A 57,671-nucleotide genomic window follows, 5' to 3' on the forward strand; every position below is an offset into this window, starting at 1 on the left:
AAATAGCAGAGCAACATGGAATAAAGGTAGCATTTCATATAGAAGAAGCCATCCCAGAGCATCCGAATACAGCTAAAATTCATCTAGGGGATGAAATGGGAGAAATGGAGCTAGTCGGAATTTCGATTGGCGGTGGAAAAATAGAAATTACAGAACTGAATGGTTTTCAACTAAAGCTATCTGGTCATCATCCTGCGATATTGGTTGTCCATAATGATCGCTTCGGAGCAATTGCAAAGGTTGCAAATGTATTGGCTAAATATGAAATAAATATTGGACATATGGAAGTTAGCCGTAAAGAAAAAGGGAAATTGGCCTTGATGACAATCGAAGTCGATCAAAATATAGAAGAATCGATATTAAAAGAGCTGGAACAATTGGATTCGATTGAAAAAGTTACAACCATTGTGGAATAAGAGGGAGGGGTAAATATGTTTCGTAATGTAGCAGAATTGGTAGAGATAGCAACAACTAGAAATTTACCGATTTCCGAAATTATGATAGAACAAGAAATACAAGTAACAGGAAAAACAAGACAAGTAATTATCGCCCAGATGGAAACGAATCTGCAGGTAATGGAGCAAGCGGTCGAAAGAGGGTTAAATGGAGTTGTATCCCATTCGGGATTAACTGGTGGAGATGCTGTGTTGCTTCAAAACTATATTAAAAAAGGTCAATTTCTTTCTGGAGAAATTATTCTAGATGCAGTAAGCAAAGCTGTTGCAACAAATGAAGTAAATGCTGCAATGGGAATGATTTGTGCAACTCCAACAGCAGGATCGGCAGGAGTTGTGCCTGGTACATTATTTGCTGTACAAAATAAGCTGAATCCTACAAGAGAGCAAATGATTGCATTCCTTTTCACTTCTGGAGCATTTGGATTTGTGGTAGCGAATAACGCATCCATTTCTGGTGCTGCAGGTGGATGTCAGGCAGAAGTTGGATCTGCTGCCGGAATGGCTGCAGCTGCAATTGTGGAAATGGCAGGGGGAACACCAGAACAATCAGCACATGCTATGGCAATCACATTAAAGAATATGCTTGGTCTTGTTTGTGATCCAGTTGCTGGTTTAGTTGAAGTGCCTTGTGTAAAGCGAAACGCAATGGGAGCCGCGAATGCGATGATTGCTGCAGATATGGCGCTTGCAGGTATTAAAAGCCGCATTCCTTGTGATGAAGTAATTGATAGTATGTATCGAATTGGTCAGGCAATGCCGACAGCTCTTAAAGAAACAGCACGGGGAGGGTTGGCAGCGACACCAACTGGTCGCAGACTAGAAGCTGAAATCTTTGGTAGCGCAGCTGCCGCTAACAAGTGAATGAGTCTTTACAGCTATCCGTTGAACAGATAAAGGGCGTTGGATCTGAAACAAAAAAACAATTAGAAGAAATGAATATTCATACCATTAATGATTTGCTAGAATATTTTCCTTATCGCTATGAGGATTATCGTCTGAAAAACCTCGAAGAAATAAAGCATGAAGAAAAAGTGACGGTAGAAGGGAAGGTTCATAGCGAACCGTCCCTTATTTTTTATGGAAGAAAGAAGTCTAGATTAACGATAAAGCTATTGGTAGAACAATATTTAATTACGGTCGTATTTTTTAATCAGCCCTATTTAAAAAGTAAATTAGCTGTGCAAGAATTGATTACTGTAACAGGAAAATGGGATCAGCATCGCCAAACAATAACGGCAAATCATTTGCAAATTGGCAGTAACCAAAAGGGGCATTTATTTGAACCAGTTTATGCGGTTAAGGGGAATATGACCGTCAAGAATTTACGGAAATATATTTCCTCTGCATTAAGTCAATATGCACACTTAATCGAAGAAAACTTTCCTGCTTCGATGCTAGCGAAATATCGGCTTCTTCCAAGGCAGGAAGCACTGCAAATTATCCATTTTCCTGAAAAAAGAGAAGACCTTACCCAGGCGAGAAGAAGGTTTGTATATGAAGAATTTCTCTTATTCCAATTGAAAATGAGTGCGTTAAGAAAATATGAAAGAGAGCATTCGGGCGGAAAAAGTCAACGTTATTCCCTTGAGAAACTAACAGCGTTTATAGAGGCTCTTCCTTTTCCATTAACAAATGCTCAAAAAAGAGTGGTAAACGAAATTTTAACGGATATGAAAGCAGAGGTACGAATGAACCGGCTCTTGCAAGGAGATGTAGGATCTGGAAAAACAATCGTTGCTGCCATTGTTTTATATGCTTCTATCCTTTCTGGTCATCAGGGTGCGTTAATGGCGCCGACGGAAATTCTTGCAGAGCAGCATGCTGATTCTCTCCACAATATCTTTTCAGCGTTCGGGGTAACTTGCGGATTGTTAACAAGCTCTGTTAAAGGGAAAAAACGAAAAGATCTGCTTGCTCAGTTGAAAGAGGGGAAAATCGATATTCTAATAGGTACACATGCATTAATTCAAGATGATGTTGAATTCCAATCATTAGGGTTAGTTATCACAGATGAGCAGCACCGTTTTGGAGTAGAGCAAAGAAGAATACTCCGAGAAAAGGGGGAAAATCCAGATGTCCTGTTTATGACAGCAACCCCCATTCCAAGAACACTTGCTATTACTGTATTTGGAGAAATGGATGTCAGTATTATTGATGAAATGCCTGCAGGGCGCAAAAATATTGAAACGTATTGGGTAAAGCATGATATGTTAACAAGAATTCTGCAGTTTATGGAGAAAGAGCTCCAACAAGGGAGACAGGCCTATGTTATTTGTCCATTAATCGAGGAATCGGAAAAATTAGATGTCCAAAATGCAATGGATGTTCATGCAATGCTATCCACAGTTTTTCAAGGAAGATACGATGTTGGATTGATGCATGGAAAGCTCCATGCAGATGAAAAGGATCAAATGATGAAGCAGTTCAGTCAAAATGATATTCAAGTACTTGTAAGTACAACGGTTGTCGAGGTTGGTGTTAACGTTCCAAATGCGACGTTTATGCTCGTGTACGATGCTGAACGCTTTGGATTATCACAATTGCATCAGCTGAGAGGAAGAGTTGGTCGAGGAGATGCTCAGTCCTATTGTGTGCTCATTGCAGATCCAAAAACAGATGTTGGAAAAGAACGAATGAAAATCATGACTGAAACAGGAGACGGATTCGTGTTAAGTGAGAAGGATTTAGAACTAAGAGGACCAGGAGACTTCTTTGGAAAAAAACAAAGCGGACTGCCAGAATTTAAGATGGGAGACATGGTACACGATTACCGCATTCTAGAAACAGCCAGAAACGACGCAACCATCTTAATTGAATCAGCCGCATTCTGGCAAAGCGACGACTACAAAGAACTAAGAGATACCTTAAAAGAAACAGGCGTCCTAAACGGCGAAAAACTAGACTAACAGAATAGTATTTCCCAGTAAATAAACAAGCATTTTTGTTGGAATAGTTTTAACAAAGTCTGTTGTATATTAAACGGTGTGAAATTTAACACATTGAGTTGATTGGAGCAGAAGGTACTTGACTCCTGCGGGAAATGGGAGAATGTCCGAGACCTTCAGGAGCGTGAGCTGAGAAGCGGTTCAGCGCTCGCCCAGCGGAAAGCAAGTATCTGGAGCGGAAATCAACGAGCATAATTCAGAATGGTATAGGAAGGAATAGAATTTTTAAAATCTTCACTAACTGTTCGCACAAAATCTTCAGCTTGCATTCCAACTGCATAAATTATATACTACTATTAGTACCTAGTCTTAATAGTGCGGTGGTGTTAATAAATGAAGAGGAACAAGCGAGAACGGCAACAGCTGTTAGTGGAGACAATTAAAGAAACACCTTTTATTACAGACGAAGAATTGGCGGAAAAATTCTCTGTTAGTGTACAGACAATAAGATTAGATCGGTTAGAATTATCCATTCCAGAGCTTAGAGAGCGAATTAAAAATGTGGCAAAAAAATCACTCGAAGATGAAGTGAAAGCATTGCCCATTGAAGAAGTAATTGGCGAAATAATCGATATGGAATTAGATAATTCAGCTATTTCTATCTTTGAAGTACAACAAGAGCATGTCTTTACAAGGAATGGAATAGCAAGGGGACATCATCTCTTTGCACAAGCTAATTCTCTTGCTGTAGCTGTAATAAACGATGAACTTGCACTTACAGCTAAAGCCAATATTCATTTTACGAGATCAGTAAATTTAGGTGAACGAATTATTGCAAAAGCAAAAGTAAGTCATATAGATAGTATAACGGGAAGAACAACGGTAGAAGTTAATAGTTATGTGAACACGGAGCTAGTCTTTAAAGGTGAATTTGATATGTACCGTGCCAAAAAATAAAGGAGCAATCGTTATGATGAAAATTGCAATCGATGCAATGGGCGGAGACAATGCCCCAAAAGAAATAGTAATTGGTGCTCAAAAAGCAATTGAAGCTTTTTCAGATTTAGAAATACTTCTTGTTGGAGATGAAAAACAGATTCAATCTTTTCTTACAAATAAAGAACGAATCAATATTTTACATACAGAAGTGCAAATTCTAGCAACAGACGAACCAGTAAGAGCAGTACGTAGAAAAAAAACAGCGAGTATGGTCCTTGGCGCAACAGAAGTGAAGGAAAATAGAGCAGATGCATTCATCTCTGCAGGTAATACAGGTGCTCTCATGGCAACTGGATTGTTTGTAGTAGGAAGAATGGAAGGAATAGACCGACCAGCACTTGCTCCAACTTTACCAACAATTGGAGGAGAAGGCTTTCTATTATTAGATGTTGGTGCAAATGTAGACGCTAAACCAGAAAACTTGGTTCAATATGCAATGATGGGAAGCATCTATTCTGAAAAGGTTAGAGAAATTGCAAAACCAAGAGTTGGCTTATTGAATATTGGAACAGAAGAGAAAAAGGGTACTGAATTAACAAAGAAAACCTTTGAACTTCTCCAAGATGAGAATATCCATTTTATTGGAAATATAGAAGCGCGTGATTTGCTTGATGGAGTATGTGATGTTGCTGTTACAGACGGATTTACGGGTAATATGATTTTAAAAACAGTTGAAGGTACAGCTATGTCGATGTTTAAAATGATTAAGACAGAGTTAATGAGCAGCTTTACATCTAAAATGGCTGCAGCTGTACTAAAGCCAAATTTAAAACAGATTAAAAATAAGCTGGATTATTCGGAGTATGGGGGAGCTGCTTTATTTGGCTTAAATGCCCCAGTAATCAAAGCCCATGGATCATCTGACAGTCAAGCAATCTTTAGTGCAATTAGACAAACAAGAGAGTTTGTGCAATCTGGTGTCGTAAATCAGATCAAGGATGCAATGGTGCATAAAGCTTAAATGATATAGACGAAACGGTAAACACAGGTCTCAAATAGGAAGAAGAAGGAGAGTAGAAATAAATGGGTAAAATTGCTTTTGTTTTTCCAGGGCAAGGCTCACAAGTAGTGGGAATGGGAAAAGATTTATTTGAACAATTTGAACCGGCAGCGAATTTATTTAAAGAAGCTGATCAAAAATTAAACGTTAATTTATCGCAATTAATTTTTGAAGGACCAAAGGAAGAGCTTACGCTAACACATAATACACAGCCAGCATTGCTTACAACGAGTATGGCAATATATGAACATTTCAAACAATTTCATATAGAAGCTGACTATGTAGCAGGACATAGCTTAGGTGAATATTCTGCGTTAGTGACAGCAGGCGTACTGTCTTTTGAAGATGCGGTATATGCAGTTCGTAAGCGTGGAGAATATATGCAAGAAGCAGTTCCAGCAGGTGAGGGTGCAATGGCAGCTGTGCTTGGCTTAGACAGAGAGCGATTGACTGCTGTGACTAGAGAAGTTTCTAATGCTGGTGATTCTGTACAGCTAGCAAACCTTAACTGTCCTGGTCAAATTGTAATCTCAGGTTCCACAAAAGGTGTTGAATTAGCAGGAGAAAAAGCAAAAGAAGCAGGAGCAAAGCGTGCGATTCCACTAGAAGTAAGTGGTCCTTTCCATTCAACGTTAATGAAGCCAGCAGCGGAAAAATTTGCTGCAATAATGGATGAATTGGCATTAACAGATGCGAAAATACCTGTTATCGCCAATGTAACGGCAGAGTCAATTCGTGATCAGGGAGAAATTAAAACGAAGCTTGTAGAACAATTGTATTCATCTGTATTATGGGAGGATTCTGTTCGCAAGATGCTAGATTTAGGAGTAGATACTTTTATTGAGATTGGTCCTGGTAAAGTTCTCTCAGGTTTAATTAAAAAGATTGATCGAAAAGCGAAAGTGTATGCTGTTAATGATATTGAAACAAGTATGAAGGTTGCAGAAGAACTAAAGGGGGATATGTAAGTGAAATTAGCTGGTAAAGTTGCTGTTGTCACTGGAGCATCTCGAGGAATTGGGAAATCGATTGCAATTGAGTTAGCGAAGCAAGGGGCAGACATTGTTGTTAACTATGCAGGAAGTGTCGATCGTGCCAATGAAGTCGTTAAGGAAATTGAAGCTCTAGGTAGAAAAGCAATTAGTATTCAATGTGATGTATCCGATGGCGATTCTGTGAATGCAATGATGAAAGAGGCTTTAGAAGCATTTGGCAGCATTGATATTTTAGTCAATAATGCGGGGATTACAAGGGACAATTTATTAATGCGTATGAAAGATTCTGAATGGGATGATGTTATTAATACAAATCTTAAAGGTGTTTTCCTTTGCACGAAAGCTGTAACAAGACCAATGATGAAGCAAAGAAAAGGAAGAATTATTAACATTACTTCCATTGTTGGTGTGACCGGAAATCCTGGACAAGCCAATTATGTTGCAGCTAAAGCAGGTGTTATTGGATTTACAAAAACGACTGCAAAAGAGCTTGCGCAACGAAATATTACCGTAAATGCAGTCGCGCCTGGATTTATAACGACAGATATGACGGATAAGCTAACAGAAGAAGTAAAAAATAGCATGCTTACCCAAATTCCTCTCGGTCAATTTGGTCGACCTGAGGATATTGCGAATGCAGTTGTGTTTTTAGCTTCTGAAGAAAGCAGTTATATCACTGGCCAAACATTGCATATTGATGGTGGCATGTATATGTAATTTTTTCTTCACCATGGAAAAACTAGTTACGAATAGTAGGAGAACTCTAGCAGATAAAAGGAACATCGAAAGTTAAAAAGTTCTCATTTATTATTTCGTTAAAATACTCTATAATGCATTTGAGGGGAGGTGAAATAAATGGCAGATGTATTAGAGCGTGTAACAAAAATCGTTGTAGATCGTCTTGGTGTAGAAGAATCAGAGGTAACTCTAGAAGCTTCTTTCAAAGATGATTTAGGCGCTGATTCCCTTGACGTAGTTGAACTTGTTATGGAATTAGAAGATGAGTTCGATATGGAAATTTCTGACGACGATGCTGAAAAGATTTCTACAGTTGGTGATGCTGTGAATTACATAAGTAATCGCTAGTCAATGTTTAAAAGCTCCGCTAACCACGGGGCTTTTAATTTTGTATAGTACGATTATTCAGCAGAAAACTACAACTGTAGGGTGTTTTTACCCCTAAGAATAGATGACAATTTCCGGTTGTTTGATGTATACTAATAACTAAATGCCTATAATATAAAGGTATGTTCAAGTTAGAAGGAACGGACAAGTTGTTAGCTGTTCAAAAGTATTTTAATAAGCGTATAAGGCGCATATAAAAATGGATAAAATAGTTTTTCTTATGTGAAGCGGGGTTATTTCCCTAGTGGTAGCCCGATTTCTGTCATAGAAAAGGCTTGGAGAGAAAAAACTTTCCAAGTTTCTTTGCGTTTTTTATCTTTTTTACTTAAACTTGAAATGAATTGTAAACTTAGTGCTAAGGTGGAGGCAAAATGCGAGGCAATCGAAAAGACAAAAGAACCGTTCGACCAAATGAAAAAAAAATGAAGGAACTACAAGATAAAATAGGGATTCATTTTACAGACGAAAAACTATTGAAGCAGGCTTTTACCCATTCATCATATGTGAATGAGCATCGAAGAAAACCACATGAAGACAATGAAAGATTAGAATTTCTTGGTGATGCCGTTTTAGAACTGACGGTTTCTAAATTTCTCTTTAAGAAATTCCCAATGATGAGTGAAGGGGAACTAACCAAATTGCGTGCAGCAATCGTTTGTGAACCATCACTAGTTTCATTTGCTAATGAACTTTCCTTTGGCAACTATGTGCTATTAGGTAAGGGAGAAGAAATGACTGGGGGAAGAACGAGACCAGCGCTGCTTGCTGATGTATTTGAAGCGTTTATTGGTGCTCTTTATTTAGATCAAGGATTAGATTCAGTGGTAGCATTTTTAGAAGAAGTTATTTTTCCGAAAATTAATAACGGTGCTTTTTCTCATGTGATGGATTATAAAAGTCAACTGCAAGAATATGTTCAAAGAGATGCTGTTGGAACAATCGAGTATAAAATACTCCTTGAAAAAGGACCAGCTCATAATAGGGAGTTTATTTCCCAAGTGTTTTTAAATAATCGTGAGCTTGGAACTGGTATGGGCCGCTCGAAGAAAGAGGCAGAGCAGCAGGCAGCTCAAAAATCATTATTAATGTTAAAGGCGGAAAGTGAAAAATAAAGTGTTTCATATTACGCATAGACGAACATGCAACTAGAGAAACAAGAAAGAATCGGGGTGAGGGTATGTTCTTAAAACGGTTGGATATTATCGGATTTAAGTCATTTGCAGATCGAATTTCTGTCGATTTTGTGCCTGGTGTAACGGCAGTGGTTGGCCCCAATGGAAGTGGGAAAAGTAATATTACCGATGCAATTCGCTGGGTTCTTGGCGAGCAGTCAGCTAAATCCTTGCGTGGAAGTAAGATGGAGGATGTTATTTTTTCAGGGAGTGACTCACGAAAAGCAGTTAACTTTGCGGAAGTAACATTAACGTTAGAGAATGAGGATCATTTTCTTCCATTGGATTATCATGAAGTAAGTGTAACAAGACGAGTTTATCGTTCAGGAGAAAGTGATTTTTTAATCAATAAACAATCATGCCGCTTAAAGGATATTGTTGATCTATTTATGGATTCTGGACTGGGACGAGAGGCTTTTTCCATCATTAGTCAGGGGAAAGTCGAAGAAATCTTAAATAGTAAGGCAGAGGATCGCAGGTCTATATTTGAAGAAGCAGCAGGTGTATTAAAATACAAAACACGTAAGAAAAAGGCAGAAGGAAAGCTTGTTGAAACACAAGATAACCTTAATCGTGTAAATGATATATTACACGAATTAGAAAGTCAGGTTGAGCCATTAAAAATTCAAAGCTCCATGGCAAAGGAATATTTGCATCATCGAGAAAATCTCGAATCGATTGAGGTTGCCTTAATGGTTCATGATATTGAAGAGGCTCACGAGCGGTTTGAAGCGATCTCAAAGCAGTTAGAGGCCTATAAACAAGAAGAGTTAAAGCTATCCTCCTTGCTCCAAAGTAAAGAAGCAAAGATGGAAGAAGTGAAAAACGAGGTAGCAGCTCTAGATGAATCGATTGATGATCTGCAGCAGGTTCTTCTTTTAGTCAGTGAAGAACTAGAAAAGCTTGAAGGTAGAAAAGAAGTATTAAAAGAAAGAAAAAAGAATGCTACACAAAACCGCGATCAGCTTGAAAAAAGTAAAGTGGAGTTACAGGAAAGAGTAGCAGCACTAGTTTCGCAAAAAGAAACACAACAAAAGCTTGTTCATAAATTGCAAGCAGAATCAAAGGAAATTGAAGACACATTAAAGGTTAACGAGAAAAATCTGACCCTTTTTAACGAGAATTTAGAAGAAAAAATTGAGATGTTAAAAAGTGACTATATTGACATAGTAAGCAATCAAGCGGCATCTAAAAATGAACTAAATTCTGTTATTCAGCAATTAGAGAATCAGGAAAAGCGAACGTCTCAGCTGGATGAGGAAAATGTTAATTATACGAATGAGCGTGTACGTATTCAGGAAAAAAAGACAGGGATTACAGATAAGCTTAAGGAGCTTTCTGACGAACTAGAGAAATGGTCGACAGCTTGGAAAGAAAAACAAAGCCATTTTGCAGGAATAGAGGCAAAGCTTCAACAGGTTGAAAAGTCTCTTTATCAATCCTACCAGTTTGCGCAGCAGGCAAAATCGAGAAAAGAAATGCTTGAGGAATTGGAAGAAGATTATTCTGGATTTTTCCAAGGAGTTAAGGAAGTTCTTAAAGCAAGAGGCAAGTCTTTACACGGCATTAGAGGTGCTGTTGCAGAACTGATGCAAGTTCCAAAGGAATATAGTGTTAGCTTGGAAATTGCTTTAGGTGGTTCGATGCAGCATATTGTTGTGGAAACAGAGCAAAATGGCCGCGAAGCAATTGCGCATTTGAAGAAAAACGGTTATGGACGAGCTACTTTTTTACCAATGAATGTTATTAAAGGAAAATCCCTTGCCGATTCTCAACTGCGGTTAATTCAAGGGCATCCTGCATTTATTGGCATTGCAGCTGACTTGATTAACTATGACAGTCAATATCGAGAAATTATGCGCAGTTTACTTGGGAATGTCGTTATTACCAAGGACTTAAAGGGTGCCAATGAAATGGCGAAAATCCTTCAGTATCGTTCCCGCTTTGTTACGTTAGACGGAGAAATAGTTAACCCTGGTGGTTCCATGACAGGTGGAGCAATCAAGCAAAAGCAGGCGTCTATCATCACAAGAAAAGGTGAATTGGAAGAGCTGAAGAAAAAGATTTTTGAAATGGACAAAACGTCTCTAAAGCTTGAGGAACAGCTGAAAAAGGGCAAAGCGGCATTGCAAACAGAAGAATCAACCATGGAAGAAGCTCGTTTAAAAGTCGAGGATCTTCGTTTCCAAATTCAAACATGGAAAGATGATTTAAAAGAGATTGAATTTGAAGAAAGAGCCATGAATGATAAATTGTCGCTATATGATCGGAATAAAGCAGATTCTAATCAAGAGCAAGAGCTTCTTCTAAAAAGAAGAACGGATTTACAAAAGGAGCTTGAAGAACAGAATAAAAAACTTACTGAATTGTATAAAGAGATTGCCTTATTAACAGAGCAGAAGAATAAACAAACAGTTTCCAAGGAATCGGTAGTGAATACAATTAGCGACCTACGGATTCAGTCTGCGGCAAAGAAGGAACAGCTTAGACATGAAAAAGAGAAGCTTGCGACCATTCTGCAAGAACATCAAGCAACAGAAGAAAAATGGAAGCTTGTCAGTGAAGATCTTCGCTTGCTTTCTTCTGAAATGAGCAATTCGCATTCTGGAGAAGCGACGCTAGAAGAAGCAGCCGAGCAAAAGCTGCATGAAAAGCAAGAAACTATCCAGCTAATCTCTTTGCGAAGAGAGGAAAGATTGCAAAAGCAAATGCAATTAGAAGAGCTGGAGCTTGAAACGAAGGAGCAGCGCAGACTTCACAGAGGTATCGTTCAGGCTTTAAAGGATGAAGAAGTAAAATTGAACCGTGTAGACGTAGAACTAGATACACGATTAACTAATTTACGTGAGGAATACTTATTAACGTATGAAGGAGCAAAGCTGGATTATCCTTTAACGTTAGAAGTAGAGGAAGCACGTAAAAAGGTGAAGCTTATTAAATTAGCGATGGAAGAGCTCGGCACTGTCAATCTTGGTGCTATTGAGGAATATGAGCGCATTTCTGAAAGATACGAGTTCCTTCTGGAGCAAAAAACGGATTTAGAAGAAGCGAAAGATACTCTTTATCAAGTAATTGATGAAATGGATGAAGAAATGAAAAATCGCTTTGAACAAACCTTTGAAGGAATAAAAGCGCATTTTGAAACTGTCTTTCAAAGCTTATTTGGTGGAGGAAGCGCTGACTTAGTTTTAACAAATCCAGAAGATCTCTTAAACACTGGGGTAGAGATTGTTGCACAGCCACCAGGGAAAAAGCTACAGAACTTGAGTCTGTTATCTGGTGGTGAAAGAGCGCTGACAGCCATTGCCTTATTATTCTCGATTCTGAAAGTAAGACCTGTTCCTTTCTGTATCTTGGATGAGGTCGAAGCAGCATTGGATGAGGCAAACGTCTTTCGATTTAGCTCTTATTTAAAACGATACAGCCATGAAACCCAATTTATTGTCATTACCCATCGAAAAGGAACAATGGAAGAAGCAGATGTTCTTTATGGGGTAACGATGCAAGAATCTGGCGTATCAAAGCTAGTTTCCGTACGTTTAAGTGAAACGAATGAGTTAGTAGCTAATGCATAATCCTTTTTTCTAGCTAAAAAGTGTAGTTAGCTAGAAAAAAGCTTAAGTTCTAAGGTCAATTGCATCTTCAGATGACACTATATAATTGGCCTTAGAAGATTTTAATGCTCCCAGCTAATCGAAATTAAACTTACATACCAGTATTTTTTAAGTGAAAGAAGGGATAAATAATGAGTTTTTTTAAAAAGTTAAAAGAAAAAATGTCTCAGCAGACGAATTCAGTAACGGAGAAGTTTAAAGAAGGACTATCAAAAACAAGAAATAATTTTTCGGAAAAGGTCAATGATCTCGTTTCTCGTTATCGTAAAGTAGACGAAGATTTCTTTGAAGAGCTGGAAGAAATACTAATTGGCGCAGATGTTGGTTTTGAAACAGTTATGGAGCTAATTGATGAGCTGAAAAAAGAAGTAAAACGAAAAAACATCCAAGATCCAAAAGAAGTGCAAGATGTTATTTCGGAGAAGTTAGTTGCTATTTATCAGAACGGAGAAGATGAATCTTCTATAATCAATATGCAAGCAGACGGCTTAACGGTCATTCTTTTTGTAGGTGTCAATGGAGTCGGGAAAACAACGACAATCGGTAAGCTTGCCCATAAGTATCAAGAAGAAGGCAAAAAGGTTTTACTTGCTGCAGGAGATACCTTCCGTGCAGGGGCAATTGAACAATTAGAAGTGTGGGGAGAGCGTGTCGGAGTAGATGTCATTAAACATTCAGAAGGCTCTGACCCAGCAGCTGTTATGTTCGATGCAGTCCAGGCTGCGAAGTCTCGTCAAGCAGATATTCTTCTTTGTGATACAGCAGGAAGACTGCAGAACAAAGTAAATTTAATGAAAGAGCTAGAAAAAGTAAAACGAGTTATCGAGAGAGAGGTTCCAGGAGCTCCCCATGAAGTCCTGCTTGTGCTAGATGCCACAACTGGACAAAATGCGTTAGTGCAGGCAAAAACGTTTAAAGAAACGACAAATGTAAGTGGGATTGTTTTAACTAAATTAGATGGGACAGCTAAAGGTGGCATCGTGCTAGCAATTCGAAATGAGTTGCATATTCCTGTAAAATTTGTTGGTTTAGGGGAAAAAATGGACGATCTCCAAAGCTTTGATCCAGAGAAATATGTTTATGGCTTGTTTTCTACATTGGTAGAGGAAAGCGAAGAATAAAAGAATTAAGGTAGATGCCGTAAAGGAAACTTTGCGGCATCTTTTTGTTAATTAATGTTAAATATTTGCAAACACGTTATAAAAATAAGAATAAGTAGAATAATAAAAAGTAGCATATTACTTTATTTTTCGGAGGGAAAACGTTTGATCATTCAATGCGTTGTTTTGCTTGTTCTTATTGGAGGAATTGCCTTAATGATAAAAGGGCATCTTGTAGAGCATCATGCCTATGTTCAACTGGGAGACTCCTTACCAGCTAAAAAAATGGAGGCAGAAGAATGGGAAAACCTGCTAACCTTAGAAGAAGAAAATCTATTTTTAAGTAGTTTATCAGGCATGCGCATGAAAATAATTGGGGCGCTCTTAATAGCGATTCCGGCTAGTATTCTCATTTTATTTCATATTCATTAGGTTTTGGTTTGGCTGATATCTTTGTTGTTTTTGGCCAATATATTCATTTTTTGGCTCATATCCGTATTTTCCTTCTTACTATAGACTAAAACTCCTGTGAACTTCCACAAGCAGGAGTTTTTTTGCATAAATGCGAAAAAATGTTCTGCTTATATAAAACATTTCCCCCATACCTCTCGTCTAATTAACGAATAGAATAAGAAAAAATTTACAAAAATAGATGTATAAAAAGTATAAAATATTGTAAAATTACATTATGAAATTTTTTCTAATTTGGTGTAGGGAGGAAACTACTACAGATCGTCTATTAAATAGAATGAAAAAATAAAAAATGGGGGAAACATAGTTTGCGAAAAGTCAAAAAAGTTTTTATAATATGCTTTATTTTATTTTTGGCCACTACTTTTATTGTGAAAGAAGCAAATGCAGCAGCTACAGCCGGCATAAAAATTACAACAGAAGCTGGCTTGGATGGAAAAGTAATGGATGGCAAAGGATTTATGCTAAAGGTCACGATTGAGAATAATGAGAAGGATTTCAAAGGTGACTTACTTATTCCTTATTCTCCTAGTTATGATATCGGTGGACAAACATTAGTACCTGTCGAAATACCAGCAAACAGCAAGAAAACTTATACAGTAACAATACCAGGGATTTCTTCTGATTCTAACTATACTAGTAATAAAATGAAACTATATAGGGGAAGTTGGCAAAAAGACGATGAAGTAAGTTTCACTGGTGTTAAAGAAGTAAGACTTACCTTAATTTCAGATCAGACTTTAGGTATTCTTACCGATCGTTATGACAAATTTAAAAATTTGAGAAAGCTTCCAAGCAATTCAATTTTTACGACGGAACTACTTAAAGAAGATATACCAGATCAAGCATTAGGTCTTGAAACGCTAAGCTTTTTACTTGTTGACCAGTTTTCGCTGACTGAATTAACAGACTTGCAGCAGCAGGCGATTAAAAAGTGGATTGAAAATGGGGGAATTTTAATTACTGGTGCCACAACAAATGGACAGCAAGCATATGGCAATCTTGACTCGCAAATGCCACTAGCTCTTGGAAAGCAAGAAACGATAGCATTGGAAGGTATTGATGCTGAAACGAAGGAACAAGGGAGCTTAACGGGCTTTAACTCTTCTTTAACAGACGGCTCTGAGGCCATAACGATATATAATGAGCATCCACTTGTGGCGAAAAAAAATCTTGGAGAAGGGAAAATTATTCAAACCTCTTTTTCACTTAGTGATTCTACATTACTTAATTGGCAAGGCTTTAATAGTTGGATGGAGAATCTATTGCAAACAGAGAATACCCAGCTAACGGCAAATTATCAATATAGCGGGAATCCTTTAAGTAGTCTTTACTATCAATTTGTCGAATCAAATGAGTATTTTAAAAGTTCTACGATTACAACTGGTCTGTTAATAATAATACTGGCAGGTTATTTATTAGTTATTGTGCCAATTTTGTATTTTGTATTAAGAAAATACGATAAAAGAGAACATGCTTGGTGGATTATTCCGAGTCTTTCGCTTCTTTTATCATTAGGAATGTTTATTACAGGGGCAAAAGATAAAATAAAAAATCCTCAGTTAAATGAAATGGGTATCTATCAATATAGCAACAATTATTTATCTGGCTACCAAGCAACAACCCTTTTATCAAATAAATCTGGTGATTTTGCTTTAACATATGATCAAGATACATATACTCCTTTTCCTTATTTAGGATATGGAGAGCTGCAAGTCAAAGCGATTAAAAATGAAAAAGTGAAAAATAGTGAAATCATTTTTCCAGAAGTAGAATATTGGTCTAGCCGTACCATGTATGGAAAATCCTCTATGCCAATAGAAGGTGGATTTAGTCATGATTTTGCTGTAACAGAAAAAGAAATTTCAGGAACGATAACGAATCAGTATCCATTTGATTTTTTAAAAGTTTTTATCTGGTCAGGTAATGAAAAAATCGAGCTAGGTTCTATCAAATCTGGGGAAACAAGGAATGTTCAAGTCACACATAGCCATAAATATTTTTCTAGACCAAAAGGAAATGGCTATGGTTATTATCTATACGATTATAATGGCCATGATTTAAAGGAGTTTAGAGAATTAGTTGCTGAAAGCATGGTATTAAGTACGGATTACTTTAAAAACATATCTACTGGGGATCCGATGTTAGTTGCAATTACGAATGAAGATATCGTGAATGTTGGGGTTGCTAGCGAAAAGGTAACGAAAAGTAGCACTAATTTAATCATGGAGCCGATTAATCTAACCAATCATTTTCCGGGAGCGTTTACGATAAATGAAGGCAATATGGAACAAAAATTAACCGTTCTCGAAGGAGCCATTTATAGTGAGAACTTCCAAAATAATGATATTTCATTAGAGGATGGCGAGTATCTATATTCACTTCAAATTCCTAAATCGTACGAAATAAAATCGCTATCTTTTGATTCATTAACTGTTCAGCCCAATGGTAATCCAGGTGTCACATACAGTATTTATAATAAAGAAACAGATGCCTACGAAAAAATAACTAGCCTTTTTAAAGTAGATAAAGAAAAAGTTTCTGCTTATCTAGATGAAAATAGAAAAATTAATATGAAGGTAGATAAAGCAACGAATGGTGATCCTTATATTCAGCTGCCATCTGTTAAGATTAAAGGAGAGATAAAATAATGATAGAAATTAAAGGTCTTTCCAAGAAGTATGGAAAGTTTACAGCTCTAGAGCCGCTAGATCTTCAGATTGAAGCAGGCTGTGTGTTTGGGTTTGTTGGTCAGAACGGGGCAGGTAAATCTACGACATTTTCCATTCTTGCTACTTTATTAGCACCGACATCTGGCACTGCAACTATTAATGGAGCGGATATCATGAAGCAGCCGAAAGAGGTAAGAAAACAGTTAGGGTATATGCCTGATTTCTTTGGTGTTTATGATCAACTAAAAGCAGAAGAATATTTAGATTTCTATGGTGCTAGCTATGGGATTCCGGCAGCACAAAGAGAAAAATTAATCCCACAGCTATTAGAGCTAGTAAATCTTTCTCATAAGCGAAAGGACTATGTGGATCTTTTGTCGAGAGGAATGAAACAAAGGCTTTGTCTTGCAAGAAGCTTAATCCATGATCCGGCGGTTCTAATTCTAGATGAACCTGCTTCTGGCTTGGACCCTCGAGCCAGAATTGAAATGCGCGAGATTTTAAAAGAATTAAAGAATATGGGGAAAACCATTCTTATTTCTTCTCATATCCTGCCAGAGCTAGCAGAAATGTGTGATGTCATTGGAATTTTGGATCAAGGAAAGCTAGTTGCACAAGGGACGGTATCAGCAATCCAACAGCAATTACAAAGTGAAAAAATGATTAGTGTAAAAACACTGGATGTGCCAAATACGATTGCGTTTTTAGAAGAAAACCCACGTATTACAAAATTGGAAGTTTTGGAGAATGCTAAAACGATTCAATTCCTGTTTAAAGGTGGAGATGAGGAACAGCTAAACCTATTAAAAACAGCTATTAATAAGGAAATTCCGATAATTAGCTTCGCGGAAATGGAAAGCAATTTAGAGGATGTATTTATGGAAATTACAAAGGAGGTTGAATTCTCTTGAAAACCTATTTCATGAATCCGGTATTAAATAAAGAGTTAAAGTTACGCTTTCGTTCAGGGAAAACGTTTCTTGGAATCCTGTTTTATCTCCTTGCCCTTTCCTTGCTGATGGTTGCATTTATGTTTGTACTAAGAACAGCAAGTCCAGTCGGGTTTTTTAAACCGCAGGAAAGTCGTATGATGTTCATGTTTTTAGCGTTCTTTCAATTAGGGTTAGTTTTATTTATTACTCCAGGTCTTACTGGTGGAGTGATTAGTAGTGAGCGGGAAAGGCAAACATTAAGCATTCTGTTAACTACAACACAAAGCAGTTTTACGATTATTATTGGAAAATTACTTTCTTCCGTTGCATATTTGGTTTTATTAATACTTGCAAGTCTTCCAGTATATAGCTTTGTGTTTCTATATGGTGGTATCTCTCCGATACAGCTAGTGCAGGTGTTTTTCTTTAGCTTATTTACAATTCTAGTTATTGGTAGCTTTGGAGTTATGTTTTCCACGCTGATTCGCAAAACGATTGTCAGCATGGTTACAACCTATAGTGTTACGCTATTTATTATTGGTGGAACGGTAGTTATATCGCTCATTCTTTTTCAAATGGCAGATATCTATTCTAGTCCAGTACCAAAAAAAGCACCTTCCGTCTATTTTAGTGCCATGTTTAATCCTGGCATAGTGTTAGCGGATATTTTTGAACCAACCGTTTCCGAACAAATAAAGGAATGGACAGGAATTAAATTCCCAATATGGGCGGCTCATGTAATTAGTTATTGTGTAGTCATTGCGCTTTCGCTGACAATTAGTGTCCGTAAATTACGGGCCAATATGAAAAAAGGGAAGTAGATAATGGTATGGAAAACCTCCAACAATATAAGGAATTAGTGAAACCGGTAAGACAGTCTCTAGCAAGAGAATTGATTGCAAAAGAGTTATCTTTATTACTTGCGATTATAGGAGGAATTATCCTCCTTCTCTCTGTTTTTGCTTATTTTTTTATGCTTCCGTTTTTATCTTCCATTCTTTTACTAGCAGCGTCTATTTGTGTCTTCTTTATCCTCTTTCGATTATGGAGAAAATGGCCAACAGAAAAACAGGCAGTAAAACTATATAATCAGTTCGTTTCAGATGATTATGCAACGACTGCCTATTCCTATTTACAGAGTGAGGGTGCGATAGAACAGCTAGTTGTAAAACAGGCGATATCGGAAATGGAACAGAAGCAATTTGCTGTATTAAAGCGAAAGAAAAGGTATATCTATCCGAAATTTATTTTTTCAGGTGTTGCTTGTCTCGTTATTTGTGTACTGTTGCAGCTTTACCCCTCCGTCCATATGGAAGCTGCGAAGAAAAAAGAGAATGAGATAAAAACAATTGCTAAAGCGGAAAAAGAATTAGAAAAAGCGATAAAAAAAGAAACAGATAAACAAGTAAAAAAAGAACTTAAACAGGTGAAAAAGGAATTAGAGAAGAAGGATACAGTAGAAAAAACCTTTGCGGAGTTGGAAAAACAAGCGAAAGAGCTACAACTGAAAAAAAGAAAGCTCCAAGAGAAAAGCAGTGAACGACAAAAAGCGGAAGCAACGCTGAATGAGGCTGGCTTTAAGTCTCTTTCTAAAGCCATTTCAGAGAAAGATCAAGAAACAGTAAAAAAGGAATTACAAAAAGCAAACGAACAATATGAACAGTTAACAGATAAACAAAAAGATGCCCTCAATCAATTAACTGGCGGAAAGAAGCAGCTAACAGAAGAACAGCTACAGCAGCTATTAGAGCAGATGGATGAATTGCTGAATAATGAAGAGCTTCTAAAACAATTAGAAACTGTCCAAACAGAGCTTGCACAGTTAGAGAATTTGCTAAAGGATGAAAGTCTTGCAAATGGAATAGCGGTTCCTAATTCTAGTTCAATAGCCAATGGCTCGAGTAATAATGGAGCGAATTCATCAGGAAATGCAAATGCTAGTGGTCAACAAGGACATAATGACAATGACGGCTCAACTAGTGGCAGTGCTGGTTCTGGCTCAGATGATGGTTCGGGAAATGGGTCTGGATCTGGAACAGGGTCGGGCTCAGGATCAGGTTCGGGTAATGGTAATGGTAATGGGTCTGGAAGCGGAAATGGCTCAGGAGCTGGATTTGGGAGCGGAAGCAGAGAGGTATTAACTGTCCCAGAAAAAGTTGATGGAAAAGATAATATCGAAGTGGATTCAGGTAAATTAGGGGATGGAAAGCAAGGTCAGGTGACAGAAGGGGAAGGTCCAGTTCTGAAAGGGAATGTTCGGCCATATGAACAAGTATTTTCAGAATATGAAGCCTCTTACCGGGAAAGTACATCAAGATATAAATTACCACATGACTTAGAAAATATTGTGAAGAATTATTTTACCGATATAAAACCAAATGAAAAGTAGGGGAAAAGATGGAAAAAGAACTAGTGGAACAAGATTTTATCCAAGCAGAGACTTTACTTAAAAAGGTGAAAGCAGAGATTGGCAAGTTTATTGTCGGCCAGGAAAAAATCACTGATGAGGTACTTTGGAGTATGCTGGCAGGTGGACATGTACTTTTAGAAGGGCTGCCAGGCCTTGGAAAGACTATGATGATTCGAACAATTTCGGAAGTAATGAACCTTTCCTTTGCACGTATTCAGTTTACGCCAGATTTAATGCCTGCAGATATTACTGGTACGATGGTGCTGCAGCCTGATGAAAAAGGTAAACAGCAATTTCATTTTCATGAGGGACCTTTATTCAAGCATATTGTCCTTGCTGATGAAATCAACCGAGCAACACCGAAAACCCAAAGTGCCTTGTTAGAAGCAATGGGAGAAAAAACGGTAACCATCATGGGAGAAACGAGAAGATTAGAAGCACCATTTTTTGTATTAGCAACACAAAATCCTCTTGATATGGAGGGGACATATCCATTGCCTGAGGCCCAGTTGGATCGTTTTTTATGTAAATTACATGTAACTTATCCTTCAAAAGAGGAATTAAAAGCGATTATAAAGAGGACTACAGGGACAGACTCCACTACATTAACTCAAGTTGCCTCTGTAGAAGATATTATTCATTTACAAAGTCTTGTCAAACAAATTCTCGTGGCTGACGATATTTTAGACGTTGCCGTCAATATTGTTTCTGCCACTCATCCAGGTTCTAATGATGCGACAGAATTAGGAAATAAGTATATTCAGGCAGGAAGTGGACCAAGGGGGCTACAGTCTTTAGTAACAATGGCAAAGGCAAGAGCATTAGCCTCTGGAAGATTGCATGTTTCCATCGCGGATTTGCGATATGCTGCACTTCCTGTATTTAGACATCGTGTATTGCTTAATTTTGAAGGGGAGATTGCGGGGATTACTGCAGACCAAGTCATCGAAGATATTTTGGAAAAAACATTACGCATTGAAGCAGGGAAGGGACGATGAAGGATTATCATGCTTTATTAGCAAGAATGAATCGAAAAAGCCTGCAAGTTTTGACGAAGGGTGCTGGGATGCAGAATGGCAGAAGAAAATCACATATCCATGGAACCTCCCTGGATTTTGCTGATTATAAAATCTATCATCCAGGTGATGATATCCGCCAAATTGATTGGAATGTCTATGGTCGCACAAATAAACCGTATATTAAAAGATTTCAAGATGAAAAAGAGATTTCCGTTAGTATCTTCCTTGATACAACTTCTTCGATGAAACAAGTCCCTTCCAAATGGGAGTTAGCAAGAGAACTAGCGGCAAGCTTAGCCTATATTACACTTTCCCATGAGGATCGATTGAGTTTTGCTGCTGTTTCTACAATGCTTTCCTTTCATCGCAAAGGATCGGTTCATAATAAAAAAACCTTTTATGAAATTGTCGATGTGAAGGAGCAGACGATAAATGAAAGTTTTACGAAATCATTAAGCAGTTCCATAACAGCGCCAACACAACTGATTGTTTTGATAACAGATGGTTTAGAAGCATTGTCGTTATTTGAGGAAAGTTTTAAACGGTTAAACCGTCGAAATCAACAAGTATGGCTGATTCAATTACTAAGTGAGACGGAGATAAATCCGAATCTATCTGGCGATATTCAATTAGTCGATAGTGAAAATGGAAAAATGGTGGATGTAAGTCTTAATAGTTCGATTAAAACTCTTTATAAAAAAAGACTAAATCAGCATAATCAAAAGCTCGAAATTCTTTGTGCCACACACGGAATCCATTATTGTCAAATCAGCGATAAATTGGATATACAAACGATTATTTTACGTGAACTAGCGTTTGCTGGATTGGTTCAATAATTATTATTTATTAAGAGCCAAAAGGAGAGACAAAATGCATTTAGCAAATCCATACTACTTTTTGCTGCTATTTTTTATCGGATTATTTATCCTATTATATTTTTTTCGGAAAAAATATACAAAACAAATCATCCCCTCCAATTTACTTTGGGAGGAAGTCCTGAAGGAAATGAGGGCATCCTCCTGGTTTCATAAATGGCAAAATAACGTCTTATTCTGGCTGCAGCTCATATGCTTACTTTTGTTGGTGCTAGCACTTGTGGGACCATCTTTTGCTAAAGAGGCGATTAAAGGGGAACAAATCATTTTCATGTTTGATACATCGGCTTCGATGGCCGCAAATGAAAACGCCTCTAACCGATTAGAAAAAAGTAAGACTGTGGCGTTAGAAATGATGGAGAGCATTCAGCAAAACCAATCCGTTACGGTTCTTGAGGTAAATGATCGTCCTAATATACTTCTTCATAATGAATCAGATTTAAACAAAGTAAGTGCTACGATTAAAGGGTTAGAGCTTTCCTATACCCATGAAGACTGGCAAAGTGCCACAGAGCTAACCGCGAGCCTAGCAAAAGAGGGGAAAACTGCTATTCATATTTTTTCTGACGGATTAGAAAAGGAAAGGATAAAAAATATCGATTCCTTCTACGTGGAAGTACATAATCAAGAGCAGGAAAAGGCAGAAAATATTTCGATTTTATCTTTTGGCGTATCCAAAAATGACGATAAAGTAGCAGGAATTGCAGTGGTGGAAAACCAGACAGATTCTATCAAAAAAATGCCATTTCAGGTTGAAAGCGAAAAGGCAGTGCTTTTTCAGCAAGAGATCGAATTGGAGCCAAAAGAAAGAAAAATAATCGCGATAAACGAGCTGCCTGAGAAATCGTATTACAATGCCAAAATTATGGTTGCGGATGATTTTTTGGTCGATAATATGCAAACAGCTGTATTTAATAAACAGGCTACAACCATGTATACAGATAATGAAATGAATCCATTTTTGGTAAAGGGATTTGAGGCGATTGGTCTTCGTGTCATTCAAATGAAGGATAAAGCAGAATTCCTAACGAAACAGGACAGTATTTTCCTATTATCTGGTTCTGCGCTACCAGATAATATCGGAGCGCCATTTGTTTTTTTCTTTACGGATGGAAAAAAAGAAGAATTACAAACAGCGATAGAACCAAGTGAGGATGAACTACTATTACATGTAGATTTGAAGGATGTTTTTATCGCAAGTGCTACTAAGCAAACGATGGAAAGTATGAAACCAATTGTTAAAAGTGGAGAACTGCCGTTAATCCAAAAAGGGGAAGTAAATAATCAGCCAGCCATACTCATTCAATTTGATTTAAAAGATAGTGATTGGCCATTACACCCAAGTTTTCCGATCTTTTTATACAATATGTATCAATGGCTTTCTTCTCAATCCAATTATGTTGGAGATTTTCAGCCATTAGAATCGAGAACCATTCAATTAACAAATCAAGAAGCCGATTGGGATATTTATAATGAAAACGATCAATTAGTAGGCTCCTTCTCGATGGAAGAAGGCTTCCAAGCACCGAAGCTACCTGGCGTTTATCAGCTGACAAATGATGCTGAGCTTCTTTATTTTTCTGTGAATTTAGACGATCGAGAGAAGACAATTGCTTCTCAAAAGTCGTTTGTTTTAAACGAGAGTCAACTAAAGGAAAATCAGATCTCAAAAACGGAAAGTGATTGGCTTTGGTATGTTTTATGTTTGCTTGCTCTTATCATTTTATGTCTGGAATGGGAGGTTTATCGACGTGCAAATAGAGTTTAAATACCCATTCATTCTATTAATCTTGCTTCCTATTGCTTTCCTTCTTTATCGATATTGGAAACAGACGAAGACGATGACAAATCGAAAGGAAAGACAGGTTATACTCATTTTAAGAAGCTGCATTTTTTCCCTTTTAATCCTTGCGCTTGCTATTCCACAAGTAGTTCTGCCGCAAAAAGAAACACAAGTTGTTTTTCTAATGGATCGAAGTGCAAGTGTACAGGATTCAGGAGAACAGCAGCTCGAATGGCTGGAAAAAAGCGTGCAAAGTAAGAAAGAAAAAGATGAATATAGTGTTCTTTCCTTTGGAGAGAAAGCAACAATTGAGCAAATGATGGGAAAAGAAGGTCTCCGTTTTCCAAAATGGGATGAGGAGATAGGCAGAGACCATACGAATATTGAAGGGGCGATTAATCTTGCCAGTAGTGTTTTTCCGAATAACAGTGGTGGTAGAATTATTCTATTTACTGACGGAAACGAGACAATGGGGAATTTTATCGAAGCAGCAAAATTATTAAAAAATCGCTCCATCGAATTAGATGCTGTGTTGCTCCATCCCCATTCCTATGAAGATACTGCTGTTACCGAAGTAGAAGTGCCTTCCACTTTATATGAAGGGGAACAAGCGGCGGTTTCTGTAACGATTGAGAGTAATATAGCGAAGGCAGGATTGCTTCATTTTTATGAGAATAATAATAAAATTGTTTCAAAATCCATCGAAATAAAAGAAGGAACAAATGTCATCCCTATCCAGTTTCCAGTGGAACAGGCTGGATTAGTAACCTATAAAGCGGAACTAGAACTGGCGAATGATGCCTACGCTGAAAATAACAAGCTTCAGGTCGTCAATATGGTTAAAACGATTCCGCAAATTTTATTGGTTCAAAATGGTCCGAATGAGGCGCTCGTTCAAACCTTGGAAGCAGCAGGATATAAAGTGGAGGTCCGTTCATCGATTCAGCTTCCAACAGTGATTTCAGGCTATTTGAACTATCAGTCGATTATTTTTAATAATATTGCTGCAACAGATATTACGGAAAATCAAATGAGTCTAATTGAAAAAAGTGTCAAAGATTTTGGTGTTGGCTTCCTTATGACGGGTGGGGAAAATAGCTTTGGACTAGGGGGGTATTTCCAAACTCCTATTGAAAAGCTTCTCCCTGTTGATATGGACATTAAAGGAAAAAAAGAAATGCCATCATTAGCATTAATGATTGTTTTAGACCGTTCTGGCAGTATGGACGGACAGAAATTTTCATTAGCGAAAGAGGCTGCGGCGAGATCTGTTGAACTGCTTCAAGAGACAGATACGCTAGGATTTATTGCTTTTGATGATAAGCCATGGGTTATTGTAGAGCCTACGCCTTTGAAAAATAAAGAAGAAGTAGTGGCCAAAATTCGTTCTGTTCCAGTTGGCGGAGGAACCGAAATTTATGGGTCATTAGTGGAAGCCTATGATCAAATCAGTGATTTAGATGTAAAAAGAAAACATATCATTTTACTTACAGATGGACAATCTGCGACGAATAATGATTACGAAGAGTTAATTAATGAGGGCAGTAAGAAAAATGTAACGATGTCAACGGTAGCTTTAGGCGCAGATGCAGACCGAAATTTGTTGGAGGAATTAGCAGATCTCGGAGCAGGACGTTTTTATGATGTACAGGATTCGACGGTAATTCCTTCTATTTTATCAAGAGAAACCGTTATGGCCACAAGAACCTATATTGAAGACAATCCATTTTATCCCCAAATAAAATCTGGCTATGGATGGGATTCATTGTTTAGTCAAGGTGTTCCACAGATGAATGCCTATATTGCCACAACGCCCAAAGCAGAAAGCACCGTTCCTATTAGGAGCACAAAGGAAGACCCGATTTTAGCAGAATGGCAATACGGTTTAGGCAAGACGATAGCTTTCACTTCTGACGTGAATGGCGCATGGGCTGGGGATTGGGCCAAATGGAACCAATGGAGCAGCTTTTTTACAAAAGTGGTCGCGCACACTTTGCCACAGTACGATTCAGAAGCGTATTCTTTATCCGTCGAAAAGGAGAAGGATCGATCCTATTTATCTTTATCAGCAGATAGATTATCGATGCTCCCGATTGAAACAACCATTATCTCAGAAAGAGGAGAAACGGTTGAAGGAAATACAAAGATGATCGCCCCTGGAAAATATGAGGTGGATGTTGGCAATGATCCTGGTCTTTATTTTATTCATGTTAAACAGACTGATGAGGATGGAAACGTCTCTGTTTATCAATCTGGTTTTACTGTACCATATTCAGACGAATATTTAATTACTGGAGCAAATGAAGAAAAGCTTGATGAGCTTCTGGCAATAACAGACGGCTCTCAGCTGCATAAAGAATCACAAGCATTTCGACCACTAAAGGATCCGGTTAAACAAAAGCAGGAGATCACCGAATTCCTGCTGTTAATTAGCTTCCTGTTTCTATTTTTAGAAATAGCGATTAGAAGATTAGGATTGCCAGTGAAATTCCTTGTTGTGTTTGAAAAGAGGGAAGATGCTAAGCGGCAAAAGGATTCTAAGCAAAAGAGAAGTGCAGTACCTAGAGAGATACCAGTGGCTAAAAAGAAAGATGTACAGCCGATTTCTAGTAGAGAAACAAATGAGAAGCAAGCGAAACCGCTGAAAAAGACGAAGGCGGTAAATAAAAAGGTAGAGAGCGAAAATCATTTGGATCAGTTATTAGAGATGAAGCGGAACAAAAAACGATGAGATAGATTGGCATGATACTGCAGACGAACTTTAATAGTTGTCTGCAGTTTTTTTATAGAAGCGGAGTATAAGAGCCGGTTTGGGATAAAAAGCAGGGGTGAGGTAACAGAGAAGCCCCCTCTGTGACCGAGAGCAATGAAAAACAGAGGAGAAGGTAACAGAGAAGCTCCCTCTGTGACCGAGAGCAATGAAAAAAAGAGGAGAAGGTAACAGAGAAGCTCCCTCTGTGACCGAGAGCAAGAAAAAGAAGAGGAGAAGGTAACAGAGAAGCTCCCTCTGTGACCAAGAGCAATGAAAAACAGAGGAGAAGGTAACAGAGAAGCCCCTTCTGTGACCGAGAGCAAGAAAAAGAAGAGGAGAAGGTAACAGAGAAGCCCCTTCTGTGACCGAGAGCAAGAAAAAGAAGAGGAGAAGGTAACAGAGACCTTTTGATAACCTATTAATACTTATTTGAAACAAAATAGGGAATAGATACCTTTAAAATTTTCTCCTTTTTATAGTATATCAATTCAGCCCCCTTCCAGTTTGTACAACGATAACCAGGCGCTTCCGCTTTTCAACTAGTCCAGCTCCGGGTGCCCAGGGGCTGATGGGCTTCACGACGATTCCCTACGATAAGTCAACATCAGTTCACTATCGTTCACTGTGTTTCCTATATCTCAGGAATCGCCGCTCCATCCCACACGCCCCTAAACGGGCCCCCTCCGCTTTTCAACTAGTCCAGCTCCGGGTGCCTAGGGGCTGATGGGCTTCACGCCTATTCCCTACGATAAGTCAACATCAGTTCACTATCGTTCACTGTGTTTCCTATATCTCAGGAATCGCCGCTCCATCCCACACGCCCCTAAACAGCCACCCTCCGCTTTTCAATTAGTCTAGCTCCAGCGCCTATCGTTTAGCAAACTTCCAGGTGCCTTCCCTACGATAAGTCAACATCGGTTCACTAACGTTCACCGTGTTTCCTTTATCTCAGTCAGGCCCCCTCCAGTTTGTACAACGATAACCAGGCGCTTCCGCTTTTCAATTTGTAAAGATATTTTCTTGACATCTTTTTTTTTGGTGTGTAAAATAGTCGATGTAAAGGCTTTTGACTTAACACGGGGGTATTATTCGATGCTTGAGAAAACAACGAGAATGAATTATTTATTTGATTTCTATCAGTCGTTGTTAACACCGAAGCAACGAAGCTATATGTCTCTTTACTATTTGGATGATTACTCTCTTGGGGAGATTGCTGCTGAGTACAATGTAAGCCGACAAGCGGTGTATGACAACATTAAACGTACAGAAGCAATGCTAGAAGAATATGAGAATAAGTTATTATTACTTCAGAAATTTCAGGAGCGTCAAGTTCTTTTTGAAAAGATGAAAAAAATGCTAGAACATGATACCTTATCTATATCTGCGTTGCAAGAGGCAGTAGAGGAACTAGAGAAATTAGATTAAGGAGGGTGACGTATGGCATTTGAAGGTTTAGCTGACCGACTGCAGAACACGATGCAAAAAATCCGTGGAAAAGGGAAAGTAAACGAAGCGGATGTTAAAGAAATGATGCGTGAAGTTCGTCTTGCGCTCCTTGAGGCAGACGTAAACTTTAAAGTGGTAAAAGACTTTGTCAAAAAAGTAAGTGAACGTGCAGTTGGACAGGAAGTGCTAAAAAGCTTAACTCCTGGACAACAAGTTATTAAAGTAGTAAAAGAAGAGCTTACAGCATTAATGGGTGGAGAAGAAAGTAAAATTGGTGTTAGTAAACGTCCTCCAACTGTCATTATGATGGTCGGGCTTCAAGGGGCGGGGAAAACAACAACCACTGGTAAGCTTGCAAATTTACTGCGTAAAAAACATAATCGTAATCCATTGTTAGTAGCTGCAGATATTTATCGTCCTGCTGCGATTAAGCAATTGCAAACATTAGGTAAACAGCTTGATTTTCCAGTGTTTTCACTAGGAGACCAAGTTAGTCCTGTTGAAATTGCAAAGCAAGCGATTGAAAAAGCGAAAGAAGATCACCATGATTATGTATTAATTGATACAGCAGGTCGTCTTCATGTAGATGAAGCCCTAATGGATGAATTAAAGCAAATCAAAGAACTTGCAAACCCAGAAGAAATATTACTAGTTGTCGATGCGATGACTGGGCAGGATGCTGTCAATGTAGCCGGCAGCTTTAATGAGCAGTTAGGATTAACGGGAGTTGTCTTAACAAAGCTTGATGGTGATACACGTGGGGGAGCTGCGCTTTCCATTCGTTCTGTTACAAACACACCAATTAAATTTGTTGGTTTGGGAGAAAAAATGGACGCGCTTGAAACATTTCATCCTGAGAGAATGGCTTCCAGAATCTTAGGAATGGGCGACGTGCTTAGCTTAATCGAAAAAGCGCAAATAAACGTGGATGAAGAAAAGGCAAGAGAACTAGAAAAGAAAATGAAATCAGATTCATTTACCTTTGACGATTTTCTTGATTCCTTAAGCCAGGTGAAAAGCATGGGACCACTTGACGAATTAATTAAAATGATGCCAGGTGCGAACAAAATCAAAGGCTTAAACAATATGAAAGTGGATGAAAAGCAAATTGCACATGTAGAAGCAATCATTAAGTCCATGACTAAGCAAGAAAAAGAACATCCAGAGATTATCAATTCTGGCAGAAGAAAGCGTATTGCAAAAGGAAGCGGTAGAACCGTTCCGGAAGTAAATCGACTTTTAAAACAGTTTGATGACATGAGAAAAATGATGAAACAAATGACCAATATGGGTCAAAAAGGCAAGAAAAAAGGTAAGTTTAATTTACCTTTTAACCCTTTTTAACGACGGTTTTTTTTAAAAAAAAAGCTTCGTTTGTCCATTGAAATTGGGCTAAAACAGTCTGTTAGAGGGCGTAAATAAAGATTTTTAACACTGACAAGAAAAAACACTTTACAAAGTGTTGGAGTATCTGATAATATACTATCTTGTGTGAAACTATTCGGAGGTGCAATATTAAATGGCAGTAAAAATTCGTTTAAAAAGAATGGGAGCAAAAAAATCTCCTTTTTATCGTATCGTAGTAGCAGATTCTCGTTCACCACGTGATGGACGTTTCATTGAAACAGTAGGAACTTACAATCCAGTAGCAAACCCTGCTATCGTGGACATCAACGAAGATAAAGCTCTACAATGGTTACAAAATGGTGCAAAACCATCTGATACAGTTCGTAACCTATTCTCTAACCAAGGTATTATGGAGAAATTCCACAATATCAAAAACGCTAAATAATTTTTGATGCAATGAAAGAGCTTATAGAAACGATTGTTAAGCCCCTTGTTGATTTTCCAGAGGAAGTTGCTGTAACTGTAACAGAAGAGGATAATCGTATCACTTACTTGCTTTCTGTCAACGAGAATGACATAGGAAAGGTAATAGGGAAGCAAGGGCGAGTTGCAAGAGCAATTCGAACGATTGTTTATGCAGCAGGATCATTACAACAAAAGAAAATTATTGTTGATATTAGAGATTAAATGAAAAGGAAGGAGGGGGAACCCTCCTTCCTTTGTTTATTTAGGGGAAATATGCGTTTGGCTGATAAGTGCGTCTCTTTGGCTGATATCGATGTGGATTTGGCTGATAAACATGTTACATTGGCTGATATCATCAAGTTTTTGGCTGATATGTTTAACGCAGTGCTAGCATTCTTGAGAAGTAGCTGTTGTGTTGGTAAAAGGATTGATATTTAACTTGCTTTTAGACGAAAAATGCAATATATGTTACCTTGTTAGTAGTATGTACAAAGGTTGTCATCTGTTAGGAGGAAGTATATGAAGATTCTTCAGTCTGTAACAGTAAAACAAGTTTTAACAGTGGATACACGAAAGTCCATTTCCGATCGATATAGGCAAGAAATGCTGCAACTAGAAAAAGAAGTGCAACAGCTTCATTTTGAAGAAAGAAAACAATTAAAAAATCATCCTTCTGGTTCGGAAATTAAACGTTTTTTTCGAAAGGAAGTTACTAATAAATTAGAGAAACAAAAAACGATAGAGTTTCAATTAAATCAATTACATATACTACCATTAGGGACAGAAATCAAGGAGCAGGAAGTAATGGCTGTTGTTGATGTTCAGGTGGGACAGGATTGGGAAAGTACTAATAAGACAATTATCGTGAAAGATGGAATAGTGGTTGATATTCGATAGAGGTGAATGCAATGGAGAAATGGTTTAATGTTGGAAAAGTTGTGAATACACATGGGATAAGAGGAGAAATCCGTGTTATTTCTCGTACTGATTTTCCAGAAGAACGCTACAAGAATGGGAATACCATTTATTTTTTTCAAACAGATAAAGCGAATCCGCTTGAATTGAAAATTAAAAGCCATCGAGAACATAAGAACTTCAATCTGCTTACATTTGAAGGCTATGACAATGTGAATGATGTGGAATTTATGAAGGGTGGCCTTTTAAAGGTGCCAGAGAGCTTTCTTGGAGAGCTTGCAGAAAATGAATACTATTTTCATGAAATTATCGGCTGTAAAGTGGTAACCGTAGAAGGGGAAGAACTTGGAGAAATCACAGAAATCTTAACACCAGGTGCAAATGATGTATGGGTTGTGAGAGGGAAAGATAGAAACGAGATCTTGATTCCTTATATCGAAGAAGTAGTGATGAAAGTAGATGTGCAAGAAAAACTAGTCGTAATAGAGCCGATGGAAGGGCTGTTGTCTTAATGAAGATTGATGTACTTACATTATTTCCAGAGATGTTTGAAGGAGTTCTTCATAGTTCCATTTTAAAAAAAGCAGAAGAAGGGGAAAAAGCAGCTTACAATGTCGTGAATTTTCGCGATTACTCCGAAAATAAGCATCAAACGGTCGATGATTATCCTTACGGTGGCGGTGCTGGAATGGTATTAAAGCCGCAGCCGATATTTGACGCTGTGGATGCTTTAAGAGCTAAAGATGAAGGAGCCAAGCCCCGTGTCATTCTGATGTGTCCTCAAGGGGAAAGATATACGCAAGCAAAAGCGGAAGAACTTGCCCAAGAGGAGCATTTAATTTTCATTTGCGGTCATTACGAAGGGTATGATGAAAGAATCAGAGAGCATTTAGTAACCGATGAAATTTCAATTGGTGACTATGTACTAACTGGTGGTGAATTAGGCGCTATGGTCGTCATTGACAGTGTCGTACGATTATTGCCAGGTGTGCTTGGAAAAGAAGCGTCCCATGTAAATGATTCCTTCAGTACTGGATTATTGGAGCATCCTCATTATACGCGTCCAGCTGATTTTCGTGGTATGAAGGTGCCAGACACGCTATTATCTGGAAACCATGCTCATATTGATGAATGGAGAGAAAGGGAATCTTTCCGAAGAACTGTTGAAAGACGTCCGGATTTATTGGAAAATTATCCGCTGACAGAGAAGCAGAAAAAGCTAGTAAATGAGTTGAAAAAGCAGCATCATCCAAGTTAACATAATACAATTATATGGACATTTAAAAGAACAGCTATAGAAAAGTAGCAAAGTTCTATTATTTTTAGAAAAAATATTGCTGTTATTCTAGTTTTATGTTAAGATAACACTTGTGACTTAAGCAGATGAATTTCTGTAAAGGGTCTTATAACGATGTTCCGCTGCAAGAGATCTCCATTATGAGTGCAAGAGCGTCTGTTGGAAGGAGTTGAAAACGATGCAAAAATTAATAGAAGAAATTACAAAAGAACAACTTCGTTCTGATCTTCCTGCGTTCCGTCCTGGTGACACTGTACGTGTACACGTGAAAGTTGTTGAGGGTACTCGTGAGCGTATTCAGTTATTTGAAGGTGTTGTAATTAAGCGTCGTGGTGGTGGAATCAGCGAAACTTTTACAGTACGTAAAGTTTCTTACGGAGTTGGCGTTGAGCGTACATTCCCTGTTCACACACCTAAAATTGCGAAGCTAGAAGTTATCCGTCGCGGTAAAGTACGCCGTGCGAAACTTTACTACCTACGTAACCTACGTGGTAAAAAAGCTCGTATTAAAGAAATTCGATAATTGTTACCAAAAAAGAGCTTGTTCTTGTAACAAGTTCTTTTTTATAGGCTGTTTTCTAAAAAAATTGATGCTTTTTCAATAGGAAAAATAAATTTATTAGGAATATTGAGCAGCCTGAATACGCGTAGACTTCTATGGGAATAGTGAGACCCGCTAGTGATGTCTGAGGAGGCTAAAAGCTCCGCCCCATGGAAAGCGAAGTGTATTCAGGCGGCGGGGGATAGCAACAAACTTTACGAAAGCAGCCTTTTTATATCTTACTTTCCAATTTTACTTCATCCAGAAATTCCGCTAAAATATATCATGTTAGAGAAGCGTTCAATCATACATAAATAACTACCTATATTGTTCAGTTAAGGATTGGTGAAAGGTATGGCAACTGAAAAGAAGAAGAAAAATGAAGTTTGGGAATGGAGTAAAGCGTTAATTATCGCTGTTTTACTCGCCTTTGTTATTCGATATTTTTTATTTGCTCCCATTGTAGTCGATGGCGAGTCCATGCAGTCTACATTGCTTGATCAAGATCGAATGATTGTGAATAAAATAAATTATAAAGTAAGTGAGCCAAAGCGTTTTGATATCATTGTATTTCACGCGCCAGAAGGCAAAGATTATATAAAAAGAGTAATTGGTTTGCCCGGGGATACGATTGAGTATCGAGATGATGTGCTCTATGTCAATGGACAAGCTTATGAAGAGCCATACTTGGAGCATAATAAGGAAGAGTTAAATGGACCCCTAACGGAAGATTTTACTGCAACCGTTCCAGAGGGTGAATTATTTGTGATGGGGGACAACCGCAGAAATAGCAAAGACAGCCGTCATATCGGTACAATTGGCTTTGATAAAATAATTGGCAGTACAAGTGTGGTGTATTGGCCGATATCCGATTTAAAGATAGTAGAATAACGTTAGTGGAAGAATTAGAGGTGCAGGCATGACTATACAATGGTTTCCGGGGCATATGGCCAAAGCCAGAAGGCAAGTAACGGAAAAATTAAAGCTGGTTGATATTATTTTTGAATTAGTGGACGCGAGAATTCCGCAATCTTCTCGAAACCCCATGATTGATGAAATTATCCAGCATAAACCGAGAATTGTTTTATTAAATAAAGCAGATATGGCAGATAAAGAACGCACAAAGGAATGGATAAACTATTTCAAAAACCAAGGTATACAAGCACTTGCGATCAATTCGCACGCAGGGGTTGGCATGAAGGAAATTACGGCCTTAGCAAAAGTAGTTTTGGCGGAAAAATTTGATCGGATGAAAGCGAAAGGAATTAGACCACGAGCGATTCGAGCAATGATTGTCGGAATTCCGAATGCAGGTAAATCTACCTTGATTAATCGTTTGGCGAAAAAAAATATTGCGAAAACAGGAAATACACCTGGTGTTACAAAAGCGCAGCAATGGATTAAAGTAGGCAAAGAACTGGAGCTTTTAGATACTCCAGGAATATTATGGCCGAAATTTGAAGACCAAGAAGTTGGTTTAAAGCTTGCATTAACGGGTGCAATAAAGGATACTATTTTAAATTTACAAGATATTGCTATCTTTGGACTTCGTTTTTTGGAAAAAGAATATCCAGAACGATTAAAAGAAAGATATAATTTAGATGCGATTCCAGAAGATACAGTAGAGTTGTTTGATCGAATCGGAACATTTAGAGGAGCGTTATCAGGTGGCGGCATGATTGACTATGATAAAGTGACAGAACTAATAATCCGTGATATCAGAAGCGAAAAATTTGGACCTTTGACATTTGAAAAAACAGAAGATATATAAAAAGCTCCAAAGAGAAGTGGTTAAAAATAGACACTTCTCTTTTTGTGTGCCGGGCATGTTCACTAGCTTGGTGGTGAAAGTCCACTATGGGCGTTGGGATATGCGAACCATTAGTCGAAGGCAAGGGTGTCCGTGGTGACGCGGAATCTGAAGGAAGCCCTAGACAAATCCTCGGTCTGAGGTACACGAATCACATTTGAGGTTTCCATTTCAGGATGAGTTTGCAAAACAAAACAAAGTCCAAAATATCCACAGATGAAATGGGAATAAATGTGGCAGATATATGAGGAGAAAGCGAGTGAACTTACCCCGGGAGATCTCTTGAAAACCCTACTAGGAACCTATCTAGCGATAGATAGCTGAATCAAGAGAAGTCAGCAGAAGTCATAGTATCAAATTTTCGAATTTGAGAAGGACGGAACGAAAGGAGAGACCGTGTTAGAGTTATTTATAAGGAAACAAGGAAACAGCCAACATAATGACTATATGGGAAAGAAGGCTCGGAAAGCTGGTGAGTTCCATATAGAGTGTAGTTATCCTTATGCAATCTCCAAAACACGGAAACAATATGAAATCAAATTCAGATATAAGTTTAATGGAAAAAATAGTAGAACTAGATAATCTAAATAAAGCTTTCAAGAAGGTCAAAAGTAACAAAGGAGCAGCAGGAGTCGATGCGAAAGATGTAGAAGCTACTCACCTTCACTTGAAAGAAGAAGGTCAAAAGATTATCGGACTTATGAAGGAAGGAAAATATAAACCGCAAGCAGTAAGAAGGGTTGATATTCCCAAACCAAATGGAGGGAAACGGAAGCTAGGAATCCCTACAGTGACAGACAGAGTAATCCAACAAGCCCTTGTACAGAAGCTTACCCCTATTTTTGAAAGACAGTTTAGTCCTTATAGTTACGGATTTAGACCAAATAAAAGTGCTCATCAAGCGATAGAACAAGCAAGGCAATTTATCGAAGATGGATACAACTTCGTAGTAGACATAGACCTAGAGAAATTTTTCGACCGAGTTAACCATGATAAACTCATGTCTCTAATAGCTAAGACCATAACAGACAAACCTACCTTGAAATTAATCAGAAGATATCTTCAAGCAGGAGTTATGGAGAACGGACTAGTTAAACCGAATACAGAAGGGACACCTCAAGGAGGCCCGCTAAGTCCGTTACTAAGCAATATCATGCTTAATGAACTAGATAAAGAACTGGAAAAGCGAGGACACAAATTCGTGAGATACGCAGATGACTGCAACATCTTTGTCAAAAGTATGAAATCAGGAGAACGAGTAAAAGAAGGTATTACTCAATTCATCGAAAGAAAATTAAAACTGAAGGTGAATGAGGAGAAAAGCGCTGTGGGAAAGCCGATAGCACGGATATTTTTAGGGGTAAGTTTTTACCAGAATAGAAGCAAGACTAGAGTATTCGTGCCAAAAGAGAGAAAGAAAAGGTTTGAAGAAAAACTAAAGAAACTAACGAACCGAAACTGGGGAGTAAGTATGGAATTACGTATCGCGAAAATAAACCAACTAATACAAGGCTGGGGAAACTACTTTAAAATTGCGGACATCAAGAAATATGCCCGTGAAACAGACAGTCATATTAGGAGAAGATTAAGAGCTTGTAGATGGAAAGAGTGGAAAAAGGTCAAAACGAAATACAAAAACCTGAGAAAGCTTGGAATATCCATCGATGAAGCAAGAAGAAACGCCAACTCCCGAAAGGGATATTGGCGCCTATCATACAATCCTATCTTACATCTTGCCCTAAATAATCAATATTGGCAAGAGCGAGGTTTAAAATCCTTAATGAAGGTGATTTCATAAACTTTCGAACCGCCGTATACCGAACGGTACGTACGGTGGTGTGAGAGGTCGGCACGGTAACGTGCCTCCTACTCGATTATGTAAAGGGTAGGAAATCGTAGAATTTTGCAGCCTACTAACGGCTTCGTTAACAAAAATAAACGTATCCAACAGATTAAAATAAAAAAAATCATCCATAAACCGATATAAATATAGAGGTGTAAACAATGAAATTAGCAACGATGAAAGAAATAAAAGAGACGCTAGAAGGGATAAAGGAAGCAAATGACCCATTTATCCTTGAATTACGAAAGGACGAGAGAAAAGGGGCTCAGAAGCTTTTAGAAGCATGGGATAAGCGTATTGCAAAGGAACAAAGGCTTCATGACCATTTCGTAATGATGAATCACTATGAAAAAGAAATAAGAAGCAAGGGATATACATATATTGCAGGCATTGATGAAGTAGGCAGGGGACCGCTTGCCGGACCTGTTGTCACAGCAGCCGTTATCCTCCCGGAAGATTTTTATTTACCTGGCATTGACGATTCAAAGAAATTGTCAGAGAAAAAAAGAGAATTATTTTATGAGATTATTAAAAAAGAGGCGATTTCTATAGGGGTAGGAATTATCTCACCTGCAGAAATAGATCGAATTAATATTTATCAAGCAACAAAAAAGGGAATGTTAGAAGCGATTAATGAGCTTTCCAAAACGCCAGACTACTTACTTATCGATGCAATGAAATTAACCACTCCATTCCCTAGCCAGCCCCTTATTAAAGGGGACAGTAAAAGTGTTTCGATTGCAGCGGCAAGCATTATTGCGAAAGTAACAAGAGATCGCATGATGAGAGAGTTACATGAAGAATATCCAGATTATCATTTTGCAAACAATATGGGCTATGGTACGAAAGAACATCTCGAAGCTCTCACTGAATGTGGGATTACGATTCATCACCGCAAAAGTTTTTCTCCTATAAAAGAGATGGTGGAGAATAAATAGTTCGTTAGTACAAATGGATAAAGTTCTGTTATGGAAGAAAGGAGGAAATGGATGAATATTAACCATATTGTCCAAAATTTATTTCAAGAAAATCTTTTAAGTAGTAAAGTACTCGAATTAAGAGATGGACAACTTGTATATGGGAAATTGACTAAATTATTTCCTCAACAAATGGCAGAAGTGCAAATAGGTTCACAAAAAATGCTTGCCAATCTAACCATTCCGTTAACCATCGATCAAAGTTATTGGTTTCAAGTTTCCGCAACAGATGATAAACCCATTTTAAAAGTACTTCCCCATTCATCGGAAGTATCTAGTGAAAAAGGCAATATAAAAGGATTACTTCAACAGCTGCATCTTCCTGACACGAAAGAAAATAATTTATTTATTCGATATCTACTATCTAATAATCTACCAATTATGAAAGAATCAATGGGAAATATGAAGGACTGGCTACCAGCTTCAATTGGAAAACAAGAGCTTTCCGTTATTGGGCTTATGCTAGAAAGAGACCTTCCACTAACGAAAGAAGTTTTTTCAAGTATTTCATCTTTGCAGGCAGGAAAAGGGATTAGTGCACTGATAGGAGAACTGCAGCAACAGCTTTCAGCCTTTAAAATCAAAGAACCAATCGTAAATAATCTGCTTTCTAGTTTAACAGAGGGAGAAAATCTTTCCCAAGATACCATAGTAGATACACTAAAAACTATTTTTCATAAAATGGGCTATTCGTTTGAAGCTGGATTATTAAAACGAACACCGATGGGAGAGGAACAAGCCTTTCATCAGGAAATGCTAAAGCCTATGCTGCTAGAGTTAGTGGGAAAAGACGTTCCAATCGCTGTGAAAGAGACAGCAGGTCAATTAATCGATAAAGTGACAGGCTACCAGCTTATGAGTCAGCAAACTGGACCTGTTATGCAGTTGATTACAGAAATTCCCCTTCGGTTTTTCAACCAGCAGGTGGATATAACGATGCAGTATAATGGCAGAAAAACGGCAGATGGCAAAGTGGATAGTAATTATTGTCGCATACTTTTTTACTTAGAGCTTGCCCATATGAAGGATACGGTTATTGATATAAATATACAAAATCGAATCATGAATATGAGTATCCTTAATGATCGAGCACCAGAAATAATGCCAATAATAAAACAGACGGAAGAGTCTTTAAAAGAAAAGCTTAGGGAGCTTGATTATAAATTGATGACAGTCCATGCGAGACCACTGACAAAAGAAGACAAGCCTGTGTGGAGCCCTCAGCAAGCAATGCGAACAAATGCTTACAAAGGAGTGGATCTTAAAATATGAACAAGCCTAAGTCTTTGAAACGAAAAGAAGCGATAGCCTTAACCTATGAGCAACACAAACATTCAGCTCCTGCTGTTATTGCAAAAGGGAAAGGCTTAGTGGCTGAGCAAATACTCGAACGGGCGAAAAAAGAGAAGATCCCAATTCAGGAAGATGCTTCGCTTGTAGAACTTCTAAGTAAATTAAATATAAATGAACAAATTCCAGAAGATTTATATATGGCAGTCGCTGAAGTATTTGCATTTATATATTCTTTAGAGAAGGAAACGGGGAAAAAAGACGTGCCAAAAGACAGAAAATGAAGAAAAAATATTTTTAAATGTAAAATATTTAAAGATAAAAGCCTTTTTTATAGACAAAGAAAGGTTTTTTCATTTAAAATGAAAGCGTGACCATATTTTTGTTTTTTCTAAATAGATAAACAAATCGCGAATCGCTTTAAATAAAGCCTATTATTACAGTGAAAACGATTGTTATGTCAAAAGGAGAAAACAAAAAAGAATGAAATAAATTTCATTCTTTCGTTATAAGATGTAATAATGCAGTTGTCTCCGATTTTACAAAAAAGGGAAATTAAAGGGGTGTGGAAGCTTGAATATTCATGAATATCAGGGGAAAGAGATTTTAGAATTAAACGGCGTCTCAGTACCAAAAGGAAAAGTAGCTTTTACAGTAGAAGAGGCAGTGCGAGCTGCAGAAACATTAAACAGTGATGTATGGGTAGTGAAAGCGCAAATCCATGCAGGTGGTCGAGGAAAAGCTGGTGGAGTAAAGGTTGCAAAAAGTTTGGAAGAAGTACAAACTTATGCATCAGATATTTTGGGCAGCACATTAGTTACCCATCAAACAGGACCAGAAGGGAAATTAGTAAAACGATTATTAATTGAAGAGGGCTGCCGAATCAAGAAGGAATATTACATAGGATTTGTCGTGGACCGTGCAACATCTCGAATCGTATTAATGGCTTCTGAAGAGGGCGGTACAGAAATTGAGGAAATCGCAGAGAAATACCCAGAGAAAATCGTAAAAGAAGTTATTGATCCAGTGATTGGTTTAACTCCGTTTCAAGCGCGCCGAGTTGCATTTGCGATTAATATTCCAGGCAAGCAAGTAAATAAAGCAGTTGCATTTATGACTGGTTTATATAAGGTGTTTGTAGACAAAGACTGCTCGATTGCAGAAATTAATCCACTGGTACTAACAGAGGATGGAAACATTATGGCATTGGATGCGAAGTTGAATTTTGATTCGAATGCTTTGTATAGACATAAAGATATTGTTGCATATAGAGATTTAGATGAAGAAAATGAGAAAGAATTAGAAGCGTCAAAATATGATTTAAGCTATATTGCTTTAAATGGAAATATTGGCTGTATGGTAAATGGTGCTGGACTTGCTATGGCAACAATGGATATTGTTAAGCATTATGGCGGAGAACCGGCTAACTTTTTGGATGTTGGGGGCGGCGCTACAGCAGAAAAAGTAACAGAAGCATTTAAAATCATTCTTTCCGATTCGAAAGTTAAGGGGATTTTTGTCAATATTTTTGGGGGCATCATGAAATGTGATGTTATCGCAACAGGAATTGTGGAAGCTGCAAAGCAAGTTAGCCTTCATGTCCCTCTCGTTGTTCGCCTAGAAGGAACTAACGTGGACTTAGGCAAAAAGATTCTCCGCGAATCTGGTGTAGATATTGTAGCAGCCGAATCGATGGCTGATGGTGCTGAGAAAATTGTAACCTTAGTAGAGCAAGGAGGGAACGAATAATGAGTGTTTTTATTAATAAAGATACAAAAGTCCTTGTCCAAGGAATAACTGGTGCAACAGCACTTTTTCATACAAAACAAATGCTTGAATACGGTACAAAAATTGTTGGAGGCGTAACTCCAGGAAAAGGCGGTACAACGGTAGAAGGAGTACCAGTCTTTAATACCGTGAAAGATGCAGTAGATGTTACAGAAGCTAACGCATCGGTTATTTATGTACCTGCTCCATTCGCAGCAGATGCCATTCTAGAAGCAGTAGATGCGGAATTAGATTTGGTAATCTGTATTACTGAACATATCCCTGTTCTTGATATGGTGAAAGTAAAACGCTATATGGAAGGGAAAAAGACTAGATTAATAGGTCCGAACTGTCCAGGTGTGATTACACCTGAGGAATGTAAGATTGGGATTATGCCAGGATACATTCACAAGAAGGGCCATGTAGGAGTTGTTTCTCGTTCAGGAACCTTAACATATGAGGCTGTTCATCAGCTTTCCCAGGCTGGTATTGGCCAATCCACAGCGGTTGGAATTGGCGGAGATCCAGTAAATGGAACAGATTTTATTGATACACTAAAGGCTTTTAATGAAGATGAAGAAACGTATGCAGTAATTATGATTGGGGAAATCGGTGGTACTGCAGAGGAAGAAGCAGCACGCTGGGTAAAAGAAAATATGACGAAGCCGGTAGTAGGATTTATAGGTGGGCGCACTGCACCTCCAGGCAAGCGCATGGGTCATGCTGGTGCAATCATCTCAGGTGGAAAAGGAACAGCGGATGAAAAAATTAGCGTTCTATCAGAATGTGGCATTAAAGTAGCACCAACTCCATCAGATATGGGAGCTACATTGATTGAGGTATTAAAAGAGCAGTCTTTATACGAAAAATGTAAAACACATGAAGTAGTAACAAAATAAAAAAGTAAGAGGCTGGGACAAAACTAAATAGCCAGTCTGTAAAGACGAACATCCTTAATTTAGCTCTTAAATAAAGGCTACTTTTTCATGCTAGTTATTTATGATTTTAAATATAGTCAGTGTAAAAACTAATTCGTTTTTAAAGATTGTTTTTCTATAAACTATTATGGAAATAGAAAAAATTAATTAATTGGAAAGACGGAGCAACCTGAATACACGTAGACTCCTATGGGAGCAGCGAGAAAGTCCGAGACCCTGCAGGAACTTAAGTGACGAAGCGGCTCGGCGCTCGCCCCATGGAAAGCGAAGTGTATTTTAGGCTGCGGATAATAACACCATCTTTACTGAAACAGCCTTTTATAAACCAATATAAACCCGAACAATCATATGGAAGTATCGTATGGTTGTTCGGGTTTATTTATGGCTGGAATACTTATGTCCCAACCCCTTTTTTCGTGCTTTTTTTTGGAGGGAGTAAAGGGATTTTTTTTCTACGGATTTGCAAATGTATAGAACATAAATGAATACTAGGCATTATCGAAAAAACTATTTATAATGAAGGAAGATAATTCCTTATTTAATATATGTTTTTCGTCTTCCTGATGTATAGTTGCTAATTTCTTTGGGAAAAAGTAGATAAGTGAAAGGAAGAAAAGATGGATATCGTAAATAAATCATTAATTAAACTGCACCACTGTCGAGGAATTAGCTGGAAAACAATTGGGAGTCTTCTAAAAGCAGATCCAACTCTTCAGTTGTACAAAAACCCTTCCTTATTACCCTCGTTACCTCCTAATGTAGAAAAGGAAATAGTTGAAACCATCCGTTCTAATCATGTGGAAGAGCTATTGAACCAGTATCGATACAATCATATCCACACAATTACTTTTTTCGACCCATTATATCCTCCGCTTTTAAAAGAAATCTATCAGCCTCCATGGGTTCTTTATGCAAAAGGTGATCTTTCCTTGCTTCGATCCCCAAAAAAGCTGGCGATTGTTGGTTCCCGCTTAGCTACTACCTATAGTACGAAGGTAATTCAACAGCTTATCAAAGAGTTAGTAGAAGAGGAAATCACTATTGTAAGTGGTCTAGCACAAGGGGTAGATTCGATAGCCCATAAACTTGCTATCACACATGGCGGCAAAACCATTGGTGTGATTGCAGGAGGACTTTTTCATATCTATCCAAAAGAGAACAGGGAGCTAGCAGGAGAAATGATGAAGCATCAGCTAGTGTTATCTGAATATCCCCCGTTAACCAAACCTCTAAAATGGCAATTTCCAATGAGAAATCGAATTATTAGTGGGCTAAGTAACGGAACATTAGTCGTAGAAGCGAAGAAGAAAAGTGGCTCCTTAATCACTGCTAATTTCGCTGTAAACGAAGGACGAGACGTATTCGCTGTGCCAGGAAATATTTTTAGCCCCTACTCAGTAGGTCCTAATGAATTAATCCAACAAGGCGCAAAACCAGTGCTCGAAGCAAAAGATATATTAGAAGAATGGAAGCATTTATCGGACTAGGAATAAACGTTGATTTTTTTATATGGAAATAGTTTCCGGCTTGTATTTATAAAAATAAAACAAATAGTCAAATGAAAATAGTTTTCAATACAAAAGGAAAGTGTTACGCTATAAGCATAAAATTAATTAAGGAATTATCATTTTTCCATAAATTTGGAATTTTTCTTGAAAGTTTTAAAAAAAGTATTGCTATTTTTAGAAATTTGTTATACATTTTGCAACGTATAGATATTTAAACCGAAAAATTTACATAAATAAAGAGAGTGAAAACGTTTACTAGTTATCGGAATGTTTGACAAATCAAAACATAGTATACAATAATAGTGAATATTTAAATCCCTCTTAAGGAGGACAGTGGATGTCAGATTTTTTAGTAATCGTTGAGTCACCAGCAAAAGCAAAGACAATAGAACGATATTTAGGAAAAAAATATAAAGTGAAAGCATCAATGGGACATATTAGGGATTTACCTAAAAGTCAAATGGGTGTTGATATAGAAAAACAATTTGAGCCAAAGTACATAACAATCCGCGGTAAAGGTCCTATTTTAAAGGATCTAAAAACTGCAGCAAAAAAAGCGAAGAAAATCTATTTAGCAGCTGACCCGGATCGCGAAGGGGAAGCAATTGCATGGCACTTAGCTAATAGCTTAAATGTGGACATAGAATCAGATTGCCGTGTTGTTTTCAATGAAATCACAAAAGATGCTATTAAAGAGTCATTTAAGCACCCTAGAGCGATTAATATGGACTTAGTGGATTCACAGCAGGCTAGAAGGGTTTTAGACCGTTTAGTTGGATATAATATCAGTCCTCTATTATGGAAAAAAGTAAAAAAAGGACTAAGTGCAGGAAGAGTGCAATCTGTTGCTGTACGTCTTATTATTGAAAGAGAACAAGAAATCAAAGCATTCGAGCCAGAGGAATACTGGTCTATTGAAGGTAGCTTTATTAAAGGGAAAAATAATTTTGAAGCATCCTTTTATGGAGTAAATGGAGAGAAAATCGAACTTCATTCAGAAGAAGATGTTAAGAAAATAACTAGTCAGCTAAAAGATAATAAATTTACAGTAGATAAAGTCAGTAAAAAAGAACGGAAGAGAAATCCCGCTGTTCCATTTACTACATCTTCTCTACAACAAGAAGCAGCTCGTAAATTAAATTTCCGTGCCAAGAAAACAATGATGCTTGCGCAACAATTATATGAAGGAATTGATCTTGGTAAAGAAGGAACAGTTGGTTTAATTACCTATATGAGAACCGATTCAACTAGAATTTCAGAGGTTGCTCAAGGGGAAGCTTTTGAATATATAAACAGTCAATACGGCAAGGAGTATACGAGAGAAGACAAGAAAAAAGAGAAGAAGAATGGAAAAGTGCAAGATGCCCACGAAGCAGTTCGTCCAACTAGCATTATCCGTGAGCCCAATAAGGTAAAGGAATTTTTATCTCGTGATCAATTTCGCTTATATAAATTAATTTGGGAAAGATTTATTGCTAGCCAAATGGCATCAGCGGTAATGGATACAATGAGTGTAGATTTATCAAACGGTAACGTAATTTTCCGTGCAAACGGCTCAAAAATAAAATTCCCTGGTTTTATGAAAGTATATGTAGAAGGTACAGATGATAATGTTGATGAGAAAGACCGTCAGCTTCCAGATTTAAAGGAAGGGGACACAGTATTAAATAAAGATATTGACACAAAGCAGCATTTCACACAGCCGCCTCCACGCTATACAGAAGCGAGGCTAGTAAGAACACTCGAGGAATTAGGGATAGGAAGACCATCAACCTTTGCTCCAACCCTTGATACCATTCAAAAGCGCGGCTATGTAGCGCTTGAGAATAAACGATTTATCCCAACTGAATTAGGGGAAATCGTCTTAGAATTAATTTTGGAATTTTTCCCAGAAATATTAAACATTGAATTTACTGCCAATATGGAACAAGATTTAGATAATATAGAGGCAGGGAAAGTCGATTGGGTAAAGGTAATTGATGAATTCTATCAAACGTTTGAGAAAAGATTAGAAGTAGCTGAACAAGAAATGCAGACCATTGAAATAAAAGATGAACCAGCAGGAGAGGATTGCGAAGAGTGCGGCAATCCAATGGTTTATAAAATGGGTCGATATGGAAAATTCATGGCTTGCAGTAATTTCCCTGACTGCAGAAATACGAAAGCGATTGTGAAGGATATTGGGGTAAAATGTCCGAAGTGCCATGAAGGGAATATAATTGAAAGAAAAAGTAAGAAGCGCAGAATTTTTTACGGTTGCGATCGTTTTCCAGAATGTGATTTTATTTCATGGGATAAGCCGCTACAAAGACCTTGTCCGAAATGCGAAAGCATGTTAGTAGAGAAAAAATTGAAAAAAGGTGTGCAAGTACAGTGCGTAAACTGTGATTACAAAGAAGAGCCACAAAGCTAATAAGGCTTCTTTTAAAAATAGTACATCCACTTACTACGAAAATCGAGTATAATAAGCAAATGGGGTTGAGGGTGAGCAGTATGCTCACTCTCTTGTCAGTTACTACCAAATTACGCTTATGTATTTCCCTGAATATAATATATATGGAAGATAATGTAGCGAGAATTTGTTTTTATAAAAAAATATTTATTCTCTTGAAGTAGAAACTTTTCATTCTTTCATTCGTATAGTAAAATGCTATGAGTGATTACTTCATAATTACTTTTTGAAAATGCAGCTATTAGCTTTCGTGTTTTACATATTTTAGAGATGCTTCCATATGACTGTTAAAGTGCATTTAGGATTAGCTTTACTAACCTAAGGAAAAAGGAAGAAATAAACATGAAATGAAAGGATTGTCACAAACAATTCGGAACTTTGTGAAAAATTTGTAAATTTATTGCTTGTAGATAAAAAGTATGATAATATGATGAAGCCATTGTGAGGTGAGGTTATGAAACAAGAATTAAACAATCATGTTCAGGCGTTTATTACCTATTTACAGATTGAAAAAAATTACTCACCATATACAATAGAATTTTATATGCAAGATATTGACCAATTCTTTCGCTTTATGAAAGATCAAGTAATAGACAAGTTAGACGACGTGAGTCCATCTGATGTAAGAATATACTTAACAGAGCTTTTTTCAGAGCAATTAGCAAGAAAGACAATTGCGCGGAAAATCTCTAGTTTGAGAAGTTTTTATCGATTTTTGCTAAGGGAAAAGGAAGTAGAAAATAATCCGTTTTCTGCTGTATCAATACCTAAGCTAGAAAAGAGATTACCTGATTTTTTCTACGAGGAAGAATTGCAGCAACTCTTTTTATCATGTGATACGAACACACCCCTTGGGCTAAGAAATAAAGCATTGCTTGAATTACTGTATGCGACTGGCATTCGTGTTGGAGAATGTACAAAAATTCAATTAAGCGATATTGACTTTAGTGTTTCTACCGTATTGGTTAGGGGAAAAGGACAAAAGGAACGGTATGTTCCATTTGGTAGTTTTGCTCATCAAGCTCTTGAAGCGTACATAAAGACTGGTAGGAATAAGCTGATGAAAAATACTTCAACTCATTCTTATTTGTTTGTTAATTATCGCGGAGGAATTTTAACAGATAATGGAGTTCGTGATATCTTAAATAAAATGATGGATACTTCATCCTCACAAGGAAAAATTCATCCCCATAAATTGAGACATTCATTTGCAACTCATTTGTTGGCAAATGGTGCAGATATGAGAACGGTTCAAGAATTATTAGGTCATGCATTTTTAACATCGACTCAAATATATACTCATGTAACAAATGAGTATTTAAAAAAGACATATATGTCTTATCATCCTAGGGCATAGTCAATTGGATAAGGAGGAAGTAACATGTCTGAAATGCCACAATTTCATGCAACAACTATTTTTGCGGTAAAACATAAAGGGAAGTCAGCGATGTCCGGTGATGGTCAGGTAACATTAGGGAATGCTGTTGTGATGAAACACACTGCCCGAAAGGTAAGAAAGCTTTTTAACGGGAAAGTAATTGCGGGATTTGCGGGATCAGTTGCGGATGCCTTTACCCTTTTCGAACTATTTGAAGGGAAATTAGATGAGTTTAATGGGAACTTGCAGCGTGCCTCGGTGGAGCTTGCGAAGCTATGGCGCAGTGATAAAGTTCTTAGAAAACTGGAAGCGATGCTGATCGTTATGAATGAAACAGACCTATTATTAGTATCTGGAACAGGCGAAGTAATTGAACCAGATGATGGTATACTTGCAATCGGTTCTGGCGGAAACTATGCACTTGCTGCAGGTAGAGCGCTCAAAACTTATTCTGGAGATAATCTTTCTGCATACGACATTGCGAAGGCGGCTCTAGAGATTGCTGGTGAAATTTGTGTTTATACAAATAATAATATCATCGTGGAAGAATTATAGGGGAGGATTTTTATTATGCAAAAAAGTGCTAGTTTAACACCTCGTCAAATTGTGGAGCGCCTTGATCAATATATTGTTGGACAAAAGGATGCAAAAAAAGCGGTTGCTGTAGCTTTGAGAAACCGTTTTCGCAGAAGTTTGCTGGATGAAAAGCTTAGAGATGAAATCAGTCCGAAAAATATTTTAATGATGGGACCTACTGGTGTCGGTAAAACAGAAATAGCAAGAAGAATTGCTAAAATTGTTAATGCACCATTTGTTAAGGTAGAAGCAACTAAGTTTACGGAAGTCGGTTATGTCGGACGCGATGTGGAATCAATGGTTCGTGATCTTGTTGAAACATCTGTACGCTTAGTAAAAGAAGAAAAGATGTTTCAAGTTAAAGAGCGAGCAGAAGTTGCGGCAAATAATCGACTTGTTGAATTGTTAGTTCCTTCTGCTGCAAAGAAAACCTCCAACTACAAAAATCCTTTGGAAATGCTTTTTGGCGGTGGCGCTGCAGAAACAGACGAAGAAGAGGCAACAGTGGAAGAAACTAGTAAGTCAGAAAAAAGAAAAATAGTGAAAGAAAAACTTGCCCTAGGCGAACTAGAAGATGAAGTAGTAACTGTAGAAGTAGAAGAGCAGCAGCCCTCTATGTTTGATATGCTCCAAGGTTCTGGCATAGAACAAATGGGGATGAATATGCAGGATGCTTTAAGCAGCTTTATGCCGAAGAAAAAGAAAAAGCGCAAATTAACGGTTAGAGAAGCAAGAAGCGTTTTAACAAACGAAGAAGCGCAAAAACTAATCGATATGGACGAGGTTACACAGGATGCTCTCGTTCGCGCAGAACAAATGGGAATTATCTTTATCGATGAAATTGATAAGATTGCCAGCAAGTCCAATGGCAGTTCTTCAGCAGATGTTTCAAGAGAAGGTGTGCAGCGAGATATTTTACCTGTAGTAGAAGGATCGACAGTCGTAACAAAATATGGATCGGTTAAAACAGATCATGTCTTATTTATTGCTGCTGGAGCTTTCCATATGTCAAAGCCATCTGATTTAATCCCAGAATTACAAGGAAGATTTCCGATTCGTGTTGAGCTTACGAAATTAACAGTAGATGATTTTTATCGCATACTTGTGGAGCCAGACAATGCATTGATTAAGCAATATCAAGCATTAATGCAAACGGAAGGTATAGAAATTGAATTTTCTGACGAAGCTATTCGTAAGATAGCTGAAGTAGCTTATGAAGTGAATCAAAATACAGATAATATCGGTGCACGTAGACTTCATACCATTCTAGAAAAACTATTGGAAGACTTGTCTTTCGAAGCACCAGAAATAACAATGGAAAAAATAACGATTACTCCGAAGTATGTGGAGGAGAAGTTAGGAGCCATCTCAAGAAATAAAGATTTAAGTCAATTTATACTATAATTTAGTAAAACTAAAATGTACTCCTGAAAGGTAACAGTATAAGTAGACATAGATTATTTCAAGTGTTGGTTTTAGTTAACAGGAGGAATATGAAATGGATTTATTAACAAAAACAAGAAAGATAAACGCAATGCTACAAAGAGCTGCAGGAAAGCCAGTTAATTTTAAGGAAATGTCTGAAACATTAAGTGACGTTATAGAAGCAAACATTTTCGTTGTAAGCAGAAGAGGGAAATTACTAGGTTTTGCCGTTAATCAACAAATTGAAAATGATCGCATGAAAAAGATGCTTGAAGATCGCCAATTCCCAGAAGAATATACAAATAGCTTGTTTAATATTCAGAATACTTCAAGTAATTTAGAAATTGAAAGTGAGTATACTGCTTTCCCGGTTGAAAATAAAGAATTATTTGCAAAAGGTCTTACTACCATTGTACCGATTATTGGTGGTGGAGAAAGACTTGGAACATTAATTCTTGCAAGATTGCAAGAGCAATTCCATGATGATGATTTAATTCTTGCTGAATATGGTGCTACTGTAGTTGGAATGGAAATTCTTCGTGAAAAAGCAGAAGAAATCGAAGAAGAAGCAAGAAGTAAAGCAGTTGTTCAAATGGCGATTAGCTCTTTATCTTATAGTGAATTAGAAGCAATTGAGCATATTTTTGAAGAGTTAAATGGTAATGAAGGATTATTAGTAGCTTCTAAAATTGCAGACCGTGTTGGTATTACAAGATCTGTAATTGTAAATGCATTGCGTAAATTAGAAAGTGCAGGCGTTATCGAGTCTCGTTCTTTAGGAATGAAAGGTACTTATATTAAAGTACTTAATGACAAGTTCTTATTAGAGCTTGAGAAATTAAAAACGAATAAATAAAAAGTATCTGTTTTAATAAAACAGATGACGCAAAAAAACCTTTTCATTAAGTTGAAAAGGTTTTTTGCGTTCTGTGCTATCTGAAATATAGGAAGATAGAATAAGGTGAACAAGTAGATCTGATTGTACTATATATATCATTCGACAAAAAGAGCGCATTTTCCATATATTTTTCATTTACATTACAGCGTGATTACCGGTATATTTGTGTACGTAGCCTAATTATATCCATTAGTTACTAATGACTATGAGAATGGTAACAAAAAAAATAGAAAAACACTTACTTTTTCCCAATATAAACTTTAATTATGTTAATTATTATCTAAAATAGGTAAAAAGATTCATTAAAATCCTCCTCTTTCCCATAGACAACTTATTACAAATTAATTAAAATTAAAACTAACGTGTAAAAAAACGTCACAATAAAACAAAATTCAACATTTTTCTTAAAATTGATTTCTCGAGGTGTGAAAAAGTGAAGCTTTTTTCTAATACAATAACAACCTTAGAACATGCAATAAATTACTCGAATCAAAAGCAAAAGGTTATAGCACAAAATATAGCAAATGTAGATACACCAAACTATAAAGCGAAGACGGTGACTTTTAAAGATTCATTATCTAGTGCCATGAATGCGAATATCACAAATAGTAAGCATATTTCTTTTTCAGCAAGCAACGCTTCAACAGCAGTTGTCTCAAAAAATGGAGTTACTTATAATAACAGCGGAAATAGTGTGGACATGGATAAAGAAATGACCGATCTTGCAACAAACCAAATATATTACAATGCGTTAATTGATCGAATTAGTGGGAAATTTAGTTCACTTGAAAGTGTAATTAGAGGAGGGAAGTAAGCATGACTATTTTTAATAGTATAAACACTACGGCCTCTGCTTTAACTGCTCAACGGTTACGAATGGATGTCATTTCTTCTAATATGGCAAATGTTGATACAACAAGAGGAAGATTGGTAAATGGTGAGTGGGAGCCTTACAAACGAAAACAAGTTGTTTTTCAAGAACAAGAAGGTTCATTTGCTTCCCATTTGAATGCAGCGAGAGGAACAGGCAAAGATACAGGTGCTGGAGTTAAGGTATCTAAAATCGTAGAAGATGAAACACCATTTGAGTTGGTTTATAATCCGGAAAACCCAGATGCAGATGAAAATGGATATGTAAGTATGCCAAACGTAGATCCTTTGCGTGAGATAGTTGATTTAATGAGTGCTTCTAGGTCATATGAAGCCAATGTAACTGTTTTAAATGCTTCCAAAAGTATGTTAATGAAAACATTAGAAATCGGTAAATAAAAACGAATAGGAGCAATGAAATGGAACCTTTAAATTTTTCTGCAGTATCTTCTGCATTTCCATTAACAAATTCAGCGACGAGTAATAAAACATCTGTTGCAAATGCACAAAAAAACTTTGCGTCATTTTTGAAAGAATCCATTAACAGTGTGAACCAAGCACAAAATGAATCAGATGCGCTAACGAATAAGCTGGCAAGAGGAGAGAATGTCGATTTATCCCAAGTGATGATCGCATCTCAAAAGGCTAGTATTACGATGCAAGCTACAATGGAAATACGTAATAAAGCAGTGGAAGCTTATCAAGAAATAATGCGAATGTCAGTGTAATAGTAGGACTGTTTTTAAAGAAGCATTGTTGCTTTAAAGAATAGGAGGTAACTTCTAAAGTAAATAGAGTGTAGTTTATTTAACTCCTCCACTTAGAAATGAGGGGAGTTGGAGAAATAGAGGAATAGCAGAGAAGCTTCCTTTCTCCCCGTAGTAAGCAAGTGTCCATGCGGTTTACGGGCTTCATTCTAAACAGAAAGCAATAAGCTTATAGAAAACAGTCAATATAAAAGATGGGCGGTTTTTACCTAAACAAAATTACGGTAGCCGGGGGAAGAGAATGAAAGAGAATCTAAATAAAATATTTAATCCTTTAAAAGAGTATTGGCAAAGTCGTTCAAAAAAGCAAAAGACTGTGATAACAAGTAGCGGACTTTTGCTTCTTCTAGTTGTTATATTTTCAGCTTATTTTTTTACGAGAGTAACGTTAGTGCCACTTTACAGTAATTTAACCCCTTCCGAAACAGGAGCTATTAAAGAGAGTCTTGATAGTAGAGGGATAACTTCTGAGATTTCTAGTGGAGGTACTGTTATCAGTGTTCCAGAAGAAGTTGTAGACACTTTAAAAGTTGAACTTGCAGCAGAAGGAATACCGAAGTCGGGTAGCATAGACTATTCCTTTTTTAGTGAAAATGCAAGCTTTGGGATGACAGATAATGAATTTAATGTATTAAAATTAGATGCCCTGCAGACAGAAATCGCAAATCTTATAAAAGGTGTGGAAGGGATTAATGACGCTAATGTTGTTATCACTTTACCAGAGGAAAGTGTATTTGTTTCTGATCAAGGAGGAGAAGCTACAGCCTCTATCGTGTTAAATACAAAACCAGGCTATAACTTCTCAGAAAATCAAATAAAAGGGTTATATACACTCGTGTCCAAAAGTGTACCAAACCTTCCTACAGATAATATCGTCATTACTAACCAAAACTTTGAGTATTTTGACTTAAATTCTTCAAATAATTCTGCGACAGATACTTTTACTGCGCAAAATAATGTGAAAAAACAAATTGAACGTGATATTCAAAGACAAGTGCAAACAATGCTAGGAACGTTAATGGGGCAAGATAAAGTCGTTGTATCTGTTACTGCTGATATTGACTTTACCCAAGAAAACAGAGAAGAAAACCTAGTAACGCCTGTTGATGAGGAAAATATGGCAGGAATTGAAATAAGTGCGCAAAATATCACGGAAACATATACAGGTGAAAATGCTGCAGCTGGTGGAGTTGTTCCGGCAGAAAACGCAGATGATGTAACAGGTTATAATTCAGAAACAGGATCCGGTAATGGCGACTATGAAAAAGTCGAACAAACCGTTAATAGTGAAGTAAATCGTATTAAAAAACAAATTGTTGAAAGTCCATATAAAATTCGTGATTTAGGTATTCAAGTAATGGTAGAACCACCTGATGCTAATGACACTACTTCCTTACCGCAGGAAAGCATTGATGACATTTCCAATATTTTAGGAACGATCGTTCGTACATCTATTGATAAAACGTCAACTGGTGGAGAATTGTCAGATGAGGATATCCAAAGCAAGATTGCTGTATCCGTTCAGCCGTTTAATGGGAAAACACAAGCAACAGAGGTAGTTCAAGCATCTATTCCTTGGTGGATCTACGCTGTTGGTGGAGCATTGCTTGCGATTATTATTCTATTAATCTTCTTATTTATAAATGCGAGAAAGAAAAAGAAACAAGAAGAAGTGGAAGAAATTATTCAACCAGTTGCTCCTGTCATGGATATCAATGTAGAGCAAGAAAATGAAGGTTCAATCAGAAGAAAGCAGCTTGAAAAAATGGCAAAAGAAAAACCTGAGGAATTTGCAAAATTACTACGTACATGGATTACGGAAGATTAAGGAGTGTTGTTAAATGGCAAGAAAAGAATCAAATGAATTATCTGGCAAGCAAAAGGCGGCCATTCTCCTTATATCATTAGGTCCTGATGTTGCAGCTTCGGTTTATAAACATTTAAGTGAGGAAGAAATTGAACGATTATCACTTGAGATATCAGGGGTTAGAAAAGTGGAGAATACTTCTAAAGAAAATGTATTAGAAGAATTTCATAATATTGCACTTGCTCAAGACTATATTTCTCAAGGCGGTATTGGATACGCAAAAACAGTACTAGAGAAGGCACTTGGAATAGAACAAGCATCGATTATCTTAAATAGACTGACTTCTTCTCTTCAAGTAAGACCGTTTGATTTTGCAAGAAAAGCAGATCCAAACCAAATCTTCAATTTTATTCAAAATGAACATCCACAGACAATTGCACTTATCTTATCGTATTTAGATCCAACACAGGCAGGTCAAATATTATCTGAACTGCCACAGGAAGTACAAGCGGATATTGCAAGAAGAATCGCTGTAATGGATAGTACTTCTCCTGAAATTATCAATGAAGTAGAACAAATTTTGGAAAGAAAGCTATCAAGCACTGTTACACAAGACTATACACAAACGGGTGGTATTGAAGCGGTTGTTGAAGTGTTAAATGGGGTCGACAGAGCAACAGAACGGACAATTTTAGATGCGCTTGAAATTCAAGATCCAGAATTAGCAGAAGAAATTAAGAAGAGAATGTTTGTCTTTGAAGATATTGTTACATTGGATAACAGAGCAATCCAAAGAATTATTCGTGATTGTGAAAATGAAGATCTTATGCTTGCTCTTAAAGTTTCTGGAGATGAAGTGAAAGAGATTGTTTATAGCAATATGTCTACGAGAATGGCTGAGTCCTTTAAAGAAGAAATGGAATTTATGGGACCTGTCCGCTTAAAAGATGTAGAAGAAGCACAATCAAGAATTGTTGCAGTTATTAGACGTCTTGAGGATGCTGGAGAGATTGTAGTTGCCCGTGGCGGAGGGGATGATATCATTGTCTAGGTTAATTAAGTCAAGATATTCAAATCCTGATGATACGAAAGAGAAAGTAATTTCGATTAAGTATATTGATGCCTTCGATTCTGACTGTGAACAATCAAGGGAAGTTACGCAAACGGAATATAACAACATAATAGATACTGCTCGCAAAGAAGCAGAAGAAATAAAGAGACTTGCTTTGGCTGAAGCTGAACAAATAAGCGTTCAGCTTTCAGAAGAAAGGCAAAATTGGGAAATAGAAAAAGCACATTTAATAGAAGATGCGAAAAAAAATGGCTTTCAAGCAGGATTTGAGACTGGTCAAAACGCTGGATACAATGAGGCATATGGATTTATTCAACAAGCAAAAGATACAGTAATAGCGTCTAAGGCAGATTATGATAAGTATCTACAATCTGCTGAGGGCACGATTTTGGAGCTAGCTATTGAAGTGGCAGGAAAAATAATGAACAACAAGATCAATGAAGACGAACAAAATTTCATTCATCTTGTGCAGCAAGCCTTAAAAGAAGTAAGAAAACAGCGAGAAATACAATTACATGTTAACCCTATCCATTACGAAATGGTAGTAGCAGAAAAAGAGGAACTACTCCAGTTATTCCCGATAAAGCCTAGTCTGTTCATTTTTCCGGATGAATTGATTGAGGGAAATGGTTGTATCATTGAAACAGCAAGCGGCCGTTTGGATGCAAGTGTAGATACACAATTACTCATGATTAAAGATAAACTACTTGAAATATTGGAGAGTGAGGAAGGATGAAAGCACAAGCTTTACTAAGCTCCATTTCGTCCGTTGACACTTATAAGCAATATGGTCGAGTGAAAAAAGTGGTCGGATTAATGATTGAATCACAAGGTCCAGAAAGCTCTATTGGGGATGTTTGCAATATTCATATTGGTACAAAGCATAAACGAATGATTAAAGCAGAAGTGGTCGGATTTAATGATGAAAATATTATTTTAATGCCCTATACGACAGTCAATGATATTTCACCCGGCTGCCTAGTTGAAGCTTCTTCTGAACCATTGGAAATAAAGGTAGGACCAGGATTGATAGGAACGGCTATTGATGCATTAGGGATGCCATTAGATGGTTCGATGTTACCAAAGGGATTAAAGTCTGTTCCCATTGATAATGAGCCTCCTAACCCGATGACAAGACCACCTTTATCTCAATCGATGGAAGTAGGTGTACGATTAATTGATGGGCTTTTAACAGTCGGCACTGGCCAAAGACTTGGGATTTTTGCAGGTAGTGGTGTTGGAAAAAGTACGTTGTTAGGAATGATAGCAAGAAATACAAAAGCAGATTTGAACGTTATCGCTTTAATTGGAGAACGTGGAAGAGAAGTACGTGAATTTATTGAACGTGATTTAGGACCAGAAGGATTGAAAAGGTCGATTGTTGTTGTTGCTACATCCGATCAGCCAGCACTAATGAGAATAAAGGGTGCTTATACAGCTACAGCAATTGCAGAGTATTTTCGAGATAAGGGTTTAAACGTTATGTTGATGATGGATTCCGTTACGCGTGTAGCGATGGCACAAAGAGAGGTCGGTCTAGCTATTGGCGAACCACCAACTACGAAAGGATATACGCCTTCTGTATTTGCGATATTGCCAAAGCTTTTAGAACGAACAGGGACAAATGAATACGGAAGTATAACAGCCTTTTATACCGTATTAGTTGATGGGGATGATATGAATGAACCAATTGCAGATACGGTGCGTGGAATCTTAGATGGGCATTATGTCTTAGAACGGGCGCTTGCGAATAAAGGGCAATATCCAGCCGTTAATGTCTTGAAGAGTGTCAGCCGTGTGATGAATCATATAGTGACTAAAGAACATATGAAAGCGGCCGATCGCTTGCGAGATCTTCTTAGCACCTATATGAATTCCGAAGATTTAATCAATATAGGTGCTTATAAGAAAGGTTCTTCTAAAGAAATCGATACGGCAATTCGATTGTATCCAAGTATTCTTTCCTATATAAAGCAGTCGACAGATGAGAAGGTTTCAATTGAGGAAAGCCTCCATTCCTTATTAACTTTAGTTGGATCAGAGGGATAAAAGATGAGTTATCAATTTAAATTTGAAAACATCCTAACTATTCGAGAAAGAGAAAAAGAAGAAGCTAGCTCTGCCTATAATCAATCAGTAAATAGATTTGAAGAGGCTGCTGAAAAACTGTATGAGCTATTAAAAAGAAAAGAAGACCTAGAAGCGTATCAAGCCGACAAAATGACGACAGGTTTATCCGTTCAAGAAATTAGACATCATCAGCAATTTGTAGGCAATTTAATAAAAACCATTGAACATGCACAAAAAATGGTACAAAATGCACGAAATTCGATGGTCTATTTTCAAGAAAAAATGTTAGAAAAAAATATGGAAGTCAAACAGTTTGTGAAAATAAAGGAAAAAGATCATACCAATTATTTAGCATTAGAACGAGCAGAAGAGGCAAAACAAATGGATGAAATATCTCTTCAACAATATATGCAACATGAAAAGGCGGGTGGCTAAATGGAAAATTCATGGGAAGAAAAAAAGAAATCATTTAACTTTTTTCAGCGTTTTCTTATGGTTGCAGTCATTCCGAGCCTTTTTGCAATCATTGTCCTTGTGTTATTGCTCATGTATTCTGGAGCAGATGTTGCAGAGAAGGGCAAAGCGTTATTAAATACGATTCCTTTTCTAAGTGAAGAAAAAAAATCGACGGATAAATTACTAGAAAATAATAAAAATAAGATGCTCTCCTTACAAACAAAGCTGGAAGAACGGGATGCACAAATAAAGACGCTAGAGTCTCAATTAGAAAATAGTGAAAATAGAATTCAATCTGTCAATTCGGAAAAAGAAAAATTGCAGAGTGAGCTAATTTCTCTCCAATCAGCTCAAGAGGAAACAAAAAAGGCAGTTGCTGAGATTGTGAAAACATATGATACGATGTCCCCTAAAAATGCTGCGGCCATTCTGTCAGAGATGAGTGAAAACGAAGCATTGAAAATTTTGGCAGAGCTTAAACCGGCAAAACTTGCGTCGATATTAGAGAAAATGGAACCGTCCATTGCTTCAAAATATACAGAGCGATTAGCAGACAATGCGACTGTAAATCCGTAAGAAATAACCTTGTTACTAGAAAGGGGGTGAAAAATTGCAGCTAGGACTGATTAATTCATTAAAAAAAATGGAGTTAACGAGTGGTAGTCAGGGAACGCCAAACGATAAAAAGGATGGACAGTTTATGTTGATGTTAAATGCCTTAAAAACGAGACCTCAACAAAATGAATTCAGCCCAAAGGACGGACAAGCTAAAGAGGGCTTAAATCAGCTTTTAGACATACTATCTAGTTCATCGGATGTGAGCCTAATTCTAAATATGGAAAGTAAAATGGAAATAGAAGCTATAAGTTTTTCGACAGCAGATGATCAGCTTTCATTAAATCTTGAACATCTATTGACCACTTATCATCATTTTTCGGATACAGAAGAAATTCCTGATTTAGATGCATTGAACTTGGATTCTATCTTAACAGATACATTTGCTAATTTAGAAAACAAAATCACTCAGGTTTTAAAGAACGAAACGAATAAGAAGATAACACCAGATATGTTTAATCAAACAGAATTACCGGTTTTGCTAACAGATTTAAAACTGCTTGAGCATACAGTAAATAATCTGCCAGATATTTCTGTTCATGAAAAAATTATGGATACCGTACAAGATTTGCAGGGATTAATATTTTCGTTAAAAAAATTCATAGAATTAAATGCATCGAGTACAACAAAGAATGTGGAAAAGAATGGTGATGCGAAAGCGGGATATTCTTTTCCAAATGAGAGTAATTTTATCGTTGGATATAATAAGTTATCTGCTACAAAAATTAATGTGCAAAAAGCAGATAAAGAGCAAGCGATAGAAGTGAAACAACAAAATACGGGTGTTATTCCAGTGAGTGAAGCTGATGCAAGTCCATTTATGTTAACAAATCCAGAGCAGAAACCTGGACAAAAGGTCGAAGCTTCATCACCAGAAGA

General features: G+C 37.3%; 52 protein-coding genes (2 of these 52 only partly in view). All 52 read left to right on the forward strand.

Going from position 1 to position 57,671, the window contains the following annotated elements:
• Window positions 1-416 carry the 3' portion of an L-serine ammonia-lyase, iron-sulfur-dependent subunit beta gene (sdaAB, locus tag AB3U99_RS09655; RefSeq protein ID WP_400247153.1) on the forward strand. Its footprint begins 247 nt before the window's first position, so the window shows 416 of its 663 coding nt (coding positions 248-663); its start codon lies beyond the left edge, outside the window; the stop codon is at window positions 414-416.
• Window positions 417-431: 15 nt separating this feature from the next.
• Window positions 432-1,319, forward strand: a complete 888-nt coding sequence (sdaAA, locus tag AB3U99_RS09660) for an L-serine ammonia-lyase, iron-sulfur-dependent, subunit alpha (protein WP_400247155.1) — start codon at window positions 432-434, stop codon at window positions 1,317-1,319.
• Entirely contained in the window at window positions 1,316-3,364 is a 2,049-nt protein-coding gene (recG, locus tag AB3U99_RS09665) for an ATP-dependent DNA helicase RecG (protein ID WP_400247157.1), read from the forward strand. Before sdaAA ends, recG begins: the two co-directional genes overlap by 4 nt.
• Before the next feature lie 372 nt (window positions 3,365-3,736).
• Window positions 3,737-4,300 (forward strand): transcription factor FapR, encoded by a 564-nt coding sequence (gene fapR, locus AB3U99_RS09670; RefSeq protein WP_400247159.1) that lies wholly within the window; start codon window positions 3,737-3,739, stop codon window positions 4,298-4,300.
• Window positions 4,301-4,316: 16 nt separating this feature from the next.
• Complete coding sequence (gene plsX, locus AB3U99_RS09675; RefSeq protein WP_400248016.1) at window positions 4,317-5,303, forward strand: phosphate acyltransferase PlsX; 987 nt, start codon at window positions 4,317-4,319, stop codon at window positions 5,301-5,303.
• A 62-nt stretch (window positions 5,304-5,365) separates the two neighbouring features.
• A complete protein-coding gene (fabD, locus tag AB3U99_RS09680; RefSeq protein WP_400247161.1) occupies window positions 5,366-6,310 on the forward strand; it encodes an ACP S-malonyltransferase in 945 nt (314 codons plus the stop codon).
• Window positions 6,311-7,054 carry a 3-oxoacyl-[acyl-carrier-protein] reductase gene (fabG, locus tag AB3U99_RS09685; protein WP_400247163.1) on the forward strand — a complete coding sequence of 248 codons (744 nt, stop codon included), beginning with the start codon at window positions 6,311-6,313 and terminating at the stop codon, window positions 7,052-7,054.
• A 138-nt stretch (window positions 7,055-7,192) separates the two neighbouring features.
• Window positions 7,193-7,423, forward strand: coding sequence for an acyl carrier protein (locus AB3U99_RS09690; protein ID WP_016201082.1), 231 nt, complete (start codon window positions 7,193-7,195; stop codon window positions 7,421-7,423).
• Window positions 7,424-7,833: 410 nt separating this feature from the next.
• Complete coding sequence (gene rnc / locus AB3U99_RS09695; RefSeq protein WP_400247165.1) at window positions 7,834-8,574, forward strand: ribonuclease III; 741 nt, start codon at window positions 7,834-7,836, stop codon at window positions 8,572-8,574.
• Window positions 8,575-8,639: 65 nt separating this feature from the next.
• Window positions 8,640-12,209, forward strand: coding sequence for a chromosome segregation protein SMC (smc, locus tag AB3U99_RS09700; RefSeq protein WP_400247167.1), 3,570 nt, complete (start codon window positions 8,640-8,642; stop codon window positions 12,207-12,209).
• A 170-nt stretch (window positions 12,210-12,379) separates the two neighbouring features.
• Complete coding sequence (ftsY, locus tag AB3U99_RS09705; RefSeq protein WP_400247169.1) at window positions 12,380-13,369, forward strand: signal recognition particle-docking protein FtsY; 990 nt, start codon at window positions 12,380-12,382, stop codon at window positions 13,367-13,369.
• A 144-nt stretch (window positions 13,370-13,513) separates the two neighbouring features.
• On the forward strand, window positions 13,514-13,780 hold the full coding sequence (locus AB3U99_RS09710) for a hypothetical protein (protein WP_400247171.1): 267 nt from the start codon (window positions 13,514-13,516) through the stop codon (window positions 13,778-13,780).
• Between the two features lie 347 nt (window positions 13,781-14,127).
• On the forward strand, window positions 14,128-16,470 hold the full coding sequence (locus AB3U99_RS09715) for a hypothetical protein (protein ID WP_400247172.1): 2,343 nt from the start codon (window positions 14,128-14,130) through the stop codon (window positions 16,468-16,470).
• On the forward strand, window positions 16,470-17,402 hold the full coding sequence (locus tag AB3U99_RS09720; protein ID WP_400247174.1) for an ATP-binding cassette domain-containing protein: 933 nt from the start codon (window positions 16,470-16,472) through the stop codon (window positions 17,400-17,402). The genes AB3U99_RS09715 and AB3U99_RS09720 overlap by 1 nt, the downstream gene beginning before the upstream one ends.
• On the forward strand, window positions 17,399-18,244 hold the full coding sequence (locus AB3U99_RS09725; protein WP_400247176.1) for an ABC transporter permease: 846 nt from the start codon (window positions 17,399-17,401) through the stop codon (window positions 18,242-18,244). Before AB3U99_RS09720 ends, AB3U99_RS09725 begins: the two co-directional genes overlap by 4 nt.
• Before the next feature lie 8 nt (window positions 18,245-18,252).
• Window positions 18,253-19,812 carry a hypothetical protein gene (locus AB3U99_RS09730; RefSeq protein WP_400247178.1) on the forward strand — a complete coding sequence of 520 codons (1,560 nt, stop codon included), beginning with the start codon at window positions 18,253-18,255 and terminating at the stop codon, window positions 19,810-19,812.
• Between the two features lie 8 nt (window positions 19,813-19,820).
• Window positions 19,821-20,831 carry an AAA family ATPase gene (locus tag AB3U99_RS09735; RefSeq protein WP_400247180.1) on the forward strand — a complete coding sequence of 337 codons (1,011 nt, stop codon included), beginning with the start codon at window positions 19,821-19,823 and terminating at the stop codon, window positions 20,829-20,831.
• The gene (locus tag AB3U99_RS09740) at window positions 20,828-21,688 is read left to right on the forward strand and encodes a DUF58 domain-containing protein (RefSeq protein WP_400247181.1); all 861 of its coding nucleotides are present in this window, start codon (window positions 20,828-20,830) and stop codon (window positions 21,686-21,688) included. The genes AB3U99_RS09735 and AB3U99_RS09740 overlap by 4 nt, the downstream gene beginning before the upstream one ends.
• 34 nt (window positions 21,689-21,722) lie before the next feature.
• Window positions 21,723-23,495: a BatA domain-containing protein gene (locus tag AB3U99_RS09745; RefSeq protein ID WP_400247183.1), complete on the forward strand. Its 1,773-nt coding sequence runs from the start codon at window positions 21,723-21,725 to the stop codon at window positions 23,493-23,495.
• Window positions 23,479-26,241 (forward strand): VWA domain-containing protein, encoded by a 2,763-nt coding sequence (locus tag AB3U99_RS09750; protein ID WP_400247185.1) that lies wholly within the window; start codon window positions 23,479-23,481, stop codon window positions 26,239-26,241. Before AB3U99_RS09745 ends, AB3U99_RS09750 begins: the two co-directional genes overlap by 17 nt.
• 1,113 nt (window positions 26,242-27,354) lie before the next feature.
• Window positions 27,355-27,687 (forward strand): putative DNA-binding protein, encoded by a 333-nt coding sequence (locus AB3U99_RS09755; protein WP_016201095.1) that lies wholly within the window; start codon window positions 27,355-27,357, stop codon window positions 27,685-27,687.
• 12 nt (window positions 27,688-27,699) lie between these two features.
• Window positions 27,700-29,052 (forward strand): signal recognition particle protein, encoded by a 1,353-nt coding sequence (gene ffh, locus AB3U99_RS09760; protein WP_400247187.1) that lies wholly within the window; start codon window positions 27,700-27,702, stop codon window positions 29,050-29,052.
• A gap of 175 nt (window positions 29,053-29,227) precedes the next feature.
• Window positions 29,228-29,500, forward strand: coding sequence for a 30S ribosomal protein S16 (rpsP, locus tag AB3U99_RS09765; protein WP_400247188.1), 273 nt, complete (start codon window positions 29,228-29,230; stop codon window positions 29,498-29,500).
• A gap of 11 nt (window positions 29,501-29,511) precedes the next feature.
• Complete coding sequence (locus tag AB3U99_RS09770) at window positions 29,512-29,742, forward strand: KH domain-containing protein (protein WP_031534442.1); 231 nt, start codon at window positions 29,512-29,514, stop codon at window positions 29,740-29,742.
• 297 nt (window positions 29,743-30,039) lie between these two features.
• On the forward strand, window positions 30,040-30,417 hold the full coding sequence (locus tag AB3U99_RS09775; RefSeq protein WP_400247190.1) for a YlqD family protein: 378 nt from the start codon (window positions 30,040-30,042) through the stop codon (window positions 30,415-30,417).
• A gap of 11 nt (window positions 30,418-30,428) precedes the next feature.
• Complete coding sequence (gene rimM / locus AB3U99_RS09780; RefSeq protein WP_400247192.1) at window positions 30,429-30,947, forward strand: ribosome maturation factor RimM; 519 nt, start codon at window positions 30,429-30,431, stop codon at window positions 30,945-30,947.
• On the forward strand, window positions 30,947-31,693 hold the full coding sequence (gene trmD, locus AB3U99_RS09785; RefSeq protein ID WP_400247193.1) for a tRNA (guanosine(37)-N1)-methyltransferase TrmD: 747 nt from the start codon (window positions 30,947-30,949) through the stop codon (window positions 31,691-31,693). The genes rimM and trmD overlap by 1 nt, the downstream gene beginning before the upstream one ends.
• Before the next feature lie 217 nt (window positions 31,694-31,910).
• Complete coding sequence (gene rplS / locus AB3U99_RS09790) at window positions 31,911-32,255, forward strand: 50S ribosomal protein L19 (RefSeq protein ID WP_047939984.1); 345 nt, start codon at window positions 31,911-31,913, stop codon at window positions 32,253-32,255.
• Between the two features lie 372 nt (window positions 32,256-32,627).
• Window positions 32,628-33,164 (forward strand): signal peptidase I, encoded by a 537-nt coding sequence (gene lepB, locus AB3U99_RS09795; protein WP_349204058.1) that lies wholly within the window; start codon window positions 32,628-32,630, stop codon window positions 33,162-33,164.
• A gap of 28 nt (window positions 33,165-33,192) precedes the next feature.
• On the forward strand, window positions 33,193-34,044 hold the full coding sequence (ylqF, locus tag AB3U99_RS09800) for a ribosome biogenesis GTPase YlqF (protein ID WP_349204057.1): 852 nt from the start codon (window positions 33,193-33,195) through the stop codon (window positions 34,042-34,044).
• A gap of 541 nt (window positions 34,045-34,585) precedes the next feature.
• Window positions 34,586-35,881: a group II intron reverse transcriptase/maturase gene (ltrA, locus tag AB3U99_RS09805; protein WP_400243428.1), complete on the forward strand. Its 1,296-nt coding sequence runs from the start codon at window positions 34,586-34,588 to the stop codon at window positions 35,879-35,881.
• A gap of 206 nt (window positions 35,882-36,087) precedes the next feature.
• Window positions 36,088-36,864 carry a ribonuclease HII gene (locus tag AB3U99_RS09810; RefSeq protein WP_400247196.1) on the forward strand — a complete coding sequence of 259 codons (777 nt, stop codon included), beginning with the start codon at window positions 36,088-36,090 and terminating at the stop codon, window positions 36,862-36,864.
• 51 nt (window positions 36,865-36,915) lie between these two features.
• Window positions 36,916-38,175, forward strand: a complete 1,260-nt coding sequence (locus tag AB3U99_RS09815; RefSeq protein WP_400247198.1) for a hypothetical protein — start codon at window positions 36,916-36,918, stop codon at window positions 38,173-38,175.
• Window positions 38,172-38,477: an EscU/YscU/HrcU family type III secretion system export apparatus switch protein gene (locus AB3U99_RS09820; protein WP_400247200.1), complete on the forward strand. Its 306-nt coding sequence runs from the start codon at window positions 38,172-38,174 to the stop codon at window positions 38,475-38,477. The genes AB3U99_RS09815 and AB3U99_RS09820 overlap by 4 nt, the downstream gene beginning before the upstream one ends.
• Before the next feature lie 289 nt (window positions 38,478-38,766).
• Window positions 38,767-39,942: an ADP-forming succinate--CoA ligase subunit beta gene (gene sucC, locus AB3U99_RS09825; RefSeq protein WP_400247202.1), complete on the forward strand. Its 1,176-nt coding sequence runs from the start codon at window positions 38,767-38,769 to the stop codon at window positions 39,940-39,942.
• The gene (sucD, locus tag AB3U99_RS09830; RefSeq protein ID WP_400247204.1) at window positions 39,942-40,859 is read left to right on the forward strand and encodes a succinate--CoA ligase subunit alpha; all 918 of its coding nucleotides are present in this window, start codon (window positions 39,942-39,944) and stop codon (window positions 40,857-40,859) included. The genes sucC and sucD overlap by 1 nt, the downstream gene beginning before the upstream one ends.
• Before the next feature lie 656 nt (window positions 40,860-41,515).
• Window positions 41,516-42,385 carry a DNA-processing protein DprA gene (gene dprA, locus AB3U99_RS09835; protein ID WP_400247206.1) on the forward strand — a complete coding sequence of 290 codons (870 nt, stop codon included), beginning with the start codon at window positions 41,516-41,518 and terminating at the stop codon, window positions 42,383-42,385.
• Window positions 42,386-42,743: 358 nt separating this feature from the next.
• Window positions 42,744-44,819, forward strand: a complete 2,076-nt coding sequence (gene topA / locus AB3U99_RS09840; protein ID WP_400247207.1) for a type I DNA topoisomerase — start codon at window positions 42,744-42,746, stop codon at window positions 44,817-44,819.
• Window positions 44,820-45,312: 493 nt separating this feature from the next.
• Window positions 45,313-46,215 (forward strand): tyrosine recombinase XerC, encoded by a 903-nt coding sequence (gene xerC / locus AB3U99_RS09845; protein ID WP_400247208.1) that lies wholly within the window; start codon window positions 45,313-45,315, stop codon window positions 46,213-46,215.
• Between the two features lie 33 nt (window positions 46,216-46,248).
• Window positions 46,249-46,791: an ATP-dependent protease subunit HslV gene (gene hslV / locus AB3U99_RS09850; protein WP_284561348.1), complete on the forward strand. Its 543-nt coding sequence runs from the start codon at window positions 46,249-46,251 to the stop codon at window positions 46,789-46,791.
• Between the two features lie 15 nt (window positions 46,792-46,806).
• Window positions 46,807-48,216 carry an HslU--HslV peptidase ATPase subunit gene (gene hslU / locus AB3U99_RS09855; RefSeq protein WP_400247210.1) on the forward strand — a complete coding sequence of 470 codons (1,410 nt, stop codon included), beginning with the start codon at window positions 46,807-46,809 and terminating at the stop codon, window positions 48,214-48,216.
• Between the two features lie 94 nt (window positions 48,217-48,310).
• Window positions 48,311-49,093 (forward strand): GTP-sensing pleiotropic transcriptional regulator CodY, encoded by a 783-nt coding sequence (codY, locus tag AB3U99_RS09860; protein WP_400247212.1) that lies wholly within the window; start codon window positions 48,311-48,313, stop codon window positions 49,091-49,093.
• Window positions 49,094-49,568: 475 nt separating this feature from the next.
• Window positions 49,569-49,949, forward strand: a complete 381-nt coding sequence (flgB, locus tag AB3U99_RS09865) for a flagellar basal body rod protein FlgB (protein ID WP_400247214.1) — start codon at window positions 49,569-49,571, stop codon at window positions 49,947-49,949.
• 2 nt (window positions 49,950-49,951) lie between these two features.
• Window positions 49,952-50,404 (forward strand): flagellar basal body rod protein FlgC, encoded by a 453-nt coding sequence (flgC, locus tag AB3U99_RS09870; protein WP_400247215.1) that lies wholly within the window; start codon window positions 49,952-49,954, stop codon window positions 50,402-50,404.
• 20 nt (window positions 50,405-50,424) lie between these two features.
• Window positions 50,425-50,733 (forward strand): flagellar hook-basal body complex protein FliE, encoded by a 309-nt coding sequence (gene fliE, locus AB3U99_RS09875; protein ID WP_400247217.1) that lies wholly within the window; start codon window positions 50,425-50,427, stop codon window positions 50,731-50,733.
• A gap of 280 nt (window positions 50,734-51,013) precedes the next feature.
• On the forward strand, window positions 51,014-52,600 hold the full coding sequence (fliF, locus tag AB3U99_RS09880) for a flagellar basal-body MS-ring/collar protein FliF (RefSeq protein ID WP_400247219.1): 1,587 nt from the start codon (window positions 51,014-51,016) through the stop codon (window positions 52,598-52,600).
• Between the two features lie 13 nt (window positions 52,601-52,613).
• Complete coding sequence (gene fliG, locus AB3U99_RS09885; protein WP_400247221.1) at window positions 52,614-53,630, forward strand: flagellar motor switch protein FliG; 1,017 nt, start codon at window positions 52,614-52,616, stop codon at window positions 53,628-53,630.
• Window positions 53,623-54,387 carry a flagellar assembly protein FliH gene (gene fliH / locus AB3U99_RS09890; RefSeq protein WP_400247223.1) on the forward strand — a complete coding sequence of 255 codons (765 nt, stop codon included), beginning with the start codon at window positions 53,623-53,625 and terminating at the stop codon, window positions 54,385-54,387. Before fliG ends, fliH begins: the two co-directional genes overlap by 8 nt.
• A complete protein-coding gene (gene fliI, locus AB3U99_RS09895; protein ID WP_400247224.1) occupies window positions 54,384-55,700 on the forward strand; it encodes a flagellar protein export ATPase FliI in 1,317 nt (438 codons plus the stop codon). The genes fliH and fliI overlap by 4 nt, the downstream gene beginning before the upstream one ends.
• 3 nt (window positions 55,701-55,703) lie before the next feature.
• The gene (gene fliJ / locus AB3U99_RS09900) at window positions 55,704-56,156 is read left to right on the forward strand and encodes a flagellar export protein FliJ (protein ID WP_400247225.1); all 453 of its coding nucleotides are present in this window, start codon (window positions 55,704-55,706) and stop codon (window positions 56,154-56,156) included.
• On the forward strand, window positions 56,157-56,753 hold the full coding sequence (locus AB3U99_RS09905) for a MotE family protein (protein ID WP_400247227.1): 597 nt from the start codon (window positions 56,157-56,159) through the stop codon (window positions 56,751-56,753).
• Window positions 56,754-56,787: 34 nt separating this feature from the next.
• On the forward strand, window positions 56,788-57,671 hold the 5' portion of the coding sequence (locus tag AB3U99_RS09910; protein WP_400247229.1) for a flagellar hook-length control protein FliK. The gene runs 1,597 nt beyond the window's last position; 884 of the gene's 2,481 nt are visible here — the first part of the coding sequence; its start codon is at window positions 56,788-56,790; its stop codon lies off the right edge, out of view.

It is taken from the genome of Niallia tiangongensis (assembly GCF_044704065.1).
In the GTDB taxonomy this organism is placed as follows: domain Bacteria; phylum Bacillota; class Bacilli; order Bacillales; family Cytobacillaceae; genus Niallia; species Niallia tiangongensis.

What these genes read in the sequence shown, in the direction of transcription:
- sdaAA (WP_400247155.1), top strand. Translation starts at nt 432, where the DNA reads ATGTTTCGTAATGTAGCAGAATTGGTAGAGATAGCAACAACTAGAAAT.
- fapR (WP_400247159.1), top strand. Translation starts at nt 3,737, where the DNA reads ATGAAGAGGAACAAGCGAGAACGGCAACAGCTGTTAGTGGAGACAATT.
- plsX (WP_400248016.1), top strand. Translation starts at nt 4,317, where the DNA reads ATGAAAATTGCAATCGATGCAATGGGCGGAGACAATGCCCCAAAAGAA.
- fabD (WP_400247161.1), top strand. Translation starts at nt 5,366, where the DNA reads ATGGGTAAAATTGCTTTTGTTTTTCCAGGGCAAGGCTCACAAGTAGTG.
- AB3U99_RS09690 (WP_016201082.1), top strand. Translation starts at nt 7,193, where the DNA reads ATGGCAGATGTATTAGAGCGTGTAACAAAAATCGTTGTAGATCGTCTT.
- rnc (WP_400247165.1), top strand. Translation starts at nt 7,834, where the DNA reads ATGCGAGGCAATCGAAAAGACAAAAGAACCGTTCGACCAAATGAAAAA.
- smc (WP_400247167.1), top strand. Translation starts at nt 8,640, where the DNA reads ATGTTCTTAAAACGGTTGGATATTATCGGATTTAAGTCATTTGCAGAT.
- ftsY (WP_400247169.1), top strand. Translation starts at nt 12,380, where the DNA reads ATGAGTTTTTTTAAAAAGTTAAAAGAAAAAATGTCTCAGCAGACGAAT.
- AB3U99_RS09720 (WP_400247174.1), top strand. Translation starts at nt 16,470, where the DNA reads ATGATAGAAATTAAAGGTCTTTCCAAGAAGTATGGAAAGTTTACAGCT.
- AB3U99_RS09730 (WP_400247178.1), top strand. Translation starts at nt 18,253, where the DNA reads ATGGAAAACCTCCAACAATATAAGGAATTAGTGAAACCGGTAAGACAG.
- AB3U99_RS09735 (WP_400247180.1), top strand. Translation starts at nt 19,821, where the DNA reads ATGGAAAAAGAACTAGTGGAACAAGATTTTATCCAAGCAGAGACTTTA.
- AB3U99_RS09740 (WP_400247181.1), top strand. Translation starts at nt 20,828, where the DNA reads ATGAAGGATTATCATGCTTTATTAGCAAGAATGAATCGAAAAAGCCTG.
- AB3U99_RS09745 (WP_400247183.1), top strand. Translation starts at nt 21,723, where the DNA reads ATGCATTTAGCAAATCCATACTACTTTTTGCTGCTATTTTTTATCGGA.
- AB3U99_RS09755 (WP_016201095.1), top strand. Translation starts at nt 27,355, where the DNA reads ATGCTTGAGAAAACAACGAGAATGAATTATTTATTTGATTTCTATCAG.
- ffh (WP_400247187.1), top strand. Translation starts at nt 27,700, where the DNA reads ATGGCATTTGAAGGTTTAGCTGACCGACTGCAGAACACGATGCAAAAA.
- rpsP (WP_400247188.1), top strand. Translation starts at nt 29,228, where the DNA reads ATGGCAGTAAAAATTCGTTTAAAAAGAATGGGAGCAAAAAAATCTCCT.
- AB3U99_RS09770 (WP_031534442.1), top strand. Translation starts at nt 29,512, where the DNA reads ATGAAAGAGCTTATAGAAACGATTGTTAAGCCCCTTGTTGATTTTCCA.
- AB3U99_RS09775 (WP_400247190.1), top strand. Translation starts at nt 30,040, where the DNA reads ATGAAGATTCTTCAGTCTGTAACAGTAAAACAAGTTTTAACAGTGGAT.
- rimM (WP_400247192.1), top strand. Translation starts at nt 30,429, where the DNA reads ATGGAGAAATGGTTTAATGTTGGAAAAGTTGTGAATACACATGGGATA.
- trmD (WP_400247193.1), top strand. Translation starts at nt 30,947, where the DNA reads ATGAAGATTGATGTACTTACATTATTTCCAGAGATGTTTGAAGGAGTT.
- rplS (WP_047939984.1), top strand. Translation starts at nt 31,911, where the DNA reads ATGCAAAAATTAATAGAAGAAATTACAAAAGAACAACTTCGTTCTGAT.
- lepB (WP_349204058.1), top strand. Translation starts at nt 32,628, where the DNA reads ATGGCAACTGAAAAGAAGAAGAAAAATGAAGTTTGGGAATGGAGTAAA.
- ylqF (WP_349204057.1), top strand. Translation starts at nt 33,193, where the DNA reads ATGACTATACAATGGTTTCCGGGGCATATGGCCAAAGCCAGAAGGCAA.
- ltrA (WP_400243428.1), top strand. Translation starts at nt 34,586, where the DNA reads ATGCAATCTCCAAAACACGGAAACAATATGAAATCAAATTCAGATATA.
- AB3U99_RS09810 (WP_400247196.1), top strand. Translation starts at nt 36,088, where the DNA reads ATGAAATTAGCAACGATGAAAGAAATAAAAGAGACGCTAGAAGGGATA.
- AB3U99_RS09815 (WP_400247198.1), top strand. Translation starts at nt 36,916, where the DNA reads ATGAATATTAACCATATTGTCCAAAATTTATTTCAAGAAAATCTTTTA.
- AB3U99_RS09820 (WP_400247200.1), top strand. Translation starts at nt 38,172, where the DNA reads ATGAACAAGCCTAAGTCTTTGAAACGAAAAGAAGCGATAGCCTTAACC.
- sucD (WP_400247204.1), top strand. Translation starts at nt 39,942, where the DNA reads ATGAGTGTTTTTATTAATAAAGATACAAAAGTCCTTGTCCAAGGAATA.
- dprA (WP_400247206.1), top strand. Translation starts at nt 41,516, where the DNA reads ATGGATATCGTAAATAAATCATTAATTAAACTGCACCACTGTCGAGGA.
- topA (WP_400247207.1), top strand. Translation starts at nt 42,744, where the DNA reads ATGTCAGATTTTTTAGTAATCGTTGAGTCACCAGCAAAAGCAAAGACA.
- xerC (WP_400247208.1), top strand. Translation starts at nt 45,313, where the DNA reads ATGAAACAAGAATTAAACAATCATGTTCAGGCGTTTATTACCTATTTA.
- hslV (WP_284561348.1), top strand. Translation starts at nt 46,249, where the DNA reads ATGCCACAATTTCATGCAACAACTATTTTTGCGGTAAAACATAAAGGG.
- hslU (WP_400247210.1), top strand. Translation starts at nt 46,807, where the DNA reads ATGCAAAAAAGTGCTAGTTTAACACCTCGTCAAATTGTGGAGCGCCTT.
- codY (WP_400247212.1), top strand. Translation starts at nt 48,311, where the DNA reads ATGGATTTATTAACAAAAACAAGAAAGATAAACGCAATGCTACAAAGA.
- flgC (WP_400247215.1), top strand. Translation starts at nt 49,952, where the DNA reads ATGACTATTTTTAATAGTATAAACACTACGGCCTCTGCTTTAACTGCT.
- fliE (WP_400247217.1), top strand. Translation starts at nt 50,425, where the DNA reads ATGGAACCTTTAAATTTTTCTGCAGTATCTTCTGCATTTCCATTAACA.
- fliF (WP_400247219.1), top strand. Translation starts at nt 51,014, where the DNA reads ATGAAAGAGAATCTAAATAAAATATTTAATCCTTTAAAAGAGTATTGG.
- fliG (WP_400247221.1), top strand. Translation starts at nt 52,614, where the DNA reads ATGGCAAGAAAAGAATCAAATGAATTATCTGGCAAGCAAAAGGCGGCC.
- fliI (WP_400247224.1), top strand. Translation starts at nt 54,384, where the DNA reads ATGAAAGCACAAGCTTTACTAAGCTCCATTTCGTCCGTTGACACTTAT.
- fliJ (WP_400247225.1), top strand. Translation starts at nt 55,704, where the DNA reads ATGAGTTATCAATTTAAATTTGAAAACATCCTAACTATTCGAGAAAGA.
- AB3U99_RS09905 (WP_400247227.1), top strand. Translation starts at nt 56,157, where the DNA reads ATGGAAAATTCATGGGAAGAAAAAAAGAAATCATTTAACTTTTTTCAG.